The organism is Desulfatiferula olefinivorans, assembly GCF_054657895.1.
On the sequence record NZ_BAAHXV010000014.1, the window covers coordinates 1 to 57671 of the forward strand.

Annotated in this window: 42 protein-coding genes, 3 tRNA genes and 1 pseudogene (1 of these 46 running past the window's edge); 30 read left to right on the top strand and 16 right to left on the bottom strand. The window is 54.7% G+C overall.

The window, feature by feature from the left end:
* Window positions 1-407: 407 nt before the first annotated feature.
* From ACYQ11_RS11445 to ACYQ11_RS11475, 7 genes are all read left to right on the top strand, one after another.
* Window positions 408-782 (top strand): hypothetical protein, encoded by a 375-nt coding sequence (locus ACYQ11_RS11445; RefSeq protein WP_459923922.1) that lies wholly within the window; start codon window positions 408-410, stop codon window positions 780-782.
* Between the two features lie 125 nt (window positions 783-907).
* A tRNA-Met gene (locus tag ACYQ11_RS11450) sits at window positions 908-984 on the top strand.
* 144 nt (window positions 985-1128) lie between these two features.
* Window positions 1129-1524, top strand: a complete 396-nt coding sequence (locus ACYQ11_RS11455; protein WP_459923923.1) for a DnaJ family domain-containing protein — start codon at window positions 1129-1131, stop codon at window positions 1522-1524.
* Between the two features lie 6 nt (window positions 1525-1530).
* Window positions 1531-2460, top strand: a complete 930-nt coding sequence (locus ACYQ11_RS11460; protein ID WP_459923924.1) for a D-alanine--D-alanine ligase family protein — start codon at window positions 1531-1533, stop codon at window positions 2458-2460.
* A gap of 57 nt (window positions 2461-2517) precedes the next feature.
* Complete coding sequence (gene purD / locus ACYQ11_RS11465) at window positions 2518-4293, top strand: phosphoribosylamine--glycine ligase (RefSeq protein WP_459923925.1); 1776 nt, start codon at window positions 2518-2520, stop codon at window positions 4291-4293.
* Window positions 4294-4725: 432 nt separating this feature from the next.
* Window positions 4726-5361 (top strand): L-threonylcarbamoyladenylate synthase, encoded by a 636-nt coding sequence (locus tag ACYQ11_RS11470; RefSeq protein ID WP_459923926.1) that lies wholly within the window; start codon window positions 4726-4728, stop codon window positions 5359-5361.
* 44 nt (window positions 5362-5405) lie between these two features.
* A tRNA-Leu gene (locus ACYQ11_RS11475) sits at window positions 5406-5492 on the top strand.
* Window positions 5493-5610: 118 nt separating this feature from the next.
* Here the strand turns inward: ACYQ11_RS11475 and ACYQ11_RS11480 are convergent.
* Complete coding sequence (locus tag ACYQ11_RS11480) at window positions 5611-5898, bottom strand: DUF4372 domain-containing protein (protein ID WP_459923927.1); 288 nt, start codon at window positions 5896-5898, stop codon at window positions 5611-5613.
* A gap of 58 nt (window positions 5899-5956) precedes the next feature.
* Here ACYQ11_RS11480 and ACYQ11_RS11485 point away from each other — a divergent pair, with 58 nt between their 5' ends.
* From ACYQ11_RS11485 to ACYQ11_RS11500, 4 genes and pseudogenes are all read left to right on the top strand, one after another.
* Window positions 5957-10771, top strand: coding sequence for a RecQ family ATP-dependent DNA helicase (locus ACYQ11_RS11485; RefSeq protein WP_459923928.1), 4815 nt, complete (start codon window positions 5957-5959; stop codon window positions 10769-10771).
* A gap of 364 nt (window positions 10772-11135) precedes the next feature.
* The gene (locus ACYQ11_RS11490; protein WP_459923929.1) at window positions 11136-11408 is read left to right on the top strand and encodes a CopG family ribbon-helix-helix protein; all 273 of its coding nucleotides are present in this window, start codon (window positions 11136-11138) and stop codon (window positions 11406-11408) included.
* Window positions 11396-11683 carry a type II toxin-antitoxin system RelE/ParE family toxin gene (locus ACYQ11_RS11495; protein WP_459923930.1) on the top strand — a complete coding sequence of 96 codons (288 nt, stop codon included), beginning with the start codon at window positions 11396-11398 and terminating at the stop codon, window positions 11681-11683. Before ACYQ11_RS11490 ends, ACYQ11_RS11495 begins: the two co-directional genes overlap by 13 nt.
* A gap of 376 nt (window positions 11684-12059) precedes the next feature.
* Window positions 12060-12227, top strand: a pseudogene (locus tag ACYQ11_RS11500) (helix-turn-helix domain-containing protein); the annotation flags it as partial.
* A gap of 111 nt (window positions 12228-12338) precedes the next feature.
* Here ACYQ11_RS11500 and ACYQ11_RS11505 read toward each other — a convergent pair.
* A complete protein-coding gene (locus ACYQ11_RS11505; protein ID WP_459924005.1) occupies window positions 12339-13130 on the bottom strand; it encodes a substrate-binding periplasmic protein in 792 nt (263 codons plus the stop codon).
* A 272-nt stretch (window positions 13131-13402) separates the two neighbouring features.
* On the opposite strand from ACYQ11_RS11505, the gene ACYQ11_RS11510 reads away from it, so the two are divergent.
* From ACYQ11_RS11510 to rbr, 3 genes are all read left to right on the top strand, one after another.
* A complete protein-coding gene (locus tag ACYQ11_RS11510; RefSeq protein WP_459923931.1) occupies window positions 13403-15154 on the top strand; it encodes a sigma 54-interacting transcriptional regulator in 1752 nt (583 codons plus the stop codon).
* A 294-nt stretch (window positions 15155-15448) separates the two neighbouring features.
* Window positions 15449-15649 (top strand): ferredoxin, encoded by a 201-nt coding sequence (locus ACYQ11_RS11515; RefSeq protein ID WP_459923932.1) that lies wholly within the window; start codon window positions 15449-15451, stop codon window positions 15647-15649.
* A gap of 90 nt (window positions 15650-15739) precedes the next feature.
* The gene (rbr, locus tag ACYQ11_RS11520; protein ID WP_459923933.1) at window positions 15740-16315 is read left to right on the top strand and encodes a rubrerythrin; all 576 of its coding nucleotides are present in this window, start codon (window positions 15740-15742) and stop codon (window positions 16313-16315) included.
* Between the two features lie 133 nt (window positions 16316-16448).
* On the opposite strand, the gene ACYQ11_RS11525 is transcribed toward rbr, so the two are convergent.
* The 3 genes from ACYQ11_RS11525 to ACYQ11_RS11535 all read right to left on the bottom strand — a co-directional run bounded on the left by ACYQ11_RS11525 (window position 16449) and on the right by ACYQ11_RS11535 (window position 19011).
* Window positions 16449-17183, bottom strand: coding sequence for a 4Fe-4S binding protein (locus ACYQ11_RS11525; protein ID WP_459923934.1), 735 nt, complete (start codon window positions 17181-17183; stop codon window positions 16449-16451).
* 140 nt (window positions 17184-17323) lie between these two features.
* On the bottom strand, window positions 17324-18178 hold the full coding sequence (locus tag ACYQ11_RS11530) for a substrate-binding domain-containing protein (protein WP_459923935.1): 855 nt from the start codon (window positions 18176-18178) through the stop codon (window positions 17324-17326).
* Window positions 18160-19011 (bottom strand): radical SAM protein, encoded by an 852-nt coding sequence (locus ACYQ11_RS11535; RefSeq protein ID WP_459923936.1) that lies wholly within the window; start codon window positions 19009-19011, stop codon window positions 18160-18162. Before ACYQ11_RS11535 ends, ACYQ11_RS11530 begins: the two co-directional genes overlap by 19 nt.
* Before the next feature lie 168 nt (window positions 19012-19179).
* On the opposite strand from ACYQ11_RS11535, the gene ACYQ11_RS11540 reads away from it, so the two are divergent.
* The 3 genes from ACYQ11_RS11540 to ACYQ11_RS11550 all read left to right on the top strand — a co-directional run bounded on the left by ACYQ11_RS11540 (window position 19180) and on the right by ACYQ11_RS11550 (window position 22625).
* A complete protein-coding gene (locus ACYQ11_RS11540) occupies window positions 19180-20403 on the top strand; it encodes a glycosyltransferase family 4 protein (protein ID WP_459923937.1) in 1224 nt (407 codons plus the stop codon).
* Window positions 20404-20528: 125 nt separating this feature from the next.
* On the top strand, window positions 20529-21338 hold the full coding sequence (locus tag ACYQ11_RS11545; RefSeq protein ID WP_459923938.1) for a PP2C family serine/threonine-protein phosphatase: 810 nt from the start codon (window positions 20529-20531) through the stop codon (window positions 21336-21338).
* Between the two features lie 132 nt (window positions 21339-21470).
* Entirely contained in the window at window positions 21471-22625 is a 1155-nt protein-coding gene (locus ACYQ11_RS11550; protein WP_459923939.1) for a hypothetical protein, read from the top strand.
* Between the two features lie 30 nt (window positions 22626-22655).
* Here the strand turns inward: ACYQ11_RS11550 and ACYQ11_RS11555 are convergent, their stop codons facing one another.
* The 6 genes from ACYQ11_RS11555 to ACYQ11_RS11580 form a co-directional block, all read right to left on the bottom strand.
* Entirely contained in the window at window positions 22656-24245 is a 1590-nt protein-coding gene (locus ACYQ11_RS11555; RefSeq protein WP_459923940.1) for an amidohydrolase, read from the bottom strand.
* A 120-nt stretch (window positions 24246-24365) separates the two neighbouring features.
* Window positions 24366-25136: a hypothetical protein gene (locus ACYQ11_RS11560; RefSeq protein WP_459923941.1), complete on the bottom strand. Its 771-nt coding sequence runs from the start codon at window positions 25134-25136 to the stop codon at window positions 24366-24368.
* 36 nt (window positions 25137-25172) lie between these two features.
* A complete protein-coding gene (locus ACYQ11_RS11565) occupies window positions 25173-26093 on the bottom strand; it encodes a glycyl-radical enzyme activating protein (RefSeq protein ID WP_459923942.1) in 921 nt (306 codons plus the stop codon).
* A gap of 17 nt (window positions 26094-26110) precedes the next feature.
* Window positions 26111-28471, bottom strand: a complete 2361-nt coding sequence (locus ACYQ11_RS11570) for a pyruvate formate lyase family protein (protein WP_459923943.1) — start codon at window positions 28469-28471, stop codon at window positions 26111-26113.
* An 89-nt stretch (window positions 28472-28560) separates the two neighbouring features.
* Entirely contained in the window at window positions 28561-29259 is a 699-nt protein-coding gene (locus tag ACYQ11_RS11575; protein ID WP_459923944.1) for a FadR/GntR family transcriptional regulator, read from the bottom strand.
* 156 nt (window positions 29260-29415) lie between these two features.
* On the bottom strand, window positions 29416-29607 hold the full coding sequence (locus ACYQ11_RS11580) for a hypothetical protein (protein ID WP_459923945.1): 192 nt from the start codon (window positions 29605-29607) through the stop codon (window positions 29416-29418).
* Between ACYQ11_RS11580 and ACYQ11_RS11585 the strand changes: the two genes are divergently transcribed.
* From ACYQ11_RS11585 to ACYQ11_RS11635, 11 genes are all read left to right on the top strand, one after another.
* A complete protein-coding gene (locus tag ACYQ11_RS11585) occupies window positions 29606-29866 on the top strand; it encodes a hypothetical protein (protein ID WP_459923946.1) in 261 nt (86 codons plus the stop codon). The genes ACYQ11_RS11580 and ACYQ11_RS11585 overlap by 2 nt on opposite strands.
* Before the next feature lie 118 nt (window positions 29867-29984).
* The gene (phaC, locus tag ACYQ11_RS11590; RefSeq protein ID WP_459923947.1) at window positions 29985-31790 is read left to right on the top strand and encodes a class I poly(R)-hydroxyalkanoic acid synthase; all 1806 of its coding nucleotides are present in this window, start codon (window positions 29985-29987) and stop codon (window positions 31788-31790) included.
* 592 nt (window positions 31791-32382) lie between these two features.
* Window positions 32383-33759, top strand: a complete 1377-nt coding sequence (locus ACYQ11_RS11595) for a TolC family protein (RefSeq protein WP_459923948.1) — start codon at window positions 32383-32385, stop codon at window positions 33757-33759.
* 21 nt (window positions 33760-33780) lie between these two features.
* Window positions 33781-34974 carry an efflux RND transporter periplasmic adaptor subunit gene (locus ACYQ11_RS11600; RefSeq protein ID WP_459923949.1) on the top strand — a complete coding sequence of 398 codons (1194 nt, stop codon included), beginning with the start codon at window positions 33781-33783 and terminating at the stop codon, window positions 34972-34974.
* Window positions 34971-38258, top strand: coding sequence for an efflux RND transporter permease subunit (locus ACYQ11_RS11605; RefSeq protein WP_459923950.1), 3288 nt, complete (start codon window positions 34971-34973; stop codon window positions 38256-38258). The genes ACYQ11_RS11600 and ACYQ11_RS11605 overlap by 4 nt, the downstream gene beginning before the upstream one ends.
* 459 nt (window positions 38259-38717) lie before the next feature.
* Window positions 38718-39155 carry a MarR family winged helix-turn-helix transcriptional regulator gene (locus tag ACYQ11_RS11610; RefSeq protein ID WP_459923951.1) on the top strand — a complete coding sequence of 146 codons (438 nt, stop codon included), beginning with the start codon at window positions 38718-38720 and terminating at the stop codon, window positions 39153-39155.
* A complete protein-coding gene (locus tag ACYQ11_RS11615) occupies window positions 39152-41500 on the top strand; it encodes a molybdopterin-dependent oxidoreductase (RefSeq protein WP_459923952.1) in 2349 nt (782 codons plus the stop codon). The genes ACYQ11_RS11610 and ACYQ11_RS11615 overlap by 4 nt, the downstream gene beginning before the upstream one ends.
* 190 nt (window positions 41501-41690) lie before the next feature.
* The gene (locus ACYQ11_RS11620; protein WP_459923953.1) at window positions 41691-42266 is read left to right on the top strand and encodes a TetR/AcrR family transcriptional regulator; all 576 of its coding nucleotides are present in this window, start codon (window positions 41691-41693) and stop codon (window positions 42264-42266) included.
* Window positions 42267-42342: 76 nt separating this feature from the next.
* Window positions 42343-43539: an efflux RND transporter periplasmic adaptor subunit gene (locus ACYQ11_RS11625; protein ID WP_459923954.1), complete on the top strand. Its 1197-nt coding sequence runs from the start codon at window positions 42343-42345 to the stop codon at window positions 43537-43539.
* Window positions 43540-43551: 12 nt separating this feature from the next.
* Window positions 43552-46683: an efflux RND transporter permease subunit gene (locus ACYQ11_RS11630; protein WP_459923955.1), complete on the top strand. Its 3132-nt coding sequence runs from the start codon at window positions 43552-43554 to the stop codon at window positions 46681-46683.
* Window positions 46684-46714: 31 nt separating this feature from the next.
* Window positions 46715-48145, top strand: a complete 1431-nt coding sequence (locus ACYQ11_RS11635; protein ID WP_459923956.1) for an efflux transporter outer membrane subunit — start codon at window positions 46715-46717, stop codon at window positions 48143-48145.
* 594 nt (window positions 48146-48739) lie between these two features.
* On the opposite strand, the gene ACYQ11_RS11640 is transcribed toward ACYQ11_RS11635, so the two are convergent.
* The 5 genes from ACYQ11_RS11640 to ACYQ11_RS11660 form a co-directional block, all read right to left on the bottom strand.
* On the bottom strand, window positions 48740-49783 hold the full coding sequence (locus ACYQ11_RS11640) for an START domain-containing protein (protein ID WP_459923957.1): 1044 nt from the start codon (window positions 49781-49783) through the stop codon (window positions 48740-48742).
* 481 nt (window positions 49784-50264) lie between these two features.
* Window positions 50265-51161 (bottom strand): UV DNA damage repair endonuclease UvsE, encoded by an 897-nt coding sequence (gene uvsE, locus ACYQ11_RS11645; protein ID WP_459923958.1) that lies wholly within the window; start codon window positions 51159-51161, stop codon window positions 50265-50267.
* Window positions 51162-51164: 3 nt separating this feature from the next.
* On the bottom strand, window positions 51165-52289 hold the full coding sequence (locus ACYQ11_RS11650) for a hybrid sensor histidine kinase/response regulator (RefSeq protein ID WP_459923959.1): 1125 nt from the start codon (window positions 52287-52289) through the stop codon (window positions 51165-51167).
* Window positions 52279-55422, bottom strand: coding sequence for a hybrid sensor histidine kinase/response regulator (locus ACYQ11_RS11655; protein WP_459923960.1), 3144 nt, complete (start codon window positions 55420-55422; stop codon window positions 52279-52281). The genes ACYQ11_RS11650 and ACYQ11_RS11655 overlap by 11 nt, the downstream gene beginning before the upstream one ends.
* On the bottom strand, window positions 55419-56978 hold the full coding sequence (locus ACYQ11_RS11660; RefSeq protein WP_459923961.1) for an ABC transporter substrate-binding protein: 1560 nt from the start codon (window positions 56976-56978) through the stop codon (window positions 55419-55421). Before ACYQ11_RS11660 ends, ACYQ11_RS11655 begins: the two co-directional genes overlap by 4 nt.
* A gap of 251 nt (window positions 56979-57229) precedes the next feature.
* Between ACYQ11_RS11660 and ACYQ11_RS11665 the strand changes: the two genes are divergently transcribed.
* Window positions 57230-57305 (top strand) — tRNA-Thr (locus tag ACYQ11_RS11665).
* A gap of 237 nt (window positions 57306-57542) precedes the next feature.
* A protein-coding gene (gene yefM, locus ACYQ11_RS11670; protein WP_459923962.1) for a YoeB-YefM toxin-antitoxin system antitoxin YefM crosses the window boundary here: on the top strand, window positions 57543-57671 show its 5' portion. The gene runs 123 nt beyond the window's last position; the window shows 129 of its 252 coding nt (coding positions 1-129); its start codon is at window positions 57543-57545; its stop codon lies beyond the right edge, outside the window.

Genomic DNA, 57671 nt, shown 5'->3' on the forward strand with positions numbered 1-57671 from the left:
GCAGATGCCGGTTTAATCGCTCTCACAGAGTCACGGAGACACAGAGAACGCCGGACATGCCGGGGCATGTCGCACGGCAACGCTCCTGTGGACATCCCATGCCGTGACGTAAAAGAGCCCCGGCTCGTTTTCGTCATGGTCAAACCATTCAACCACCCGGTCGCTGCGCGCCCTGAAGAGCGCGAAGGAAATGGGAGGTGTCAATCCCCGATACACGGCATTTCATGAATCGCTCCCCACAGGGCATGACCCACGGGTCGTGCGGGATAGACATGCGATTGCCCTGGCTGTCGACTGGCGGGCTCTGTCTTCTGTTACACTTTTTACCTCTGCTGCAACACATTCGTTACATCGATCGGGTATAACCCGTATATCAAATCAACCACCACCGACCTTAGGAGGACATCATGAACCAAAACCCATCCGTCGAAACACTCATTGAATCCTTTGACCTGATGTGGGGCAAGCACCCCGGCGTGGTCATGCTCATCGGAAAGAACCGGGACATTCTGGCCTTCAACCAGACCGGAAAAGCCTTAGGTCTCACACCGGGCATCAAATGCTTTTCCCTGACCGGCGGGACTAAGATCTGCTCCCATTGTCAGGCCAATCAGGCCCTGGATAAGAAAGAAGCCATCCGTGCCGCCGCCTGGAGCGATCCGTTGAATGCGGTCATCGACGGATACTGGATTCCGGTTGCCGGACGAAACGATGTTTACGTACATTTCGGCAATGACATCTCCGCCTATGCCGCACCGTCGATGTTTCCGGAAAACCGGTAATCGGCCGTCGGGTGAAATCGAATTTTTTATCGATTAAACGCTTGACCTTTTCCGACAAATACTTTAAAAACCATTTGTCTTTTTGGAGCGGCCTTCCGCTTGAAAAGGTAAAAAACGCACCCTATGGCGATGTAGCTCAGTTGGTTAGAGCATGCGGCTCATATCCGCAGTGTCCTTGGTTCAATTCCGAGCATCGCTACCATATATAAAGGGGTTATCCGATATTCGGATAACCCCATTTTTTTTATCCGTTCCCCTCTGCCTCACGCCCCGAATTCCCTTGAACCCATTTTGCCCAGATGGTATATAGACCCTGATTTTTCAACCGATATCAGAGGAAACGGCCATGGAAACCACCACCCGATTCGAAAGCATCGTTGAAAAACGCATCCGGGAAGCCATGGAACAGGGCAAGTTCGACAATCTTCCGGGTCACGGCAAACCCCTTGTTCTGGAGGATGATCGCCACGTACCCGAGGATATGCGGCTGGCTCACAAAATTCTCAAAAATGCCGGATGTGTTCCAAAAGAACTCGAACTGAACTGCGAGGTCCGGCGCATGGAAGACCTGATCGCCGGCATGGACGATGTGACGGCCAAGTACAAGGCCATGAAGAAACTGGCCCTGCTCAAACAGAACATGATGAAAACCAAGGGGACGGCCGCCTTTCATATTCCTGAGGATTATGAAAAAAATCTGGTCGAACGCATGGAAAAACCGGCCGCGCCCCAAAACAGATAAGGCTTTATGACACAGAAAACCCTTGCACTGATCTCCGGCGGTTTTTCCTCTGAACGGGAGGTATCGATAAACGGCGGCAACCAGGTCTTCGAGGCTCTGGACAAGAGCAAATACCTGATCCGGCGTTACGACCCCAAATTCGATCTGGCCCGCCTGGCCGCCGAAGCGCCGGAGATCGATGTGGCCCTGATCATCCTCCACGGGCCCTTTGGTGAAGACGGCACCATCCAGGGCATGCTCGATCTTCTAGGCATTCCCTACCAGGGTTCCGGCGTGCTGGGCAGCGCCCTGGCCATTGACAAGCTGGCGTCGAAAAAAATCTTTGAGCAGAGCGGTCTGCCGGTCCCGCCTTACATGACCGCCCATAAAGGCCGACCCTTCGATACTCCGGGCTGCGTGGAAACCCTTGGCCTGCCCCTTTTCGTGAAGCCGTCAACCGGCGGGTCCAGCATCGGCATGAGCCGGGTCGGAACCCCTTTCGACCTGCAACCGGCCCTTGCCAAGGCCTTTGAATACGACGACACGGTGCTGGTCGAGCGGTTCATTCAGGGCACGGAACTGACCTGCAGCGTCATCGGAAACGATGATCTTGTGGCCCTGCCTCCCATCGAAATCATCCCGGCCCACCCGTCAAGCACCTTTTTCGATTACGAGGCCAAGTACACACCGGGCGGGGCACAGGAAATCTGTCCGGCCCGCATCAGCCCGGAGCTGACCGCGGCCATGCAGGACCTGGCAAAACAGGCCCACCGCGCCCTTGGCCTTCGAGGCTACAGCCGCACGGACATGATTCTCAGCGAAGGGGCCTTTTATCTTCTGGAAACCAACACCATTCCGGGCATGACCCAAACCAGTCTGTTGCCCCTTTCGGCAAAAACCGCCGGAATGTCGTTCAGCGCGCTGTTGGACCGGTTGATTGACCTGGCACTGGAATGACCGTGAGATGCACGTTTACATATCGACTTTGACCAAATTTAACACCAAGGAGACCCGATGAATATTCTTGTTGTGGGAAGCGGCGGACGTGAACACGCCCTTGCCTGGAAAATCGCCCAAAACAAAAACGTAAAGAACCTGTTCTGCGCACCGGGAAACGCAGGGATGGCCCAGCTCGCCACCTGTGTGGACATCAAGGCCGATGACATCGACGGGCTTCTTTCCTTTGCCCTGTCTGAAAAAATCGATCTCACGGTGGTGGGACCCGAAGCCCCCCTGGCCGCAGGCATTGTGGACATATTCGAGAAAAAGGGCCTCACGGTGTTCGGCGCCTCCAAAAAGGCGGCCCAGCTCGAAGCCAGCAAAAGCTTCTCCAAAAACCTGATGGTCAAATACAAAATTCCCACCGCCAAAGGCCAGAGCTTCACCAATTACGACCAGGCCGAAAAATACATCAAAAGCGCGGGCGCGCCCCTGGTGGTCAAGGCCGACGGCCTGGCCGCAGGCAAAGGGGTTCTGATCTGTCAAACGGAAAAAGAGGCCATCGCCGCCCTTTCCACCATCATGAAGGACCAGGCCTTCGGCAGCGCGGGCTCACGGGTGGTCATCGAGGAATGCCTGGTTGGCGAGGAAGCGTCATTCCTCGCCCTGACCGACGGCAAAACCGTGCTCGCCCTGCCCTCGTCCCAGGACCACAAACGGGTGTTCGACAACGATGAAGGCCCGAACACCGGCGGCATGGGCGCCTACTCCCCCGCTCCTTTGGTGGACGGCATCCTGCACGACAAAATCATGAACGAGGTCATGATCCCCACGGTCAAGGCCATGGCCGCCGAAGGCATCCCCTACAAAGGCATTCTCTACGCGGGTCTGATGATCGACCGTGACAAAATCAAGGTTCTGGAATTCAACGCGAGGTTCGGTGATCCCGAAGCCCAGCCCCTGATGATGCGCCTTAAAAGCGATCTGGTGGACCTGATGATGGCCTGTATCGACGGCACCCTGGATCGCTGCACCATGGAGATCGACGACCGGGCGGCGGTCTGTGTGGTCATGGCCGCCGGGGGCTACCCCAATACCTATGCCAAAGGCAAGACCATCTCAGGCCTGGATGAGGCAGCCAAAATGCGCGATGTGACCGTGTTCCACGCGGGCACCGCAGTCAAAGGCAAATCCGTGGTCACCGCAGGAGGACGCGTCCTGGGGGTCACGGCTCTGGGGGACACGGTTGAAAAAGCCATCGACAAGGCCTACAAGGCCACGGCCAAAATCAGCTGGGAAAAATCCTTTCACCGCACGGACATCGGCCGCAAGGCCCTGGTCCGCCTGTCCACGCCGCCCCAGGTGGGCATTGTCATGGGCAGCGATTCGGACTTCGCCGTGATGAAGGAAACCCTTCTCACCCTGAAAAAATTCGGCATCACCTATGAAATCACCGTGGCCTCGGCCCACCGCACGCCCGAGCGGGCCGGTGTGTTCGCCTCGACCGCCCGCGAACGGGGCGTCAAGGTCATCATCGCCGCCGCCGGTCAGGCCGCCCATCTGGCCGGGGTCATGGCCGCCCACACCACCCTGCCGGTCATCGGCGTACCCATCGATTCATCGGCCCTGAACGGCCTGGACGCCCTGTTGTCCACGGTCCAGATGCCTCCGGGCGTTCCCGTGGCCACCGTGGCCATCGGCAAACCCGGCGCCACCAACGCGGGCATCCTGGCCGCCCAGATCATCGGCGTGGCCGACCCAAAGGTCGCCGCCTATCTGGCTGACTACAAAAAGGACATGGCAGGAAGCGTCACCGTCAAAGCCGAGGCCCTGGCGGCGAAGCTCAGGTAAGGGGTCAGCAGGTAAGGGGTCAGGATAGAACTATTTTTTTGATGGTTGCCTCCGGCGGCCGGCTTTTAAAAAGCCGGGCAAATGGGTTTGGTTTTATCTGGTTGCCAAACGATGAAAACGCCATCGCTATTCATCGTTTGGCAACCTTTTTAAAAGGTTGGCCCCGACAGGGCCGCCGGAGGCACACAAAACCATTTTTTGAGATGGATTGGAAACACGAAGAGCGAAGAAAATCCTGTTATTCCGTCATTCTTCGTGCCCCTTCGTGTGCTTCAGTGAGCGCAGCGAACGGGTGGTCAACAAAAAGCCCCCTTTGTCGCATCGCCGGTTTTAACTTAAGGCTATGACGGTCACGTTTCACTTTGCTCATCCCACGGGCGACACACGGTAGGATGGGCAAAGCAAAGCGTGCCCATCAATTGGACGGATCAAATGATTCCAGTCATCCCTGTCAACCCCACCCATCCAGAGCCCGCCCTCATCGCCCGGGCCGCCCGGGTGATCAATGAGGGCGGGGTGGTGGTGATCCCCACCTTTCGATTGTACGGCCTTGCCGTCAATGCCCTGAACCGCCGGGCGGTGGACAAGGTCTTCGCCATCAAGAAACGCCCCCCGGACAACCCCATCCTGCTTCTGATCAAAGACCGGAGTGAACTGGAACGGCTCGTCAGACATGTGCCCCCATCGGCGGAACGACTCATCGACCATTTCTGGCCCGGCAAGGTCACCCTGGTGTTCGAGGCCTCGGCGGCCATCCCCGATATCCTCACCGCCGGAACCGGCAAAATCGGCCTCCGTGTTCCCGAGCATCCCGTGGCCGCCGCCCTTGCCCGCGCCCTGCCCCATCCGATCACCGGCACCAGCGCCAACCTGTCCGGCGAACCCGGATGCAGCGACCCCGCCGCCTTATCGCCCGCCGTCATCGCCCAGGCCGATCTGGTCCTCGACGCGGGGAAACTCTTAGGCGGTAAGGGCTCCACCGTCATCGACGTCACCGCCGATCCGGTCCGGATCATCCGCGAAGGCGCCGTTTCCAAAGCCGAAATTTTTCAGGCCCTGTCCTTATAATTCGTTGACAATCCCGGCTTTTTTACATATTAAACTCTGTCATTGCCGGAGTGGTGAAATTGGTAAACGCAGCGGACTCAAAATCCGCCGGAGGCGACTCCTTGTCGGTTCGATTCCGACCTCCGGTACCACAAAAAGGGCCTGAACATTTTTTATTGTTCAGGCCCTTTTTGTTTTATTCCTTTCCAATCTCTATCTCCAAAGCCAAGATACCTACCTTTTCACTTCAGACCTGATAATAACCATCCATTATATAAACCCACACAATTGTTGACGTATCAGATATATGACATCGTGCTTCTTTCCGTTGGTGATCAATGCGTAAGTAGGCAAATACCCATCATGATCCAGAAGCAAGTGATCCCAACTGTTAAATCCCTTTGAATAACGTTCCGCGCTGTATGCCTTCACCAGGCGTTTGAAAACGTTTCTGTTTATCAGGGAAACGACTTGACTGAATATTCCGCTATGGCGTACCATCCGTTTAATCCTCCTTTTGTGGTTCTTGTTTTTTGTGAGAATTAAACTTTTACCCATTAGGAGGATTTTTTCAACAAGTCATTTTCATTTCGTTTTTGGACAATAGTTTGATTTTATGAAAAAAATTGCTTTCATAGATACCGAAATGGATTTTTCAGGCAATAAGATGCTTGATGCCGGAGGTATCTGCGAAAACGGAGAAATATTCCACTCCGGATCAGCTTCAGAACTTTTCGATTTTATCAGCCGGGCCGAATATACGTGCGGTCACAATATCATTCATCATGATCTGCCACTTTTTGAGAAAAACTCCGGCCGGGATCTCTCGGTCCTGAAGGCCATCGATACGCTTTATCTATCGCCCCTTCTGTTTCCAAAGAGGCCCTACCATGCGCTTTTAAAAGACGACAAGCTTCAAACTGAGGAACTGAACAATCCGTTAAATGATGCCGTAAAGGCGAAAGATCTTTTTTATGACGAGGTTTCAGCTTTTCTGAGCACGGATGAAACCCTGAAAAAAATATACGTTTCTCTTTTGAAACACCAAAAGGAATTTTCATATTTTTTTGAGTATCTCGATTATTCAGAATCGGAGGAATCTGCTGAAGAGTTATCCGGTCTTATCCGGGAATATTTTGCAGGCAGAATCTGCCGGAATGCTGATTTAAAAACGATTATTGAAGAAAACCCGGCTGAACTTTCATACTGCCTTGCACTGATAAACACAAACAGCCGATACTCCATAACGCCTCCATGGATAAGCAGAAACTATCCTGACGTTGAAAGGGTTTTGTATCTGTTAAGAAACTGCCCGTGCATTAGAGGATGCGATTACTGCCTTCAGTCGCTCGATGCAGAAAAAGGGCTGAAAAAATTTTTTGGGTTTGATTCATACAGAACCTATGACGGCAAGGCCTTACAGGAAGAGGCCGTTGTAGCGGCCATAAACAATAAATCAATTTTAGCCGTATTCCCTACAGGCGGCGGAAAATCAATTACCTTTCAGGTTCCTGCGCTGATGGCCGGAGAGTGCGTCAGGGGACTGACAGTGGTCATTTCCCCGTTACAGTCTTTGATGAAGGACCAGGTTGATAATCTTGAAGGAGCAAATATCACTGAAGCTGTTACGATAAACGGACTGCTTGACCCGATAGAACGGGCAAAATCGTTTGAAAGGGTTAAAAACGGCGACGCATCAATACTGTATATTTCTCCCGAATCGCTTCGGTCAAAAACCATAGAAAAACTTCTTCTTGGGAGGAACGTTGTAAGATTTGTGATTGACGAAGCTCATTGTTTCTCCGCCTGGGGCCAGGATTTCAGGGTGGATTATCTTTACATCGGGGACTTTATCCGCGAGCTGCAGAAAAAGAAAAATACTGACGAACCGATCCAGGTGTCCTGTTTTACCGCAACAGCAAAACAAAATGTTATTGAAGATATAAAAAATTATTTCAGAGAGAAGCTCTCTCTGGAACTCGAAACCTTCAGTTCAAATGCCTCAAGAACAAACCTGACCTACAAGGTGATCCCAAAAGAAAGCGAAGAGGACAAGTACAATGCCCTGAGAAACCTGATTGACGGGAAAAAATGCCCGACAATTATTTACGTTTCCAGAACGAAAAGGGCTTACATGATCGCACAAAGGCTTTCATCGGATGGGTACATGGCAAAGCCTTACCATGGAAAAATGGATAAACAGGAAAAGTCCGAGAATCAGAATGCCTTTATACGGGGCGATGTTCAGATAATGGTTGCGACCTCTGCCTTTGGCATGGGGGTTGATAAGAAGGATGTCGGCATGGTTATCCATTTTGAGCTTTCCGATTCTCTGGAGAACTATGTCCAGGAAGCAGGGCGGGCCGGACGGGATGAAGCCATTACCGCCGATTGCTATGCCCTTTTCAATGAAGAAGATTTAAGCAAGCATTTTATACTCCTGAACCAGACAAAATTGAGTGTAAAAGAGATCCGGCAGATCTGGCGGGCCATAAAAGATATAACCAGACTCAGGTCCTCTGTTTCAAATTCGGCACTGGAAATTGCAAGGAAAGCGGGCTGGGATGATAATGTTGCCGAAATAGAGACACGGGTAAAAACGGCCATTGCCGCCCTGGAGGAGTCCGGCTACCTGAAACGGGGCCAGAACATGCCGAGGATATATGCAAACAGCATTCTTGCCCAAAACGCCCAGGAAGCGATCGACAGAATCAACGCATCCCCAAAATTCAGTGACAGGCAAAGACAGAACGCCACCCGGATAATTAAAAAACTTTTCTCCACTAAAAGCAGAAAACACGCAACGGATGAAGTTGCAGAGGCAAGAGTCGACTATATCTCGGATCATCTGGGCATCGTAAAAGAAGACGTTATCCACCTGATAAATCTATTGCGGGAAGAAAATATACTTGCCGACACAAAGGACTTAACCGCCTTTATAAAACAGGGGGAAAAGAAAAACCGATCCCAGAAAATACTCTCCGTTTTCAGCGGCATAGAAAACTATCTTGCAACCCGGTTTGACGAAGAGGAGAAAACCTTCAATCTGAAAGAACTGAACGAAGGAGCAGAAGAAGCCGGATGCGCTGATATCTCCCCCGGTAAAATAAAAACGATTATCAATTTCTGGGCGATTAAAAACTGGATAAAACGAAGACAGCACAGTCATTCAAAAAACAATCTGACCATCTTATCAAACTACTCGGCACAGGATCTCCGGAAAAAACTGAATAAAAGACATGAACTGGCAGGGTTTATACTGGATTTTCTATATACCAGAAGCCTGAAGGAGGGCTTGGACTCAGGCGAAAACGGAGAACTGACACTGGTTGATTTTTCAGTGCATGAATTAAAAAACAGCTATGAGAAACAGACCAGCCTGTTCCGGCTTGAAACATCAACGGATGAAATAGAGGATGCACTCTTTTATCTCTCCAGAATAGAGGCGATTAAAATAGAGGGCGGGTTTCTGGTTGTATATAATAAACTGACCATTGAAAGACTTGAGAAGGACAACAGGAAGCAGTACACCAAGGGCGACTATAAAAAGCTTGAACAATTTTATGAAAGCAAGGTTCAGCAGATTCATATTGTTGGCGAATATGCCAAAAAAATGATCCATGATTATAAGGAGGCACTGATATTTGCAGATGATTATTTTCGGCTGAACTATTCATCTTTTCTGAATAAATATTTTAAAGGGAGCAGACGGGATGAAATCACAAAAAACATCACCCCTGCCAAATTCAGACAGCTCTTTGGGGAATTATCCCCTTCCCAGTTGAGTATAATCAAGGATAATGAGTCCCGTTATATCGTCGTTGCCGCAGGACCCGGCAGCGGCAAAACAAGGGTGCTTGTCCATAAACTGGCATCACTGCTTCTGATGGAGGATGTCAAGCATGAGCAGCTTCTTATGGTAACATTCTCAAGGGCTGCGGCAACAGAATTCAAAAAAAGGCTGCAGGCTTTAATAGGAAATGCCGCCGGTTTTGTAGAAATAAAAACCTTTCATGCCTATTGCTTTGACCTTCTTGGAAAAATAGGTTCCATAGAAAAGTCCGCAACGATTATTAATCAGGCTGTTGAAAAAATAAAAAACAGGGAGATTGAACCGAACAGAATCACAAAAACAGTTCTGGTCATTGATGAAGCGCAGGATATGGATGCCCGTGAGTTTGAACTGATAAAAGCACTTATGGCGCAGAATGACGAGATGAGGGTAATCGCGGTTGGAGATGATGACCAGAATATCTATGAATTTCGCGGGGCGAGTTCCGTACATCTGGAAAAATTTATTTCGGAATATCAGGCAAAGAAATATGAACTTGTCCAAAACTACCGCAGCAGAACAAACCTTGTGGAATACGCCAATAAATTTGCTGAAAGGATTAATAACAGGCTCAAGGAAACGCCCATTGCTTCCCACACCTCTGAAAACGGAAAAATCGAAATTATCAGATACGCATCTCCCCACCTGATTGAACCTGTTGTTAAAGCAATACTGTCCCGGGATTTAACTGGTACGACCGCTGTTCTTACACAGACAAATGCTGAAGCCTTACAGACAGCAGGTCTTTTGCACAAAGAAAAAATGCCTGTAAAACTGATACAAACCAACGAATTATACAGCCTTTATGATTTGCTTGAGGTCAGGTACTTTATCGACCAACTGAAGTTTTCAGACGACAGATATACGATCAGCGACGAAAACTGGGTGAAAGCAAAAAAAATGCTGTGGCAAAGATATAAAAACAGCGAACAGATTGAAACCTGTATTCATCTTATAAAAGATTTTGAACTCAGTAACAGTAAACAAAAGTATCAGTCAGACTTTGAGGTTTTTGTAAGGGAATCCCGACTTGAAGACTTCACCCAGACAAGAGGGGAAACAATTTTTGTTTCAACAATCCACAAGTCAAAGGGAAAGGAGTTTGCGAACGTCTTTCTCATGCTTGCCGGTTCTCCGCCCGACACCAATGAAAAAAACAGACAGCTTTATGTTGCAATGACAAGGGCAAAGGAGAATCTCTCCATACACACGAACGGAAACTATCTTGACACTATTGCCTGCCCGGACATGGAAAAAAGCTTTGACCCCTTCCCTTACCGAAAATCAGACCTGTTGATTCTTCAGTTAACCCACAAAGATATCTGGCTCGATTTCTTTATTCAAAGACAAAAACATATATCCTGTCTGAAAGGTGGCGACCGTCTCCTGATCGACAGTAATGGATGTTTTAACGAAAACAGAATCCGCGTTCTGATGTTTTCCAAAAGCTTTAAAAACACAATCTCACACTATGAAAAAATGGGATATATGCTTTCAGAATCAAACGTTAATGCCGTTGTCTACTGGAAAAAAGAGGGCTTGGACAATGAAATTCTAATAATTCTGCCGGAGATAAAATTCCTATTGGAATCAGGATAAAACCGTTTTCCGGCCATTAATGGCCCGTGTGCTTTCGGCAAGCCTGCATAGATTGAAAAAAGTAGACATAACCACCAAAGAAGGTCCCTGCCCTCACCTGCAATGATGGGCGATAAAACGTCCCCGAAAAAGTGTCTCATAATCGGGAAAACAACTCTACGGACGTTTTTTTGATTATCATGGATTTGTTTCGGTTTTTTTCAAAATTCCAGGGGAAACAGTGCCCGGGGTTCTGGAAAAGGTCTGACGAACGGATCAATCTATTCGGAACTATATCTTAAGGCAGAAATAGAAACACGTGACATCCGAGTGCCGTCATGTTAGGGTATTACATTGTAATACCAAGAACTATGGAGGGATTATTATGGCGACATCCGTTAAGCTGGATGACGAGCTAAAAAGCAAAGTTCAGCATCTTGCTGACTTAAAGAACCGTTCTCCGCATTGGATCATGTGCGAAGCCATTCGCGATTACATAGAGCGTGAAGAAGCCAAGGAACGTTTTAAAGAAGAAGCGTTGGCATCCTGGAAATCCTATAAGGAAACTGGTCGTCATCTTACTGGCCGGGAAGTGCGTGAATGGTTACAAACATGGGGGACGGATAAAGAATCAGAGATACCTCCATGCCACGATTGATTATTACGGAAGGGGCCGCCCGTGAATTGGAGAACTGCCGCCAATTTCTATTTGAAAAAAATCCAAACGCCGCACAAAAAGCCGCTCAAACGATTGGACATCATTTTTCTATACTGGAGACTAATCCGGAAATCGGCAGGCCGATGGATGATATCCTGAAATTGCGTGAGTTGATCATTCCCTTTGGTGATTCCGGCTACGTGGCGCTTTATCTTTTAGATGATAATACCGTTTATATTCTCGCCTTCAGACACCAAAATGAAGTGGGTTACTGAAACGGATGACCGAAAATTCAGGACAGAAATTCTCATTTTAAGTGCCGACCCACACAAACGTAAGCCCTTTTTATTGAAAAAAATCAATATTCCAGGGTGTTCAGGTCTTAAAAGACCTCCCTGATTGCGTAAACATCAAAGCTTTGGTCAACCATGAATACGTGAAGTTCCTCCACTTCAAAGATGAAGTCACCATTCCGAATGACGTGGTTGAACGAATGGCCATGGGCGGTAAAAGTATCGTCCGGGCATGGCGTGAACACCTGATGGTCTCGTAAAAAGTCGAATTTCAGACGGCTTCGTAAAATGTTCAAGATCAAGGCTTGCGAATCCGTAAGGAATGAGGCGTACTAAGGGTACGCCGCAGTGACGAGGGATGACGCGTAACGCAGATATCGGACGTTTTACGGAGCCGTCACACCTGAAGCTGTCACAAAAGGACGTGGCCGGTCGTAGGGGGATAACTCAGGCGGCTTATTCTCAGATGGAGAAAACCCCGGACAAGCTCAGGAGGGACACTCTTGAAAAGATTGCCCAGGCTATGGAAATTCCATATGAACAGGTTGCCGCATTTCGGGGAGATAAGCAGCCCAAACCTCGCACGCAACAGAGGCGGAGCCTCCGGGCATTTATTCCCGGTCGAAGACAGAAAAGATCAGGGCTCGTCGCGGCCGTGATCGTCGGCGATCATGGCCGGGTACCGGGCGTCGGTGATGCCGTGTTTTTCCTTCAGACGATCGACCAGGGGTTTTTGATCGATGAGAAAGCGGTTGAAGGCGTCGATGACGGCCGGGTGTTTGATGGTGGACAGCAGGTAGGCGTTCTGGACGTGGGGCAGCGCTTCGTCGAAGACCAGGGCGTCGGGCCCTTGAAATGCGTCGCCGAGGCGGTGGGCGGCGACCAGGGGATTGGCGTAGGCGGCGTCGATCCTGTCGAGGGCCACCTGCTTGAGAAGTCCCTCAAGGCCGGCGTTTTCAGACAAGGTCATCCGTCCGGACTTGATGTACTCCATGAACGGCCATGGGGAATACCCCATCACCATGCCCAGGCGTTTGAGACGCTCCAGGCCTTTGCCCTTGTTTTCAGAGCGCACGATCACCCCGTCGACGGCGTTGACGGTGGTCCGGCTGTAATGCACCGTCACACTGTCTTTCAGGTGTGTCTGCCACCGTGAATTGTCCGGATATTTGAAATCAATCCGGCCCTCCATCAGATAAATAAAAAGACGGTTGATCGGCAGGGGAAGATAGGTCAAACGGATGCCGTGCTCACGGGCAAAGGCATCGAGCAGGTCCCGGCCGTAACCGATGTAGTTCTGGCCGGTTCCTGAAAAATACGGCAGATAATCATGATCCTCGACCCCGACCACATATTCCTCGGCACGGAGGTCTGTCGTGATCAGATGGAAAAACAACGATAGCAGTCCCATCAGCAGCAGCCTGTGCATCACCCCTCCTTATTATGCCTGGTTTTGTTTTTTGACGTGAATCACAGTATATCCTCATTGGCCGTCAGTTTCAACCCCGGGCATGGGCCCATTAAGACAATCCCATCCAAGCTGAAGCCGAAGGCCTTGATGTTAAGACGGACCGGGGATTGCCCCGATGTTCCGATTTAGCGATTGATTTTTGGGGCTTTCTTTTCTATATAACGTAACTTGATCCGAAACGTCGCATGGGCGGCGCGAACATGTCATGACAGGGTGAGAAAGGCCGGGGGATGCGACAGAAAACCATTCTTTTTATCTGTTCGGAAAGCAGCGACCTGAGCCTGATGGCGGCGGGATTTGCAGAAATGGACCCGGCGTGCCCCGTTCGGGTCACGGCGGCCGGCCCCTCCCCTGAAACATCTCCGTCCCGGGACCTTGTCGGCATCATGAAGGACTTCGGTGCGGACGTATCCGGGCTGCGCGGCCTGTCCGTGGATGAGGTTCCCCGGCACAGTTTCGATCTTGTGATCACCCTCTGCCGCAAGACCTGGACGATCTTCCCCTATTTCAAGGGTCTGCCCCCGGTGATCCACTGGGACATGACCGCACCGGAAACATCGGGCGACAAAACAGACTGGAAAAGTTTTCTTCAAAAGGCGGCACTCATTTTGAAGCCACGGGTGGAAAGCCTTCTGAAACACGGCTACGTCAATGCCTTCACCGAAGTCAAATCCAATACGGACAACATTTTGAACAGCCTGTCCGAAGGCATTTTCGCCCACGACCTGAACCGCCGGATCTTCTATTTCAGTACGCGGGCTTCCGAATTGACCGGCCTTTTGCCCGAGGATGTCATGGGTCGGGACTGTCACGACATTTTCGATGGCGGACTATGCAGCGAAAACTGCTCGTTCTGCGGCGGGGGCACCATCTCCCCCTTTGACCGGAAGCACTATCCGATTTCCTTTTCCGATAAAAAAGGCAGTCGAAAAGAATGCGATCTGACCGTTGTGCCTCTCAAGGATGAGGAAGGAAAAATCTACGGCGTGGCCGCCTCCCTGCGGGACAACTCGGAACTCAACCTGCTCAAGCTGAGAAACCGTGAAATCAACAGCTTTAGGGGCATCATCGGCAACGATCCGCAGATGATCGACGTGTTCGAGCAGATCAAGGATGTGGCCGACTACAATTTCCCCGTGCATATTTTCGGTGAAACCGGCACGGGCAAGGAGCTGGTGGCGGCCGCCATCCACAATGAAAGCCTGCGAAGGAACAAGCCCTTTGTGCCCGTCAACTGCGGCGCCCTGCCCGAATCCCTCATTGAAAGCGAACTGTTCGGCCATGTGCGCGGGGCCTTTTCCGGTGCCGTCAAAGATAAAAAAGGCCGGTTCGAGCTGGCCGAAGGCGGGACGATCTTTCTCGATGAAATCGGAGAGCTGTCCAAAGACATGCAGGTCAAGCTGCTGCGTTTTCTCCAGGAGGGAACCTTCGACAAGGTCGGCGGTGAAAAAACCATAACCGCCAACGTTCGGGTCATCAGCGCCACCAACCGGAACCTGAAAAAAGAGGTGGAAAACAAACGGTTTCGTGAGGATCTGTACTACCGTCTGAACGTGATCCCCGTCGTTCTTCCTCCCCTTCGCAACAAGAAAAACGACATCCCCCTTCTGGTGGCCCATTTTCTGAACCGGATCGGCGAGATGCATCACGGCAAAGTTTCGCAGTTTTCCCAGGAAGCTCTGGCGGTCATGATGCAGTACCATTTCCCCGGCAATGTGCGAGAGCTTGAAAATGCCGTGCAGTACGCCATCGTAAGATCTCGGGGAAAGACCATCATGCCCGAGCATCTGCCCATGGAATTTTCAGGCATGAATGCGGACACCCAGAGCCGCAGGGGCCCTGCCAAAAAGCTCGATGCCGCCTCCGTGGTCGACGCCGTCGCCAGGGCCGGCGGCAACAAATCCAAAGCCGCCCGCCTTCTGGGTGTGGGCCGGGCCACCTTGTACCGATTCCTCGATGATCATCCGGATCTTGACGTCTGATATCATCCATATGAGGCGTACTTCGGAAGCGCCGCAGTGACGAGGGCCGACGCGTAACGCAGATATCGGACTTTTTACGAAGCCGTCAAAAAAGGATTTCAAGCACAGACTTATTCATGCTATGCTCCCTACAATATTTTTCGTAACGGGCCGCCTGCCTGTCCGCGCCCGTAACACTCCTTGAAAACTTGAAGCAAAACAATCTGTTATATGTGAGTCAACCGTGGTTGAAGCCGCCAAGGACTTTTGCCATTTCTCTATCAACATCAGTGAACCACGTGAAGGAGGAACACCATGAAAGTGACCATCACCAAGCAATGCATGGGCGACCGGAACTGCAACAATCTTTGTCCCGAAGTCTTCGAATACGACGAAGATCAGCTGATCTCCACGGTCAAGTTCGACGAAATCCCCGAACAATACAAAGCCGTTGTCAGACAGGCCGCCCGGGAATGCGGTGCCGAGGCCATCGAAATCACGGACGATGACAATTAATCGTGTGCCTTATCTATAAAGGGTGAACAAGGACACGGCATACCGTGTCCTTGTTCATTCCCCACGGCTTTTCATGAAAGGACGATGACCATGACCGCCTTCAGAGACAGCAAGACCGCCAAAAACCTCTTGACGTCCTATGCCTTTGAGTCCCAGGCCGTCACGCGCTACATTTTCTACGCCGACAAGGCCCGGGAAGAGGAATTGATTCAGATTGCGGATATCTTCAAGGAGACCGCCGATCAGGAACTGGAACACGCCTCCCGGTTCTTCAAGTTTTTCAATGGCGGGGAACTGGAAATCACCGCCACCTTTCTGACCGGTGTGGTGCGGGGGACGCTGGACAACCTTCTGGCCGCCGCCGCCCTGGAAAAGAATGTTCACACTGTCCTCTACCCCGGATTCGCCGCCGTGGCACGAAAAGAAGGGTTCGAACGGGCCGCCGAAACCTGGGACGCCATTTCCACAGCCGAGGCCCAGCATGAACAAAATTTCAACGCCCTGGCTGAAAATATCCGGACCGGCACCGCGTTCAAGCGCAACGAAACCCGCATCTGGCGATGCAAAAGCTGCGGCTTTATCCACTCGGGCCAGACGCCGCCGGACAAATGCCCGGCCTGCGTCAAACCCCCGGGATATTTCGAACTGTTTCTGCCCAACTGGTAATACAAGGCCACAAACGTTCCTTATTTCAGCTGATGGGCACGCTTCGCTTTGCCCATCCTACCTTGTTTCGCCCCTTGGAAGGACAAAGCGAAGCGTGCCCGGAAGGATCTCGGCGTTTCATCCAATCATTTGTTCACACCATCCGTTTCCAGACAATGGCTCCGGGCTTGCAGCTGTCCGTACAGTCGCCGCACTGGACACAGTTCGACTCCGACGGCCGGGTTTCCATCATGCATCGTTTTCGGCACTGGTCACACTGTGTGCACCGATCGTTCATGGAAAACCGGAACAGGGATATCCGTGACAGCAGCTCGACGGCACCGCCCGTGGGACAGAGAAACCGGCACCAGAGCATGGGAACCAAAAGGCTGAGGCCAAGGGCCGCAAGGACGAAAACGGTTTTGTAAATCCAGATGGCATCGGCGTGCTCAAAGGTCAGGGCCACGGATTTGAAGAATTCACCGGTCCGGATGGGGATGGCCCACCTTGGGTTGTTCATCACGAAAAACAGGTACAGGCTCACACAAAGGGCCAGATATTTCCCATACCCCAACACGGTCGAGACGGTTCCCTTGATTTTCTCTTTGAAAAAAGCCCCCAACGACAGGATCTCCGACACCAGCCCACCGGGGCAGACCCATCCGCAGAACACCCGGCCGAAAAAAAGGGCGGACAGGCCGATCAGAATCCAGCTCCACATCCAGAGGCTGCGGCCGGGGCACTGAATGACCGGGCAGTTGCCGCATCCGATGTAGGGCACGGCAAAGGGGCATCTGAATATGCCGTAAAACGACCATTCTCCGATCAGGCCCAGCGAAACAAGCTGGACCAGTCGACGTTTCCAGTTGGCAAAAAATTTCTCACGCATCGATGATCGTCTCCCAAAAAAAAGAATTTAATACGGCTTCGTAACATGTTCGAGATCAAGGCTTGCGAGTCCCGAGGAGCGGCGTACTAAGGGTACGCCGCAGTGACGAGGGATGACGCGCAACGCAGATATCGGACGTTTTACGAAGCCGTCACCCCGTATGTTGCGGCCAGCCTGCGACCTTCCTCGGAACGGGCCGGGATGAATCCGGCCTTTTCAAAACACGCCTGCCCCGTCTCCGACAGGATGAAATGCACAAACGCATCGGCCAGATCTCTGTCTTTGGCCCAGGTCATCACGCCGATGGTGAACGGAACGGGTGGCGGCGGAATCAAGGCCTCGGGAATCGGCAGCGTTTCGAGACGTCCCTCAAACTCGGGCAGCCGTGTGATGCGTTCTTCGATGACGGCCGCATCCCCCTTTCCCGAAACCAGATCGGTCACCGCGGTCTGAACGCAGTCGCCCAGGGTGACGGCGTTTTTCATGGCCTGGTCCAGAACCCCTGCTTTCTTTAGGACGGCCATGGACGCCGCCCCTCCGGGAGGCGAGGCATCGGGAATCAACACCGTTCGAACGCCGGCCTTTCCCATGTCCTCTACCGTGGAAATCCCGGCGGGATTTCCTTTGGGCACGGCCACGACATACCGGGTAAAACACAGGGGCTCGAAAAAAAGCATCTTGCCCTGGGCCTTGAGTTTCTTGGCGAGATCGAGCACCCTGGGCGCGAACACCTCGGTCTGCGCACTTCCGCCTAAAAGGGATTTGCCCAAAGCGCCGGCAAAGGCTCCGGTGTATGCGATCGACGCGTTGTTTTTTTCCTCAAACAAACGGTTGGCCGGGATAAACGCCTCGGCCAGCCCGCCGCAGGACCAGACCTGAAGGGTTCGGGGCGTCTCGTCTGCCGCAAAGGCCTGGCCGCTCCCGGCAAGACCCGCGCCCAGGGCCAGCCCCCCCGTTTTAATGAACGACCGCCTGCTTATGCCGTTTTTTTCCATGCGCAACGCTCCTTTCCTGGAATGCCCCGGGCATCGGCCCGGCATTGTTTGCATGATGTGAAGACGCTCAGATACTCGCCGCAGGCCCGGTAAAGGCCCGCCATGTCAGACCGGCCCGGTGCCGTCAGATGACCGAAGGTTCCCATGGGAATCAGCGGCATGACGTTCATCACGGACGCACCCAGTTGGGCAACGGTTTTTGCGATCTCAGGAATATGGTCCATGTTGATGCCCGGTACGGCCACCGTGTTGACTTTGACGAACATTCCGGCAGAGACGGCCATCTCAATGCCCCGAAGCTGCCGGTCACGAAGAACCTCAGCCCCGCCCGTCCCGGTTTTCCGGATGCCGCCGTCTTCGACCCAGTGATGAATGCGCGAGGTAATGGCCGGGTCCACCCCGTTGACGGTCACGGTCACATAACCCAGGCCGCAGGCGGCCAGCCTCTCCACGGAATCGGGAAGATTCAGCCCGTTTGTGCACAGACAGAGCCGGACGTCGGGGAGATCCCGGGCTATGGCCTCGAGGGTTTGAAAGGTTTCCGGATTGGCCAGGGGATCGCCGGGGCCTGCGATGCCCACGATGGCCCTCGGCCCCCATTCCGATACGAAATCACGGGCCGTACGGACCGCCTCCTCCAGATTCATAATCTTATCGCAGATACCGGGCCGCTCTGTCCGGTCATCGGAACGACCGATGCTGCGCTGGCAGTACCCGCAACGGATGTTGCAGCGCAAGGCCACGGGAAGATGAATCCGGGCCACCCGATGATGGGCCCGGTCATTCATGCAGGGGTGGTCGGGAAGATGTTCGGGGGCGATCACAGCCATCATATGTCCTTTTTTCTTGAGTCGATGAATGAATCACAGGGAATTAGTATGGATAAAAAAATATTTCCAATTTTTAATCTCGATGGGCTTGGGCCTGATAATCGGCGATCCTGATACGGACAATCACACTATTCTATTGATCGACCCGATATTCTGTGGAATAATCGCACCATGAATATCCTGTATCTTCTCAGCCAGCTACCGGAAAAAACAGGCAGCGGGATTTACACCCGGGCTCTCATTGACCGTGCCGTCCGGTCGGGCCATCGCTGCTCCCTGGTGGCGGCCTGCGCCACGGAAGATCGTCCGGACGTGAACCTTATCGGAGCAGACCCCGTCCATCTGGCGCTTTTCGGCCGGGAGCCCCTGTCCTTTTCCATTCCCGGCATGAGCGATGTGATGCCCTATCCCAGCAGCCGGTTTTCAGACCTTGAACCTTCTCAGATCGACGCCTATCTGACCGTTTTTGAAGGCATCATCCGTGGTGCGGTCCAGGAAAACCCGCCGGATATCATCCACAGCAACCATCTGTGGCTGATGAGCGCCCTGGCCCGCCGGATGTTTCCCCATATCCCCATGGTGGTCAGCTGTCACGGCACCGACCTCCGGCAGTTTTATAACTGCCCGCACCTGCGCCGGCATATCATGGACGAGATACCGAAGATCGACGCCGTCCTCGCCCTCACCGGGCATCAGAAAAAACAGATCTGCGAGATGTTCGGCCTGAACGGCGACACGGTCCATGTGGTGCCCTCGGGCTATGACCCCGCCCTTTTTTATCCGGCGCCCAAACCGCAGCCGCCGCCGTTTTCCATGGTGTATGCGGGAAAACTGTCAGAAAGCAAGGGCGTGCCCCTTCTCATCGAAAGCCTTGCCCACGAACGGCTTCGCCACCGCCCGATCACCCTGACCCTGGCCGGATCGGGAGCGGGTGCCGAGGCGGACCTGTGCATGGCCCTTGCGGAGGCTCAGGGGAAACGGGCGTCATGCCTGGGACCCCTGTCACCGTCTGATCTGGCGAAAAAAATGCGCTCATCCCATCTTTTCGTGCTGCCGTCGTTCTTCGAAGGACTGCCCCTGGTTCTCATCGAAGCCCTGGCCTCGGGCTGCCGCATCGTTGCAACGGATCTGCCGGGGATCCGTGAGCTGGTGGCGGATCTTCCCCCCGGCTGTGGTGAACTGATTGAACTCCCCCCCCTTGAAACCGTCGATCGGCCTTTTGATACAGATCGGCCCCTGATCCGGGACCGCCTGGCCCGGGCCATGGAAAACGTGATCCGGACCATCGAGACCGACGGCCCCCTTTCAAGCGACATTATCGATCATGTCAGGCGTCACCACAGCTGGGAAACGGTCTTCAACCGTATCGAAGCCCTTTACAAGAGCCTGGTCTGATCCCCATCCATGGCCCATACCAATACTCCCGTGTCAATCCATCCGGATTATCAATTTGACCCCGATAAACGGGCCGTTTATTTTATACTCCGTGTTTCAATGATTTAATCGGGGTAAATGGTCAGATGAAAACGGACATGATTCATGAAAAGGGGTCGGGTCGGATCAACGAGGACGCGATTTCCCTGAACGGCAGGCTTTTCGGGGTGTTCGACGGCGCCACCAGCCTGACCCGTGACACCTACGACAACGATAAAACCGGCGGGTTTCTCGCATCGCGGATCGCAAGCGACGTCTTCCTCACCGGTGAGGGGCCGCTTCACGGTCTTGCCCACCGTGCCAACACGGCCATTTACGAAAAAATGCTCTCATGCGGGGTCGATGTGGCGGACAAGGCCGCGTTGTGGAGCACCAGCTGCGCCGTGGTCCGCATCCTCGACGATGTTATCGAATGGGTCCAGACCGGCGATTCCCTCCTGCTTCTGATCTATGACGACGGCAGCTACCATATCCCGGTCAACGATTACGACCATGACCGGGAAACGCTTTTGATGTGGAAAGACCTGGCACGCACGGCCGGAGAAAAAAAAATATTCGATCTTCTGAGCGATCAGATCCGAAAAATCCGGGCGGGCATGAACGTGACCTACGGGGTGCTGAACGGCGAAGCTCATTTTGAACGATTTCTGAACACCGGCAAGGTCTCTCGTGAGGGAGTCAACCACATTCTTCTGTTCACCGACGGCCTGTTTCTCCCCTCGCCCCATCCGGACCGTGAACCGGATTTCGACACCTTTGTAGACATCTTCATGGAAGGCGGCCTCAAAGCCCTGCGGGATCACGTGCGACGCATCGAAAAAACGGACCCGGATTGCAAACGCTACCCCCGCTTCAAACCCCACGACGACATCGCCGCCGTTGCCATCACCCTGTGATTAAAGACTCGTTTCGACAATCCGGGCTTGCATGTTTCATGGATCTGCCGCATAATTTTTCACGGTGATGACAACGAAAACGGTGGCCCCGACAAAGAAATTGACGGTCTCCCGACATTAGGATCGATGCCCATGGCCCACAAGGACCTGCCTGCCCCCCTTCGCATTGACGCAAGCCTTCCCCGGCCGCTTCTCATCGTGGTGGAGGATGTGGGGTGGTGGGACGGACACGGCGACCGAAAAAAAAACGAGCCCTTCGGAACCGGTTTGGGGCGCCCCCATGTCCCCGCCGATTATCAGTCCCTGATACGGCTTGCAAGGGGGCTTGGAACGCAGATCTTCGCCGGCATGGTGCTGTGCGAATGGGACCGCAAAGGATACCTTCGGGACTGCCCCTCGTCAACCTGGCTGGGAACCGCCTGGCATGGCTGCGCCGTCGCCCGCGACCATCAGCGCCGCGCCCGCGACCTCATCAACGACCATCCCGGCCATCTGGCCCTGGCCCTTCACGGCCTGGGTCATGAATTCTGGGATCATGGCCGGATGTGCCGCAGCGAATTTCATGACGAAGCGGGAAACCTGCGTGACCGCCAAACGGTCATCGCCCACCTTGAACACTGCGCACGGCTGTTTCACGAGGCCGGGTTCACCGCATCCTTTCCGCAGGTGTTCATTCCCCCGGCTCTCCATCACGCCTTCGGCAACGGCTGCGACGGCATGCAGGGGATTCTTGCCGACGCCGGAATCCGTTTTGTGCTGACAGCGTTTGCAAAGGCCCGGCAGCATCGTCCGCCGATGTTTCCCCGAATCACCGAGGAATGCGGCGTCACGTTGATCGAGCGGGGACAGGCCCCGGTCTCCTGGGAACAGGCCACCGCATCGCCCCGCTTTGACTTCGGGCATCCGGTGCTGCCCCTTCACTGGGCCAACCTTCTCCACCGGGACCCGGCCCGGAACCCAACGGTGGTCGATGGCTGGATTGATTTTTTGAAAACAAACGCCGAGGCCTGCGGCATGATCTTCCTTCCCGATGTCGAGGACGCCCTGGCCCAAATCGTGTTTCAAGACCTGACCCGAATCGAGATCCGTGAAACGACGATTTTATTTGACCTGACCGACGTGCGACGAGTCTTTGCCCCGCACATGGATCGGGGTTTTTTCGTCACACTTCCCGACGAGGCCAGGGTACCTGCCGGCGAGGGCCGCATCTGCCCCGCCGACGGAATACGACCCGGCCTCAAACGGATCATTCCCGCCAGTGGCATCCCGAAAATTCATGTAAAGTGAAGCGATACGATTGCGTCACGCTGTCGCCGATCAGATCTTTTCCCGAAACCCCGAAAGGCCGTTCACAAGCATTCCCCCGACACCCATTCCCGGGCGGTATGTTTTGCCCTCGAGAAACAAGGTCTCCACCTTCAACGACCGAAGATCTTCAGGTTTCATGGCAAGGGGATCGCGGTTCAGAATGACCATATCGGCCACCTTGCCTGCTTCCAGGGTTCCGCGTTCCTTGTCGTCGAAACTGGTCCAGGCGACTTCACGGGTGAACATCGCAAGGGCCTCTGCGACGGACACGGACTGGGCCGGATCATAGGGATGATTGCAGGCGGCATAGATGCCCTCGATGGGATCGGGATAGGTCACGGGCGCGTCGGACCCGCCGCTCACATGAATCCCCGCATCGATCATTGATTTAATGGGAGAACCTTTCCTCGCGCGGTCGCCCAGGATCTCTTCCAGATAGGACGCAGGTTCGAGGGAGCTGATCAGAAAGGCGGGCTGGAGGGTGATGCCGATGCCGAGATCGGCGATTTTTTTCATATCCTCATCGCGCATGAGGCAGGCGTGGATGATCGTATGGCGATGATCGTCCCTCGGATAATCCAGCAAAGCGGCCTCGATGGCCTTGACCGCCCGGGACACCGCCTCGTCGCCGATGGCGTGCAGTTCAATCTGGAGTCCCGCCCGATTGGCCTTTTTCGCAAAATCGATGACCGTTTCTTCGTCCTGAAACAGGATGCCGCGGTTGTCCGGATCATGGCTGTAAGGCTCATGCAGGGCCGCGTCACAGGCCCCGAAGCAGCCGTCGAGGGCCGTTGCGAAACAGCCGCCGATACGCGGCAGCTTTCGTTTCAGCACTTTGTCAACCGCCATTGTCTGGAAAAAAAGACGTGACTGGAAACGGTTTTTCTTCGCGGCGGCCCGGGCGATCAGACTCACCAGGGTGACGTCGAGATCCTTGGGAAACCCGATGCCTTCGGTGGCGTGAATCATGCCGATGCCCTTTTCCGCCAGCAGATCGAACCCTTTGATGATGCTGCCCACGAGATCCATGGGCGGCACGAGGGATGAGGCGAAATCCGTTCCGGCCAGATAGGCTTCGTTGAACAGATGCCCCCTGTCCCCGTCGAACCCCCGCAGGCGCTTGATGCGATCGGGGAATTTTTCAAGCATCTTGCTGTTGACCACCGCCGAGTGACCATCATAACAGACAATGATAAGGGGAATGTCCGGACAGGCGGCGTCAAGCTCTTCCCGCAGGATCAGTCTCTTTTCCGTCACACAATGCTTGGACGCTCCAAAGGCGATCACCGCTTTCTTTCGTTTGGTCCCGGCCATTTCATCCCGGATGATCTTTTGTATTTCAGGGATATCCTTTGCGTTTCTCACATCGAAATACGACACGGCGATCAGGGCCCAGCTTGAAAAATGCATGTGGGCGTCACCGAACGACGGAACCAGGGCCCGCGCTCCCAGCTCCACAACATCGGCGCCTACTGCGCGTGCATAGTGATCCGGCAGGGTCTCACCCACAAAGACAATCCGCCCCCGGTCTTCGACCAGGTAGCTGTGAACCGTGTTCTTCCGATCCAGAGAAATGATTTTCCCATGAAAAATCCGCATAATTCCATCCATTCGCTCATTGATGATCCGGTTAGACATTCAGACGTCGGCCGATAGAGATCTATTATCAGAAAATGAAATTTAATCAATCGAATTGGATGGTTCCCTAAAGCACCCGATTTATTTTTTCGAAGCGACAACCATAAATGCAGGCAACAGAGACATGAGACACTGACCGCCGAAATAGATTACCCAATTGTAGGCATACAGCTCACGAGTCGGATAATCAGGATTACCCACAAGCCATGAATCAAAAAGAATCAGGTCAGAACAGGGGAGAAAGATAGAGGCGATGATAATGATCCATCCAGGAATCGACCAGCCGGTTTTATACCCGTATAAAACCCCTGCCACCGGCATGGCTACATAAATCGTCACGTTAAAAACAAACCCGCCGTAAGAAAGAAGAAAAAATCCTTCCACAAGGGATACCAGATGATTATTCCAGGAAACCATATTAATCATAAGCACAACTGCGCTTAAGAGGAAAACATACTTCGTTTGAATTTTTCTGGATGGATCCGCTTCTTTCACAGCGAAACAGAGATTGATAATATAAAGAACGTAGCCAATGCCAAAAACAAACAGGGCAAAAGTCAGCTTTGATGAAACCGGAGTGACAGCAGATAAAGAACTGTTAACATAATCGCCGATACCGGTTGAGATCAAACCACATGTGGCAAGTATGATATAACGTTTGTCGGGATTATTCCCCTTCAACGTGTACAGGAGAAGAATCTGTCCTGTTATCAGTACCCCCATCGATAATAGATGGACTGTCTGATAGATTCGCTCTGATACAGTCTCCACTCCGGCAAGCAGGCTCATTTCAAACAGCAGGGTCGCCGCCACTGTCAGACAAACAAGTTTAATGTAATTCTTTGCATTCATTTTAGCTCTCTCCATATGTGATCGTTATATCGCCGGTTAAACCAGCGTTATTCTCTTTGAAATAAAAATCTCTCTGCAGGCTTCAATTTTTTCTTCAGGCATAAATTTTTTCATAAGGTCATGTTGCTCCGGGGCAGAAATACTTCCCGTTAAACGATTCTTCTCAACCCACAAAGGGTTGTAGGGCAGTAGTTGAACCCGTTGCCAGTGGTTATCCTTTAAAAACCCGGCAATGCCGTCTAAATTATCCGGAGTATCCGTTATTCCCGGTATCAGCGGGATTCGGGGTAATAAATCGAGATCCCCTGAACAAGCGGCATCCTTTAGATAGATAAAATTTTTAAGGATAACCTCGTTTGACAGCCCACAGTATCTTTTATGCTCATCAGGGTCGATCAGTTTAATATCCATATAAACAGTGTCAGTGTGGGGTAAAACCGATTTTTCGAAAGACGTATAATTAAAAACCCCACAGGTCTCAACCAGGGTATGAACGCCTTCCCCGTGCAAACACGCCAGTAATTCCGAGACAAACCCCATATTCATTAAGGATTCACCTCCGGAAAGCGTGACCCCTCCGCCGGAAGCATCAAAAAAGGGCTTATCCCTTAAAAGCTTTGCCATCAGTGAATCGATGGACACTGGCATACCGATCTGCTCAAGAGCTCCTGAAGGGCAGTTGGTAGCACATTTAAAGCAGAGTACACATTTTTCTCTGTCGATAAAGTTTGTCAAACTGCTGGAAACAGCCCCTTTTGTACAGGTTTTTATACAGTTCCCACAGCCAATGCATTTTCCCACATTAAAAAGAAGTTCTGCTGACTGACTTTTGCTTTCCGGATTATGACACCAGATACATGAAAGAGGGCACCCTTTGAAAAAAACAACAGTTCTGATTCCTGGGCCGTCATCCATGGAGCTTCCTTTAATATCAAATAGTAATGGCTCACTTTTCATTTTCTTAGATCCTTAATTTACGCAGCATTGAAACTCCTTGAAATGATTTCATCCTTTAACTCGGGGGAAAGGTCGTTAAAGTAGGCGGAGTAACCGGAAATACGAATCAGAAGGTTCGGATACAGGGACGGGTCGTTCCGTGCGTCAAGGAGCATCCGGTAATTGAGCATGTTCACCTGGACCTGCATGCCCCCCTGTTTAAAATAGACGTCGAACATTGCGGCGAGAGCCTTTCTGCCGGATTCATTGTCAAAGCTTGCCGTATCAAATTTGATGTTAAAATTGATGCCGTTGGCAAATTTCGTAAAGTCAAGCCGGTTCATGGAGTTTATCACAGCAAGAACTCCTTTTTTGTCCATGCCGTTTTCAGGTGCTATGCCGGATGCAAAGGGTTCGCCGGCTCTTCTTCCGTTCGGCAGGGCCCCCACAACACTGCCAAAATGGACATGAGTTGTGTTGGAATAAAGACCGGCAAGATACTTGCCGCCCCTGGTATTTCTGCCAAGGGATGTAACAACATCTGCATAGTGATCGGCAACATATCGAGTCCATGAATCCGCTTTCTCATGATCATTTCCGAATTTTTCCATGCGTCTCAAGCGTATCTGCAGGGTGTCGTCCGGAATATTATTTTTGAGCTGATGTACAAGGGTGTCCATGTTGATTAATTTATCGGTGAACACCGCCTTTTCGATCGCATAGAGGGCATCCCCAACTGTGGAGACACCGACCCCCTGGATACCGGAAAAAATATAGGTCGCACCACCGCCGGTTGAACAAATGCCTTTCTCCAGACAACCGTCAATAAGCATGCTTGTCATTGGTGTGGGATGACATTCAGTATGGGCCTTTTCAATGGCCTGAAGGTCATAGTGCAGCTTATTCATCTGGTGTTTGACCTGTTTTTCATAGGCATCTCTGATATCGGCCATGGATTTCATTTTTGAAACCGGCCGGGTCTTTGCCCCAAATCGAAAGATTGATCCCTTGATTGAGTGGAACGGCCGCCCCTCATTAAGGGCCATTTCAAGAGCCAGCGGCAGATTGATAATGGCTGCATCTGTGGAACCCAGCGTCTTTCCCTGAGACGTCGGCTCCACACAGCCAATAGCTACATAATCCCTGGCATCTTCAATTGAATACCCGTTGGAAACCATTGTTTTGATGATAATTTCATCATTGTAAATGGCAGGGGCACTGCCGCAGCCTGTGGTAATACGGATTACCTCATCATGGTATTTTTTCGGTGTGTTCCTATGAAGACGGACATGAAAATTGGGTTGCCGCATGCGCAGTTCATCCATGAGTTCAAGAAAGATATAGCTGACTTCATTCGTCGCATCATTTCCGTCTCTATCGACACCTCCGACGGTGACCACCTGATAGCTCGGAAGGCCATTCATTGTTTTATCCAGAATATTTGGCCATGCAGGAACGGTTTCACACGTTTTAATGCAAAATGAAGCCAGAATTTCTTTTGCCTGCCTGCGTGAAATGCGCCCTTCCTTTATGTCTTTTTGGTAATATGGGTACAATATCTGGTCCATACGGCCCGGGCAAATCGCCTCGCCAAGACTTTCCTGAAAAATGGCAATGTGAGCAAACATCATCGATTGAACCGCCTCGTGAAAGGTTTTTGCGCCGTTGCGGGGGACACTTCTGCAAATGGCTGCAATTTCAGCAAGCTCAGTTCTTCTTTGCGGATTTTTTTCTCTGCCCGCCATTTTTTCTCCACATTCGGCATACCGCTCGCCAAATTCAGCCAATGTGTTGGCCGAAATTTTTACCGCCTCATAAAAGGCATGTTTGTGCGGATCACTGGTTTCATTCTGATAGTTCTCCGCCTCTCTGATGATGCCTGTGGTCCCGATCCGTAACAATTTTTCATGGTCCGGTGCCAGGTGCCCTATACCTCCGGCTTCATATACCTGATACTGGCGGGCAGTCAGGTTTCTGAATGTAAAAGCATGTTTTTCACGCAGGGATGTAAAGGCCTTGAAATGCAGGGCACGTGTAAGCCAGAATGGAATAATCGATAACAGCTTTCGCCGTTCGGCTGCATTTGTTGTCAGTGGATTCACTTTTCGTTTATGGATTTTATAGATTTCCAGTAACGTACCCATTCCCGCCAGTTCCGGATAAATAATACCGCCGACACGCTTTGAGGTGTAATTGCCCACGATCAGTTCATCCGGATAAATGTGAACGGTTTTATTCATAATCACATGACGAACTGCTTCAGCTATCTGAATTGCCACAGGCTTTTCCCGGTTCGTTTTTTTCTTATAATAATCTGTCCAGAGAAGAGCTCTTTCCGGGCAGATCGCCGGTTTGTTTCTATGTAAAGTCTCTTTTAACGATGTTATGCGATCAGGCATTCAGCACCTCCATATTTAACGGGCTATACCATTTTTAAAATATGAGATAACGGGTTCGGCACTCTGGATGTGGAACCGTTCTTTTTTGTTTATTCACTGATTGCCTCTTTAACGCCAATCTCTGCATATGAAAGCAATTCTCCCATTGTAAATTCAGCATACCGTTCGTCTTTCATTTCAAGTGCCTTGAGAAAACGTTTATAAAAGGGACGAATCCCTTCAGCCTTTCCCGGCATTTTGTAATAATAATTCAAATAGTACCTGAAAATGGACCCGGTGGAATTCATCAGAACACGGAGAACCGGATTCCTGCCGATCCTCACGATTTCCATATGAAAGGCATAGTCCTTTTCCGCAATCATGTATGGGTCCGCGGCATGGTTTTCCATATCTGCAACAAGGGCTTCCAGCCGAAAACGCTCGTCATCCGTTATTTTTTGAGCACACTTCCCGGCAGAATAGACTTCAATAAGTCTTCTGACGTCCGTCAGGGCCAGAAGCATCTCGTTGTCTACCTTCCGGCTGTTTTTGATGATATCGACAAGCAGATCGACTGACGCATTTTCAAGATAATCGTTCACATATGTCCCGCTTTTGGGAACCGTCCTCACAAATCCAAGCTGAGAAAGTCTTGAAATTGCTGTTCTGATCGTAACGCGGCTCACGTCAAATTTTTCTGCAAGTTCTCTTTCGGACGGCAGTCTGCTTTCCCTTTCCAGTATGCCGTTTAAAATTTCTTCCCGTAATCCGTTAACAACGGCTTCAACACGCAGTGGATTGTCTTGCATAGTCCCTCCCGTTAATTGGTAATACCAGTCTATACATATCATGATATAAATTGTCAATTATTAAATAATAAGGCGTTAAAAATGCAGTTTAATGAAATTCTGGTATTACCAATATCAAGGATTGCGGATTGCGATTTTTAGTGCGGGGGTTGGGGTTTACTGATCCACCTCATGCCGATCCGGCAGGGCCTCGACAACGACACCCTTTTGTCCCTGCTGGAATTCCGCCGTCTGATCCCCCCCCGTCCTGCCCGTTCCTGACGCCAATTGTCCCGCACCGGAGACGCCGGCCTGGGTTCTGACCCTGGCCGAGGCGGATTTCGACTTCCATGCGGGCATTGTGTCCATGGCGGACAACATGGTGGCCCAGCTTCTTTTCAATTCCTTCAAACCCGCCTACCGTTATTACAGTCTTCTTTTCTACGCATTGCCGGGCGCCGCTGAAACGGCCCTTCGGAACCACAAAGAGATTCTCACCGCCTTGTCAGACGGTGACGAAGAGTATACCGCCTGGAAAATGGACCAGGCCCTTGCCTATGGAAAGAACAAAGTGAAAGAGGCACTGAGCGTCAGGCAGACAAAGCGCGCGGGAGAACGTGCCTTATAGAGCCTTGCTAAAGGCCGTATAAACAGTGTATAGATTTTAATACAATCTCACCGCGGACATATTGACGGCAACGGCAGTATGTCAATACACAGGTCTCACGTCACGAATGGAGGCGTCCATGTCTGAAACGAAAAGCAATGCCGGAGTCAATCTCGTCAAGATCATCGAACTGATGAACCAAATGATTCACAAACAGCAGGGCCTTTTGTCATTTTTCATGAATAAACAAACCCTTGCCTCGGATTTCAAAAAAGACTGGATGATGCTGACGGACTACAGTGAGCCGGTGATGAAATATTTTTTGGACCCTGAAAAATTTCTCGACGTCCAGCAGCGTTTCATTTCGGATTATATGCGCCTGACAGAGTGTTTCCTGGGCAACCTTATCGGCGGCATCGAACCGGATGAGAGCCTCCGCGCCCTGCATACGGACAAGCGTTTCAAAAGCGACGAATGGGACTCCAACCAGTTCTATAAATTCTTGCGGGATTTCTATCTGGTAACATCCGACAATATCAATGAAATGGTTTCGAAAATCGACGGGATCGATGAACAGAAAAAAAAGAAAATCGTCTTTTTCACAAAACAGATCACTGATGCCCTGTCGCCGTCCAACTTTCTTTTTTCAAATCCCGAGCTGTTGAAAATCACCTTTGAAACGGGTGCAGACAATCTTATCAGGGGCTTTGAGAACTTCCTCAACGACGTCAGCTGTGCCGACGGCAATATCCATATTAAAATGACCGACCCGCATGCCTTTGAACTCGGGGAAAATATAGCGACGACCCCCGGCAAGGTCATTTTTCAGAATGAACTGATGCAGCTGATACAATATGAAGCGGTAACGAAAGACGTCTATTCAACCCCCATACTGATATCGCCTCCCTGGATCAACAAATACTACATACTGGATTTAAACGAAAGCAATTCCCTTGTCAGGTGGCTGGTTAAAAAGGGGTATACGGTCTTTATGATTTCCTGGGTCAATTGCGACAGCCGCCACGCCCATGTGAAATATGAAGATTACATGGAGATGGGCCACTTAAAAGCCCTTGATATCATCGAGGATATAACCGGAGAAAAAAAAGTGTCGGCCATGGGATACTGTACGGGCGGCACGCTGCTCGCCTCGACGGCGGCATACCTTGCCGGAAAAGGCGAAGACCGATTTGCTTCCCTGACCTATCTCGCCACTCTCATCGATTTTTCAGACCCCGGCGATCTGGGTATTTTCGTTGACAAAGAACAGTTCGACGATCTTAAAAAGAACATCATGGCCAAGGGCTACCTCGATGGGCATCAGCTTGCACAGACCTTCAACCTCTTACGATCCAACGAGTTGATCTGGACCTATGTGGTCAACAACTACCTGAAAGGAAGAACGCCTTTACCCTTCGATATTTTATACTGGAATTCCGATTCGACCAATCTTCCCGCCAATATGTACATGTTCTACCTCAACAAAATGTATATCGAAAACAAGTTGAAAGAGCCCGGCGGGATCGTCCTCAAAGGTGTGCCCATCGATTTGTCGGCCATCACGACCCCCGCCTATTTTCTTACCACGGAAGAGGACCATATCGTTTTATGGAAAGGCTCCTACCATGGATGCCGCATTCTTTCCGGACCGGTCCGGTTTGTCCTTGCGGGGTCGGGCCATGTTGCCGGCGTCATCAATCCGCCTGAAAAAAACAAGTATGGGTACCGGCTTTCCGATGCCCTGCCGGAATCTCCGGAAGAATGGTTCACGGCAAGTACCTGGCGGGCGGGGTCCTGGTGGAACAACTGGAATGGATGGAACAGGGAGTATGCGGGGGTGAAAGTCCAGAAAAGAAAACCGGGAAACAAACGATACAAGGCCATCGAAGATGCCCCGGGAAGCTATGTGAAAAAAAAGTTGCAGTCATGGTCTGACAATGGTTGAACGCGCATGTTTGATGAACTCGTAAAAAGTCATCACATGCCGGCAAAGAAAAAAGGTCAAGTTCAAGGCGTCGCGAATCCCTATGAATGAGGGGTAATTAGGGTACGCCGCAGTGACGAGGGATGAAGCGCAACGCTTAAAATCGGATTTTTTACGAAGCCATCATGTTTCATATCCTTGATTCGCCGGACATACCGGGACATGTTGCAGGGCAACGCCCCATCCGTGAAAGAGATGACGTTTTAAGAGTTCATCAATTCCCGACACATTTCATGAAACGTTACCCACAGGGCACGCCCCATAGGTCGCGATGGCGTGTGCAAGCCCCTTGACACCGTATGACCTGCGGGATATATTGCCCGTTATTTATTGATGATCACATACATGCATTCCCATGACAAACGGACCATCTGCGGACTCGGGAGGGGGATGAACATACAGGGATCCGTGTCGATCCGACGATTTCATCCGGTCCGTCTTCATCCGTTCAGCGTCATGGCAACCGTTTTCACCCAAAATTGTATCGGCTGGTCGAAGCCCTGTCCCCGGCATGACACGTTCGTTCAACCGATAGTCATCACGAGGCGTTGTTATGATCCCCAGAGCTTTTTTTGCCGTCCTGGCCGTCCTGGCCATTGTCACATGGACACCCGCGGCCGCCACGGCCGATTCAAAGTCCCCCTCGTCCGACCCGTCACAGCCCTTTTCCCTGAATGATCTCTACACCCTGGCCCTGGCCGAAGCCGAAAGCATCAAACGGGCCCAGGAAGATGTCCTCATCGCAGAAAAAGACAAGGACCGGGCCCGGGCCGTGCTGATCCCGAGGTTCACGGCGTTCGGCAGCTACAGCTGGACCGATGCTGCGCAGGATACGGATCCGGCGCAGCCCACCATGCCCGCCTCACTCGATCTGACCACCGATTCACTGGCCTGGGGCCTCCGGTTCGACCAGTCGTTCACCCTGAACGGCAAGGAACTGACCGCCCTGTCCATCAGCAAGGACATCATCGAAAAAAGCGGCCTGGACCTGAACACCCAAAAAGAAAGCTACCTGTACCAGGTGGCCGGGGCCTACTATAATGTGCTGAGGGCCCAGAAAGGATGGGAGATCGCCAAAGCCAGCGTTAGACGTCTGGAAACCCACCGCGATGCCGTCAAGGCAAGGCTCAGGCTCGAAGACGTGACCAAAACCGACATGTATCGCGCCGAATCCGAGCTGTCCGACGCTCAGGCCAAACTCATCGAAGACCGGAACCGCTTCATGCTCGCCCGGGCCGGCCTGCGTTCGCTGGTCCGTTTGCCCGAAGATTTCGAACTTCAAGAGCCGGATGCCCAGACCGGAGACCTGCCCATCCCCTCGCTTGAAACCCTCAAGGAAGAAGGCTTGAGCAAGCGAACGGAGATCAAATCCGCCCGCCTGGCCCAGACCGTCTCCGAAAAAAGCGTCAAACTGGCCAAGGGGGATTACTGGCCCAGCCTCAGTGTGGAAGGTCAGTACGGGAAACAAAATGACGACAATTCGGGCGACCTGTCCTTCGATCAGGACACGACGGCGTACAAACTGGCTGCGAACGTGACCTTCACGCTTTTTGACGGGGGGCTGCGCAGCGCGGAGATCACCCAGTCCCGGGCCCGGGAACGTCAGGCCCGGCTGGCCCTTTCCGAAACGCGCAAACAGATCCTTCTGGATATCGAAGACGCCTATCTTCAGGTGATGACCCAGAAAAGCCGGCTGGCCTCCCTGAACGACAAGCTGTCGTTTTCAAAACAGAACTTCACCGCCGTGTCCCAGCAGTTCAAACACGGACTGTCAAACAGTGTGGACATGATGGACGCCAATACCCTGCTCGTCTCGGCGGAACGGGAGCTGGCCGACGCCGAATTCGGCTTCAAACTGTCGATCCTGAAACTCAAACGGTCCGTGGGCTCGTTTCTCGACGAAACCGTCCGGACACTTTCAGCCCGATAACAAGGTCCCACAGGAATGATCATGAGACGCAAAAACACCACCGCCGGACCACGATCCAAAAAAGGAAGCGTGCTGCCCATCATCATCACGGTTTTCGTGATGATCGTTCTCGGCGTCTGCTGTCAGGCCAAAAGCGATCGCCTTCAGCAGGAAAAAAAGGCCGCTCGCAAAGAAGACGCCCCGGCCATCAACGTCGTGACCATGGCCATGGAGCCCCGGACCATCCGTGACAGACTCAGCCTGCCCGGTTCGTTTACACCGTCGACCTCCCTGACCGTGGCCTCGGAAGTATCGGGCATGATCATGGAAAAACGTGTCGAGAAAGGCACCCGGGTCCAGGCGGGAGAGCTTCTGGCCCTTGTCGACGACACCAAATACAAAAACGCCTACAACGCGGCCAAAGCCAACTACGAGAACGCCCTTTCCTCAAAAGAACGGCTGGAAACGCTGTATCGTTCCGATCTGTCCAACAAGACGGACCTCGATGCGGTCACGGCCCAGATGAAAAACCAGTTGGCCGCCATGCGGGTTGCCGCCGTCGACCTTGAAAAATGCCGCATCACCGCTCCGGTGCCCGGCCTTGTCAACCGGATCTTCATCGAACAGGGACAGTTCATGGACATGGGCAACCCTGTCATGGAAATCATCCGGACCGATCCCATTTACTTTAACGTGAATATCCCTGAATCCGATGTCCACGCCGTCCGTTTTCTCAAAACCTTCGATATCCGGGTGGATGCCCTGGAAGGCCGGGTGGTTCGGGCCAACGCCAGACATCTGACAAGGACCGCCGGATCTCTGGCACGGGCCTACGACCTGGAACTGACCGTCGACAACCCGGACGGCGACATTCTTCCGGACATGTTCGGCCGGGTCTCTCTGGTCAAACGAACCGTCGAAAACGCTCTGGCCGTGCCCCTGTATGCGGTGGTGTCGATCAACGATAAAAAAATCGTCTACCTGGCTGAAAAGAATCCCCGGTTCGAACTGATTGAAGCGGCTCTTGCGGCCCTGGGCCTGCCCGATCAGGCCCCCGTCGACACCGCCGTCTCCCGGGAGGTAACAACCGGCATCCAGGACGGATGGATGGTTGAAATAACAACGGGCCTTTCGGCGGGCGATCAGGTGATCACCGTGGGCCAGCGCAGCGTATCCGACGGCCAGAAAATCCATATCATCCGCTCCCGTAAGGAACAGGAGGAGCTGCTGCGATGATCCTTTCGGATACCGCCGTCACCAACCGGGTCAGCGTGCTTATCCTGGCCCTGATCATTCTGGTGGCCGGCATTTACAGCTACAATGTTCTGCCCAGGGAAAACGAACCGGACATCACCATTCCCTACGTGTTCATTTCCACCACATACAAGGGGGTGGCCTCGGAGGACATCGAAACCGCCATCACCATTCCCATCGAAAAGAAACTCAAGGGCCTTGAGCGGGTCAAAAACATCAGTTCGGTGAGTGCGGAGGGAGAATCCAAGATCAACATCGAGTTCATCCCGAAGACCGATATCGACGAGGTACTCCAAAAAGTCAAGGACAAGGTCGACGAAGCCAAGCGCGATCTTCCCACGGACCTGGAAGATGACCCCTCCGTTTATGAAGTCAATCTGTCGGAAATGCCCATCGTGGTCTATTCGCTCAACGGCGATTGCGGAGTCAGCGCCCTCAAGCGCATCGCCGACGATCTGGAAGAGGACATCGAGTCCATTCAAGGGGTTCTCGAAGCCGATGTGACCGGCGGCAGCGAGCGTGAAATCATCATCGAGGTGGACCCGGACAAGCTGGCCTACTATCATATTCCCATCACGGCCTTCGCCTCGGTGGTGCCCAGCGAAAACACCAACACCTCGGGGGGGTCCATCTCCCTGGGTGACGGAAGGTACCAGCTCCGGGTGCCGGGTGAATTTTCCACCCCCGATGAAATATACGGCCTGGTGATCGCCACCATTGACAGCAGGCCCGTGTATCTCAAGGATCTGGCCCGCATCGTCGACGGGTTCAAGGACGAGGAAAGCCGGTCCCGGCTGAACGGCCGGGAATCGGTCAACATCTCGGTCAAGAAGCGAAGCGGTGAAAACATCATCCGGATCTCCGAGGAGATCGACCGCCTGATCGACCAACAAAAACCCGGCTGGCCCAAAGGAACCCAGGTCACCAAAATGATGGACAAGGCCAAGGGCATCCACCTGATGGTCATGGACCTGGAGAACAACATCCTCTCGGGCCTGCTGCTGGTGGTGGTGGTCCTTCTGTTCGCCCTGGGGTTCCGCAACGCATTTCTGGTGGCCCTGGCCATTCCCTTTTCCATGTTTCTGTCGTTTACCGCCCTTCAAATCATGGGCGTCACCCTGAACATGGTGGTTCTGTTTTCCCTGACACTGGCCCTGGGCATGCTGGTCGACAACGCCATCGTCATCGTCGAAAACATCTACCGATACATGGAGCAAGGGGTGCCGCGGCTCGAAGCCGCCATGAAGGGGACCTCCGAGGTGGCTTACCCGGTCATCGGCTCCACCCTGACCACCGTGGCCGCCTTTTCACCGATGCTGTTCTGGCCGGGCATCATGGGCGAGTTCATGATGTTTCTGCCTCTGACCCTGATCGTGACCCTGACCGCAAGCCTGTTTGTGGCCCTTGTCATCAACCCGGCCTTGTGTGCCTATTTCATGAAACTGAAAAAAGGGCGTGCCCGGTCGGGTGTACGACTCTCGGCCGAGGAAATCGAAAAAAAAGGGGAGGAACCCATCCCCATCACCGGGCCGATTCTGAATCTTTATGCCCGGACCCTGGAATACGCCCTGGACAACCGGATAAAAGTCATGATCGGGTCCTTTCTGGCTCTGATCATCTTCATTCAGATCTGGCTGCTCACCACGGGCCTTGAAAAACCCGTGGAGTTTTTCCCCAGCGTGGACCCGAAAAACATTTACGTGAATATCGATCCCCCCGAGGGCGCGGACCTGGAATACATCGACGCCATTACAAAACAGGTCGAAACGGCGGTCAATCACACCGACGACCCGTCCCTTTCCCTGTCCGAACAATACCGGCAGGCCTATGTGCTTCAAACCCATGAAAACATCCACGGCGAAACCTTCATGGGCCCCAGCGACATCAACAATGTGGAATACATCTACGCCACGTCGGTGAAAAAATTCGGCAGCAAACTGTTTTCACGCATATCCGCCAATCATCTGGGTATCCAGTTCATGGACTTCGAGGAGCGCATCACTCCCACGTCCGCGGACATGGCGCTCATCCGGAATCGAATCCAGGGCATTCCAGGCGCCCGGATCACCGTGATGGAAGAGGAGGAAGGGCCGCCCACCGGCGATCCCATCAACATCGAAATTTCAGGTGACGATTTCACCGTGCTGGGGGATCTGTCCAAACGGGTCCAGACCATTATTTCCGGCATCCCTCTGACTGCGGATGTACGGGATGATTACATGAACAGCATCCCCTCGATCCAAGTGACCATCGACCGGCAGAAAGCGGCTCTGTTCAACCTGTCCACCGGCGACATCGGCTTTGCCCTGAAAACGGCCTACAACGGCTACACGGTCTCCACCTACCGCGAGGCGGGAGAAGACTACGACATCACCGTCAAGCTGTCGGATGAAAACCGGAACATCACCGATGTCCTCTACAGCCTGATGATCCCGTCGCCGAGCGGACGGCTGATCCCCCTGACCACGGTGGCCGACATTTCCTTTTCAGGCTCCCTCGGAGACATCAACCGGATCAATCACCAGCGGGTGGTCACGGTCAAGGCCAACGTGGACGAGACGAGGACCACCGGATCGGTGATCCGGATCGAAGCGGAAAAGATCCTGAAAAAATTCTCCCTGCCCGACGGCTACGCCATCAAATTCACCGGGGAGGGAGAGGCCCAGGACGAGGCGCAGGCCTTTTTGTCCAAAGCCTTTATCATCGCCATTTTTCTGATCTTCCTGATTCTGGTGACCCTGTTCAATTCGGTCACCCAGCCGATGATCATCATGACCTCGGTGATTCTGTCCTTAGGCGGTGTGTTTTTGGGGCTGACGATCATGGGCTACCCCTTCGGCATCATCATGTCCGGCGTGGGGGTCATTTCCCTGGCCGGTGTCGTGGTCAACAACGCCATCGTGCTGATCGACTACACCAACAAGCTCAAAGAGCGGGGCATGGACACCCGGCAGGCCATCATCTCGGCCGGGGCCACACGACTCCGGCCGGTCATGCTGACGGCCATCACCACCGTCCTGGGCCTGATCCCCATGGTGACCGGCATCTCCATCAACTTCCGCACAATGAGCATATCCCTGGTCAGTGAAACGTCCCAGTACTGGAAATCCATGTCCATCGTGGTGATCTTCGGACTGCTTGTGGCCACCTTTCTCACCCTGGTGGTGGTCCCCACGCTCTATTCGATCAACGAATCGGTAACCAAACGGCTTGACCGCTTTTTCGCAGCCTTTGTTCCCGAGGACCAACCCATGGCAGACGCGTAAAAAGCCGTCACCCCCCAAATGCAAAAGGCGGGAAATCCGTTTGGATTTCCCGCCCGCTTGCTACTGCTACCATTTACCAAAGGAGAAGGATTAACTCATCATCTTGTTCCCGCTTTTTTACATGATCGGCGAGGCCCTGTCGCGTCACTTTAAGTCGAGCTTTCGATTGTCGCGACGCCATTGGACAAACCAAGGCGTCTTGATATGACACCTTAGGGTAATCCCTTCTTTTTTCACACGGATTCGATCGCATTTTCTGATCGTGCTCTCCTCTCAACGACGACCGGTGATCCGACGACAGCCCTTAGATGAATTGACGGCCCGATATTGGGACGCGTTTGAACACGCTTGGCAGAATTATTGCCTGCGATGCTGTTTTCGCCGAAAAGGGGTTGACAAAAAGTACACATGCCGACTACATAGTTCACATATAAACAATTTCAGGGAGACGGCCGAACGATGGTGGGTGACAAACGGATTTTTTTCAAGCTGAATCTTTGTCAGCGACTTCTGATGAAGCATGCGGATCGGGAAATGATACAGGCCCTGGGGGTACCCATCGGCCAGGTCGGGGCGCTTTTTTATCTGCTCGGCAACGACGGGTGCCTGCTCAAGGACTTGAGCCTGGAGCTGCGCCAGAACAAGTCGGCTATCACCACCTTGAGTGAACGCATGGAAAAAAACGGACTGATACGCAAACAGATGTCCGAGTCGGACGGACGGGCGGTCCACCTCTATCTGACCGACGCGGGACGGTCCGCGGCAGAAAAGGCCCTGCCCCTGGTCAAGGCCTTCAACCGTGAGCTGACCACGCATTTCAACGACCGGGAGATCGATACCATCCATCGTTTTTTCGACACCATCATCGACATTTATTCGACAAAGGAGGCCCCATGACCACGCCATTCAGGAAAACCGCCTGTGTTCTGTGCGCCCAGAACTGCGGACTTGAGGTCCAGGTGGAGAACAACACCATCGTCAAGGTCAGGCCGGACAAGGACAACCCCCGAAGCCGGGGCTATGCCTGCCGCAAGGGCATGAACATCGCCAATCACCAGCATCACGCCGACCGCCTGACCCGCCCCCTCAAGAAAACCCCCGAAGGGTTCGTTCCCATTTCCTGGGACCAGGCCTATTCGGAAATCGGCGGGCGCCTCCGGGCCATCGTTGACGAGCACGGCCCCACATCCATGGCCTACATGGGCGGCGGCGGCCAGGGCTGCCATTTCGAGGCCGCCTTCGGCATGACCCTGCTCAAGGGGCTGGGGTCCCGGTACACTTACAACGCCCTGGCCCAGGAACTCACCGGCTATTTCTGGGCCTGCGGACGCATGACGGGCCGCCAGAACCGGTTCTGGATTCCCGATGAGGAACACGCCGACATGATTCTCGGCATCGGATGGAACGGCATGGCCAGCCACCAGATGCCCCGGGCCCCCCTGGTTCTCAAAGAGTTTTCAGGCAATCCGGACAAGATTCTGGCCATCATCGACCCCCGTCTGTCGGAAACGGCCCGGCTCGCCAACATCCACCTGCCCCTGCGCCCCGGGACCGACGCCCTTCTGGCCCGGGCCATGATCGCCGTGATTCTTCAGGAAGGGCTTGAAAACAACGCCTTCATCAACGAGCATGTCAACGGTTTTGAGCTGATCCGGCCCTGGTTCGACACAGTCGACGTGACCCGGGCCCTTGCGGTCTGTGAGGTCGATGAAACGGCGGTCAGAGATCTGTGCCGTCTTCTGGCCGTGCGGAAATGGTGCATGCATTTCGATCTTGGCGTGTACATGAACCGTCACAGCACCCTTTCAAGCTACCTTTATATGATTCTCGCCGCCGTGTGCGGACGGGCCTGTGTGCCGGGCGGGAATATCATCCCCGGCGGGCTCGTGCCCCTGGGTTCCCACACCGACGAGAGGGAGGCCAAAACCTGGCGCACGGTCACGACCGGATTTCCCGCCCTGAACGGGGCCTTTCCGCCCAACGTACTGCCCGAAGAGGTGCTGTCCGATCACCCCGAACGGTTGCGGGCGCTGATCATTTCCTCATCCAACCCCCTTCGGTCCTATGCCGACACCACGGCCTACGAAGAAGCCTTCAAAAAGCTGGACCTGGTGGTCACCATCGAACTGGCCATGACCGAAACCGCCGAGCTGTCCGATTACGTGCTGCCGTCGAGGTCCGGATACGAATCCTTTGACGGAACGTTTTTCCCCTGGACCTATCCCGAGGTCTTTTTTCAGATGCGGCACCCCGTGGTCGAAGCCGACGGAGAAAAGCTGGAAGCCGGAGAAATCCTCACGGGCATCGCCGATGCCGCCGGGCTGATCCCGCCCATTCCGGACAGTCTGAAAAAAGCGGCCCGCAAGGATCTTCAAACCTTCACCGCCGCCCTCTTCTCCTATGCGGCCAAAAACAAAAAAGCCCAACGGGTCCTGCCGATGATTCTTTCCCGGACCCTGGGCCGGGCCATGGACTCGGGCAACAAGGCGGCCCTGTACGGACTGATGCTCGGCGCCACGAAGCAGGTGACGGACAATGCCGCCCGGGTCGGCCTGGGCCTGCCGCCCTCATGGAAAACCGCCCTCAACCCCGTCCGGATCGTCACGGCTATGGCCGGGATGATCCGCTACCGCAGCCTGGCCCCCGTCGCCCTGCTCTCTCCCAAGGTGGCCTGGGCCGAATCCATGTTCCGGACCATCCTCGATCATCCCCAGGGCCTCTGGATCGGCAAGGCGGATTTCGACAACAATATGAACGAGATCCGGACCGACGACGGAAAGATCCATATCCACATTCCCGAAATGGACGAGTGGATGAACGAAATCACGCCCGAGGCGGAAAACCGGGCCCTTTCCCCGGACCCGGCCTTCCCCCTGGTTCTCTGTGCCGGACGCCATACGCCCAACAACGCCAACACCCTGATGCGCAAGCCGGACTGGAACAAAGGCAGACGCGCCTGCACCCTTGCCATGCACCCCGACGACGCCAAGGCCCTTCACCTTGCGGACGGGGAAACGGTCCGCATCACCACCGAGGCGGCCTCCGAACCCATCGAGCTGGAAGTCACCGACGACGCCCGAAAGGGTCAGGTGATCCTGCCCCACGGGTTCGGCCTGAAATACCGGGGCGAAATGTTCGGCGTCAACGTGAACCGCCTGACCCGAAACACCCACCGGGACCGATTCGCCGCCACCCCCCTCCACCGCTATGTGCCCTGCCGGGTGGAAAAAATAGAAGGGTGATCATCAAACCCCTGGCCGGCCCGCCGTGAACAAGGCGGGCCGGCGCTTTTCACCGGTCCGGAACACGCAAGACGTCATAGGCTTTCATCCGCCTTTCACCCTCGGTTCGGCCCCGTTCAAAAAAATCCTTGACTTGATTCCCGTCTTGCTTTAAATCCGAGTGAACGTTCATTCCGCACGGAGGTTTCTAATGTGCAAAACCGACAAACGTGACGACATTCTGAAGGCAGCCCTGACCCTTCTGTCCGAGGAAGGATTTCACGGCGCTCCCATGGCGTCCATCGCCGAAAAGGCCGGGGTCGGCGCCGGAACCATCTACCGGCACTTCGAAAGCCGGGAGGTGCTGATCATGGCGGTCAACGACATGGTCCATCAACAGTTCCAGCACTTTCTGCTCAAGGAGTACGGCAAGGCCCGACCGATCCGGGAATGTTTTTTTCACATCGGCAAGGGAATCATCGTCTACCTTCTCGACAATCCTGTGGAATTCCGGTATATGGAGCAATTCCACAACTCCCCCTACGGGGTCGAATTTCGCAAACGGAAACTGAATATCGACTCCGGGGTGTTCGACTTCGGTCACGACCTTTATCATCGCGGGATGACACAGCAGGTAATCAAACCGGTCCCCCTGCCGATCTTCTTTGACCTGGCGTTTGCACCGATCTTCTGGGCGGTCAAGGATCATCACACGGGCTTCGTCATCCTGGACGAGACCCTGGCCGAAACCATCGTTTCGGCCTGTTGGGACAGCATACGCATATAACGGGAATGAACGATCATTCCCGTATAAGGATCAGCCCATGCGACCACAACCACGGAATCGAAAGAAAAGGTGTATCATGCAGACAAAACGAATCATCGACATCATCTCCGCCCTGGTTTGCGCCGCGGCGGTTCTTGCCCTGCCGTCCTGTGGAAAGGATAAGGCCGGCAATCCCGCCCAGGGCGGCCGACCGGCTCCGGAAGTGTCGGTCATCGACATCCGGCCGGAAAAAGTGACCATCGTCAACGAACTGTCCGGACGGGTTTCGGCCTTCCTGGTGGCGGAAGTCCGTCCCCAGGTGGGCGGCATCATCCAGCAGGTTCTGTTCACCGAAGGGTCGGAAGTCGGTGAAGGCGATGTGCTGTATCAGATCGACCCGTCCATCTACAAAGCCGACTACGAAAGCGCCAAAGCCTCCCTGGCCCGGGCCGAGGCCATCCTCCCTCCGGCACGATCCAAAGCCGAACGCTACCGGGAACTGGTGGCGGCCAACGCCATCAGCAGGCAGGAATACGACGATGCGGACGCGGCGGCCAAAAAGGCGGAAGCCGACCTTCTTTCCGCCAAAGCCGCCGTGGAGAGGGCCCGGATCAACCTGGCCTACACACGGGTCAAGGCGCCCATCACGGGACGGATCGGCAAATCCTCCGTCACCACCGGCGCTCTGGTCACCGGTTTCCAGGCACAGGCCCTGGCCGTCATCCAGAAGCTCGATCCGGTATACGTGGATGTGACCCAGTCCAGCACCGAGATGCTCAAGATGAAACAGAGTTTGGCCAACGGCCTTCTGACCCGAACCGGCGTCAACGAAGCCGGTGTCCGGCTGATGCTTGAAGACGGCAGCGTCTACGACCTGCCGGGCGTTCTGAAATTTTCCGATGTCACCGTGGACACCGGCACGGGATCGGTGATCCTCCGCTCCGTGTTTCCCAACCCCGAGCTGACCCTTCTGCCCGGCATGTTCGTCCGGGCCCTGGTCGAGGAAGGCGTCAATGAAAACGCCGTCCTGGTACCCCAGCGCTGCGTGACGCGAAACACCAAAGGACAGCCCGAAGCCCTGGTGGTGAACGACAAGGGCCTCGTTGAAAGCCGGCTGCTGACCATCGACCGGGCCGTGGGCACCCGCTGGCTGATCAAGGACGGTCTGACGGAAGGCGACCGTGTCATCGTCGAAGGACTTCAGAAGGTCAGGCCCGGGGCCGCGGCGAAAACCGTTCCCTTCACCGGCAAGAGCGACACCGCCCAATCGAACGTATCAGGCGCCGAGAAATAGAGGAGAAGCATCATGTCCCATTTTTTTATCGACCGGCCCATCTTTGCCTGGGTTATCGCCATCATCATCATGCTTGCCGGGGCCCTGGCCATCACGACGCTGCCGGTGTCCCAGTACCCGGCCATCGCCCCGCCGGAAATCAGCATCTCGGCCACCTACCCCGGAGCGTCGGCCCAGACCCTTGAGAACACGGTCACCCAGATCATCGAACAGAAGATGAACGGGATCGACAACCTGAACTACATTACTTCGACCAGCGACAGCGCCGGGACCGTCTCCATCACCCTGACCTTTGCAGCCGGGACCGATCCGGACATCGCCCAGGTCCAGGTCCAGAACAAGCTCCAGCTCGCAACGCCCCTTTTGCCCCAGATCGTTCAGGAACTGGGCATCGTGGTCGCCAAATCGACCCGTAACTTCCTGATGGTCGTCGGCTTCGTCTCCGAAGACGGCAGCATGGGCCGCTACGACCTTGCCGACTACGTGGCCGCCAACGTTCAGGACATCGTCAGCCGGCTTCCCGGTGTGGGGGATGTCACCCTGTTCGGTTCCCAGTACGCCATGCGCATCTGGATCGATCCGGTGAAGCTGAAAAGCTACAACCTGATTCCCGGTGACGTCAAGGCCGCCATCAGGTCCCAGAACGTCCAGGTGTCCGCCGGGCAACTTGGCGGAACCCCGGCCGTCGAAGGCCAGGGGCTGAACGCCACCATCACGGCCCAGAGCCTGCTTCAGACGCCTGAACAGTTCGGAGCCATTCTTCTCAAAGTGAACGCCGACGGCTCGACGGTCCATCTGTCCGATGTGGCCCGGATCGAACTGGGCAGCGAGAACTACGACGCCGTGGCCCAGTTCAACGGGAAACCCGCAGCGGGCATGGCCATCAAGCTGGCCTCGGGCGCCAACGCCCTCGACACGGCGGATATCGTCAAGGCAAAACTCACCGAACTGTCGGAATTTTTCCCCACGGGCATGAAGGTGGTCTTTCCTTACGACACCACCCCTTTTGTCCGGCTGTCCATCGAGGAGGTGGTGAAAACCCTGTGTGAAGCCATCATCCTGGTGTTTCTGGTCATGTACCTGTTTCTCCAGAATTTCAGGGCCACGCTCATTCCCACCATCGCCGTACCGGTCGTTCTACTGGGAACCTTTGCCACGCTTTCGGCATGCGGGTTTTCCATCAACACCCTGACCATGTTCGCCATGGTTCTGGCCATCGGGCTTCTGGTCGACGACGCCATCGTCGTGGTGGAAAACGTGGAACGTATCATGAGCGAAGAAGGCCTGTCCCCCCGGGAGGCCACCCGAAAATCCATGACCCAGATCACCGGCGCGCTGATCGGCATCGGCCTGGTCCTGTCGGCGGTGTTCGTTCCCATGGCCTTTTTCGGCGGGTCCACCGGTGTTATTTACCGCCAGTTCTCCATCACCATCGTCTCGGCCATGACCCTGTCCGTGGTGGTGGCCCTGATTCTCACCCCGGCACTCTGCGCCACCATGCTCAAGCCGGTGGCCAAAGGCCATAAACCCGCAGAAAACGGCCCCCTGTCCTTTTTCTTCGTCCGGTTCAACCGCTGGTTCGACAAAAGCAGTACTCTCTACCAGACATCGGTGGGCAAACTCCTTCAGGCAACAGGGCGTTATCTTGTGATTTATCTGGGCGTCATCGCCCTTCTGGGCTACCTGTTTGTGCGCATGCCCACGGCCTACCTGCCCGATGAAGACCAGGGGCTGCTTTTCGCACTGGTCCAGCTTCCCGTGGGGGCGACCCAGGAACGCACCCGTGACGTGCTCAAACAAATGGAACACCATTTCCTCGTCGAGCAGGAGGATGCTGTCAAATCCCTGTTCACCATCGCCGGCTTCAGCTTTGCCGGCCGGAGCCAGAACGCGGGGATGGCCTTTATCCAGCTCCGGGACTGGAAGCTCCGTGAGGATCCGGGACTCAAAGCCAAGGCCGTGGCGGGCAAGGCCATGGGCGCCCTGTCCCGGATCAAGGACGCCAACATCTACGCCTTTCCGCCCCCTGCGGTGGTGGAACTGGGACAGGCCATGGGCTTCGACCTTCAGCTCCAGGACCGGGCAGGTTTGGGCCATGAAAAACTCATGGAAGCCCGGAACATGCTCCTTGGCATGGCGGCCCAGGATCCCCGGGTCGTGGCCGTCCGTCCCAACGGGATGGAGGACACGCCCCAGTACCGTCTCGATATCGATTATCACAAGGCCCGGGCTTTGGGTCTTTCCATCGCCGAAATCAACGACACCCTGACCACGGCCTGGGCTGGGTCTTACGTCAACGACTTCATCGACAAGGGACGGGTCAAGAAGGTGTACGTGATGTCCGAGGCGGACTATCGCATGAACCCTGCCGACATCACCACCTGGCACGTGCGCAACGCCTCCGGCGACATGGTTCCCTTTTCGTCGTTCGCCACGGCAGAGTGGACCTACGGATCTCCCCGGCTCGAGCGGTTCAACGGCCTGCCCTCCCGTGAAATCCTGGGCGAGGCGTCGCCGGGACGCAGTTCCGGCGACGCCATGGACGCCATGGAGGAAATGGCGTCCAAGCTGCCGACGGGCATCGGCTATGAATGGACCGGCCTGTCCTATCAGGAAAAGATGTCCGGTTCCCAGGCTCCGGCGCTCTACGCCATCTCCCTTCTGGTGGTCTTTCTGTGTCTGGCGGCCCTTTACGAGAGCTGGGCCATCCCCTTCTCGGTCATGCTGGTGGTTCCCCTCGGCATCATCGGCGCCCTGGTGGCCGCCACCATGCGGGGCCTGTCCAACGACGTGTATTTCCAGGTGGGTCTTCTGACCACCATCGGCCTGTCGGCGAAAAACGCCATTTTGATCGTCGAATTTGCCAAGGAACAGATGGAAGCGGGCGTGGGCCTGATCGAGGCAACCCTGGAAGCGGTCCGGCTCCGGCTTCGCCCGATCCTGATGACCTCCCTGGCCTTTACCCTGGGGGTTCTGCCCCTGGTGCTGGCCAAAGGCGCCGGGTCCGGAAGCCAGAACGCCATTGGAACCGGCGTAATGGGCGGCATGCTGTCCGCCACCTTCCTGGCCATTTTCTATGTTCCGATATTCTTTGTGATCATCCGAAACATCTTCAAGATGAAAAAGACAGATCATCAGTCATGACGGCCGCATCCGGCCCGGAGGTATGAACGATATGAACAACAGACGTAAAACCCTGATCGCCCTGACCGTCACCGTGTCGCTGCTTTCGGCCGGGTGCAGCATGGCCCCCACCTACAACCGGCCCGAACTGCCGGTGCCGGAAGCCTGGCCCCGGGGCGAGGCCTATCCGTCCGTCGACCCCGGGAATACGGCCGGGGAAGCCGCCGGGATGCCCTGGAAAGACTTCTTCCTCCACGACTCCCTGCAACAGGTGATCACCCTGGCCCTTGAAAACAACCGGGACCTCAAAGTCGCCACCCTCACCATCGAAAAAATGCGGGCGCTTTACAAGATCCAGGGTTCCGAGCACTGGCCCACCGTGAGCGGCAATGCCGCCGCGTCGTCCCAGCGGATTTCCGAGAGCCTGTCTCCGTCCGGATCATCCAACATCAGCCGGCAGCACAGTCTGAATGTGGGCATCAGCGCCTATGAGCTGGATCTCTTCGGACGCATCAAAAGCCTGAAGTCAAAGGCCCTGGAACAATATCTGGCCACGGAACAGGCACAAATCGGTGCCCGGATCGCCCTGATTTCCGAGGTGGCCGGGGCCTGGCTGACGCTGGCCGGGAACCGGGAACGCCTGAAACTGGCAAGCGACACCTTCGACGCCCAACAGGCATCCTACGACATGATCAAACGGCGATACGATCTGGGGGCCTCGTCGGAACTGGACCTTCACCAGGCAAGGACCCGCGTGGAAGCGGCACGGCTGGACATGGCACGGTACACGGGACAGGTGGCCCGGGACCACAACATGCTGACCCTTCTGGTCGGCGGCCCGGTGCCCGATGCCCTTCTTCCGGAAAGCCTCAGCGCCGTGGACCGGGACGCCCTGCTGCTCAAGGACGTGAGCCCCGCCCTGCCCTCGTCGGTCCTTCTCAGCCGTCCGGACATCCTGGCGGCGGAACGCAGGCTCAAGTCCGTCAATGCCAACATCGGCGCGGCCCGAGCCGCTTTTTTCCCGAGAATCACCCTCACCGGAACCTTCGGCGTGGCCAGCCGTGAGCTGGACAACCTGTTTGACGAAGGCACGGTCTGGAGTTTCATGCCCCAGATCTCCATCCCCCTGTTCACCGGAGGTCGCAACAAGGCCAACCTGGAGGCGGCCAAAGTTGACCGGGACATCGCCGTGGCCGATTACGAAAAAGCCATTCAGGTTGCCTTCCGCGAAGTTGCCGACGCCCTGGCAAGCCGGGGAACGATCGATGATCAGATCAAGGCCCAGGACGCGCTGACGGCCGCCACGGAAGAGAGCTACCGTTTGTCCGACATCCGCTATCAAAAAGGCCTGGACAGTTACCTGAGCGTGCTCGACGCTCAACGGTCTCTGTACAGCGCACAACAGAACCTGATCAACATCCGCCTGCTCAGGCTGGCCAACCGGGTCACCCTGTACAAGGTTATGGGCGGCGGAGCCCTGTAGCGGACCAAAAATAAAAAAAGGCCCGATCCTCCCGGATCGGGCCTTTGTCGTCAATCACTCCCTTGGGGAAAAGCCAGGTATTTATTGACCACCCGCTCGCTGCGCTCACTGAAGTTCACGAAGGGCCACGAAGAAAAGCAAAAATGGCCCCCGTGAAAATCTCGGTGGATTGATCTCAGATCAATCCTGTCGACTTAAACAAGCCATCAAAGCCGGAAAGAAATACACCGCCTGAGCACACGCCACCCTCTTTGTGCCTTTGTGTCTCCGTGAGAAATCACATAGACCGTCCCCTTCGAAGACGCTGGTTTAATCGCTCTCACAGAGGCACAAAGGAGAAAAGCCGGACATACCTTCGCATGTCACACAGTACAGCTCATCGAAATCCGCGGCATAACCTTGGCACATTCGATTGCCCTGCAATCCCTGATTCACCCCCACAAAAATATACTCATTGAGACCGCGATTGTGAATCTGATGGGCACGCACGCTTTGCCCATCCTACAGCTAACGCGCCGTCATATGAGAGGTTGTAGGATGGGCAAAGGCGAAGCCGTGCCCATCACGTTCTCATTTTGTCGCAATTTATAGCCCCTACAAACCGTCACGGATCATGTGAAGGGCCTGGGCCATGGCGTCGCCGTCCGTGCCGCCATCCCTGTACCCCTTCATGGCCGAGGTCATGATGATATCGGTGAACATCGGGTTTTGGCTCAGCTGGTCCAGAAGCACATCGTTGGCCATCAACCGGGGCAGAAGGCCTGCGGCGTCGATCTTGTCCATCAGGGCGGCAAATTCAGGGGTACGAAGATAGACACCGGCAATAATGGCGATGTTTTTCTTCCGGGACTCGGGGGAATGCCCGTTGGCCACCAGCCGGGCGATGGCGTCCCGATCGTCCAGAATCCGTTTGATCAGGGTGTCGTTGATGTTGTATTTTTTGAGGTTCAGGCCCAGGATGGTTTTGGTGATTCCGATATTCACATCGTCCATGGGATCGGCGGCCATGTAGGTATCCTGAAGCACGAAGGTTTTCAGATTGTTCAGCGATTTCGACGGGGCTTTTTTAAGATCCATCTGCACGGCGGCCACCGGGAGCTTACCCCCGGCATTCATGTGAACCGAATAGGACACCTCGGTGAGATTCACATCCACGTAATCCATGGTAAAGGTCTGGACCAGGCGGGGTATGCGCACCAGCCCTTCTTTTTCAGGAACGTTCGCATCCGGAATGTCCGTCGTGACGATATTGACCCTTCCGGTGACCGGGTCAACCGTGGTCCGGCTGGCCAGAACCGTATCCCGGTCATGGGTGGGCCAGGGGAAATTCAGCACGAAATAAAGATCCATGTCGTTTTCGTTGTAGCGTTTCAAAATGACGGCCTCGGACACGTTGGCCATCCATTGGGGATAGGCGGCGATGTCCCTGAACACGGCCCCCACCTGGGCCATGTTCACCGGCAGGGTGGTCACGGCCTTGAAGGCGTCATAATCGGAGCCCTCAACCGACTGGGTATAGGTGGAAATTCCGTCCGTATCGCGAATCAGTTCCCAGGGCTCCGGCGCGGTGGCCGAATAGGCCGGGAGGATGAATACAAAACCGCACAGGGCGGCAGACACCATGAATGCTTTGACCATAGCCTCACCTTTCCTTTGTGTTGACGGTGACTCGGGGCGACATCCCGCGTCGGCACAGACCGAAGAACGTTCCGGGCGCCTCTGACGAAAACGAATGTGCGAAACTGGCGCAGACGGAACAGGGGCTCAGTCTCACGAAAACCGGTTCATCGCGGTCGAACCTCTCCGGAAAAACACCAACGTTAAAAAACATTTTCAGACAACTGGATAGATCGTTCGGAAAGCAATGGTTAAACCATATGCCAGGCCACAGGAGATTGCAAGAATTTTTTATGATCGTAAAATATATTTGGGTGACGGATAAAAATCGTCATGAATACAGGCACCTAAAAAGAAATAAACGAACCCGCCGCAGTCAATGTCATTAACTTAAGACACTGATGGGCACGCTGCGCTTTGCCCATCCTACCTTGTGTCGCCCGCTGGATGGGCAAAGCGCAACGCAGACACGAAGTGAAGCTTTAGCGCTAAATCGAACGTTTTACGAAGCCGTCAGGTCCCGGGCAAGACGAAGCACGGCGATTTCCTTGGCCTTGGCTTCCACGTCCACGGTGAGATCAAGGTTCCTCCAGCAGGACGGAAAATCCCTGATATCGATGAAATCGTCATGCTTTCGGGGCTGGGCCGAGGTCCAGGTTCCCAGCGGGCTCGACAGATGAAACAGGGGCTCCCGTCCCCAGGTTTCAAGGGCCAGATCGGTGGCCTCTTCTTCGGACAGGCCGTCGGGCAGGCAGCGGTGATGATGGACATCGTAGACCAGCGGAATTTTCAGGTCGCGGCAGACCGGCAGAAGATCGGCCGGCGTGTAAACCCGGTCATCGTTTTCCAGGGTCAAACGGGACCGGACCCGGTCATCCAGGGTGTCGACGGTTTTCCGAAGACGGTCAAGGGCGGCGGGTTTGTCACCGTAAGCGCCCCCGCCGTGGAGATTGATCACGTCGGCTCCTGCGAGCTCGGCAAATTCGGCCTGGTAGATCAGTTCATCCAGGGATTTGCGGGTCACTTCGTCATGGGGGGACGACAGAAGCACGAACTGGTCCGGATGAAGGGTCAGACGGATGTCGCGGGTCGCCGCGAACACCCGGCAGGCGTCAAGCCGCGTGCGGATCAGGGACGCACCGGGCAGATCGTCCAGGTCGTAGCCCAGCTCAGGGTGGGTTTTTAGCGGAAAGATCTGACTGTTCACCCGAAAGGCCCCGATGTCGTGGGCATGACAAAAAGACAGAGCGTCCATCAGCGATGCGGCGTTGTGGGCGCACAATTCGGAAAGCCGGGCCAGCTGGTCGGGCCTTTTTTTGGACGACAAAAACGCGGCGGTGGTCCGCCGAAAGGTAATGGGTTCCTTTGAGAAGAGGCAGCACAGACCCAGTCGGATCACGGATCACCTCGACGCGCCGGCGTTCGGAAAGGACACCGTCACGGTGGTTCCCTCGGCCTCGGATGTGGTGAACGAGATGTCCCCTTTCTGGGTTTTGGCCATCAACCGGGCCGAGTAGGTTCCAAGGCCGGTGCCCAGTTTTTTGTTGGAGGTGATGTATTTTTCGAAAAACACCTCCCGGATGCTTTCCGGGATACAGCCGGAATTCTGAATCCGGATGGTTTTCCGGGCGCCGTCGTCGAGACGGATCGTGATGGTCCCGCATTCGTCGGAGGCTTCCATGGCGTTTTTCAGGAGGTTGGCCAGCATGGTGTAGAAAAGAATCCGCTCGCCGCTGAGTATAAACGTATCGCCCGGACCGGGAGAGCCGCCATTCATGTAGATGTGACAGTTCAGGTGCTTGGCGGCCATGAGCCCGTACATGTCCGACAGGATCTGGTGCAAAAGTTCGATGATATCCACGTTGGCGGGGTTGAGCATGTATTCCCCCCGTTCCATCTTGATCACGTTGATGGCGCTGTTCAGGGTCTGGGTCATCGTATGGGTGGCCTGTTTCATCAAATGGAGCGCCCGCTGCTGGGTTTCATTGATGTCCGGGTCCATGGACAGAAGGTCCACGGCCCAGAGAAAGACACTGAGGGGGGTCTTCAGGTCGTGACGGACAATACTTTCGACATCTTCCCGCAGGCGAAGGTTTTCCTTGAGGATCCGGTTCTGTTCCTTGAGTTCCTCGCGGTTTCGTTTCAATTCAAGCTGGGCCTTGACCCTGGCCCGGACAATGGGCACGCAGATGGGTTTGGTGATGTAATCGACCCCGCCCACATCGAATCCCCGGGTTTCATCGTCCATTTCATCCATGATCGTAACGAAGATCACGGGGATTTCCCGGCTTCGCTCATCGTGCTTCAAACGGCGGCAGACCTCGTACCCGTCCATCCCCGGCATGATGATGTCCAGCAGGATCAGGTCCGGGGGATCGTCGGAAAACACGATATCCAAAGCTTCCTGACCCGAAAGGGCCACCTTGACGTCGTGATCCTCGACGAGTGCTTCGGCCAGGACCTGAACATTGGCGGACATGTCGTCCACCACCAGCACACAGGGTTTTCGGGGTGTGTCATTGATCATGTTTGTCCTCGTTGGTTGTTGGTTGATCGTTCAAAAGCGTATCGACGACCGCACGGGCGCCGTTGAAATCAAAGGAGCGGATACACCGTTCCAGATCGTCCAGAGCCGCTTTGGTCCGCGCCGTGCCGGCCAGGTCATAAAGCACGGCCATCTGTTTGGCCGCCCGGTAGTTTTTCGCCTCAATCAGCGCTCTCATGTCCTCAAGCGCCCCGGCAAGGCCGACGGAATCCTTATGATCCGGGCCGGCGGACCGGGCGCCCCCGCGCACCGGCTCATCATGAAAGTCCTGGAACAGGCCTGTCACCCGGTCCAGAAGACGGCCTGCCTCTTCCAGCAAATGTTCCCACCGCTCCGCCCGATTCTCTCTGATCGCCCGGCCCAGCCGGTCCGCCGCCGCGCTGAGATCAACGGCTCCGAGATTTCCGGCAACCCCCTTGAGGCTGTGGCAGAGGGCGCGGGCCCTGTCGGTATCGCCGTCATCCAGTGCCGCTTTGATTCCTGCAGCCGCATCCTTCTGCTGATCGACGAAGGATCGGGCCAGCCGTACAAAGGTTTCATGCCTGCCGCCCACACGGGCCAGGGCCCGGGTGTAGTCGATTCCGGGAAGCGATGAGGGGCAAAGCACCTTTCCATGCTCGCCTGCATGTTTCCGCCGCTTGGCCTCCTGCCTTAGGGAATGGTCGTTTTTCGGGGTGATCCAGCGGACCAGGCTCTCGAACAGTTTTTCCGGATCGAGTGGCTTGGTCAAATGGTCGCTCATCCCGACCTGAAGACTTTTTTCCCGGTCGCCCTGCATGGCATGGGCGGTCAGGGCGATGATGGGTACGGGCCGGGAATCCGTTTCACCCTCCCGCTTCCGAATGGCCAGGGTGGTTTCAAACCCGTCCATCTCCGGCATCTGGATATCCATTAAAATAGCGTCAAACTGCTGGTCTTCCATACGCTTAAGCACCTCACGCCCATGGGAGGCGCACACGACCTCAAGGCCCACCGATTCGAGCAGTTCGGTTGCCACCTGCTGATTGACCTCGTTGTCTTCGGCCAGAAGAATCCGCGACCCGGCAATGCGGTCCAGACCCTTGTCGTGACTCAGGGTATCACGAACCCGCGGGGCCCTGTCTTCGGAGCCCTTGCCAAAGGCGTCCATGATCGAATCCAGCAGGGACGACGGGGAAACGGGCTTGGTGATAAATCCGTCCAGCCCGATGGCTTCCGCCTGGTTCAGGACATCTTCCCGTCCGTAGGCCGTCACCATGATCATCACCGGGACTTTGGAACTTTCCTGACGCCGTTTGATCTGCCGGGCCGTTTCGATGCCGTCCATCATGGGCATCCGCCAGTCCGTCAGAATCAGGTCATAAACCTTTCCTTTGCGGTCACCCGCCTCGAGTATCTCCAGAGCGCGTCGACCCGATTCCGCCGTATCCACCGTCATGTGAAAGGATTCCAGAATCCGCTTGAGGGCCTTTCGGGCTGTAGGACTGTCATCCACCACGAGGGCGCGCATGCCCTTGAAGTCGTCGGCCATCAAGGTGACGTTTGAACGCTTTCCGGCATGGCGTCCGAAATCGGCCTCAAAGGAAAAGGTGCTGCCCTTTCCCGGTTCGCTTGAAACCGTGATATCGCCGCCCATCATGCCCACCAGCCGTTTGCAGATCACAAGGCCCAGCCCGGTGCCGCCGTATTTGCGCGTGGTGGAGGTATCGGCCTGGGAAAAGGCCTTGAACAGCCGGTCAAGATGCTCCGGTTCCATGCCGATACCGGAATCACTGACCGAAAATTTCAGCCGCGCGGCCTGATCGTCCGTGTGAACGAGACCCACGCGCACCAGCACCTCGCCCTGTTCGGTGAATTTCACGGCGTTTCCCACCAGATTGACCAAAATCTGCGCCAGGCGCAAGGGGTCCCCCACCAGTTCAAGGGGCACGTTCTCACGGGTGTCGAAAATCAGTTCCAGGCCCTTTTCATCGGCATTGAAAGCCGTGACGTTCGACACCTTGTCCAGCACATCGTCCAGATAAAACGGCACCGATTCCATGGTCAGCTGACCGGCCTCGATCTTTGAAAAATCCAGAATGTCGTTGATCACGCCCAGAAGTCCCTGGGCCGCAGAGTCGATCTTGGTCAGGTAATCGAACTGCCGGCTGCTGAGTTCGGTCTGCTTGACCAGGTAGGTCAGCCCCACGATGGCGTTCATCGGCGTTCGGATTTCATGGCTCATGTTGGCCAGAAACTGACTTTTCGCCCGATTGGCCGACTCGGCCCGGGCTTTCTGTGCCTCGACCTCCCGGTTGGAGGCATTCAGGTCTTCGACCAGGGCCATCATGGCCGTCTGGGCATCTTCCAGTTCCCGGGTGCGTTCCTGGACCCGCTGTTCCAGCGTCTGGTTCCATTCCCTGATTTCACTGATCCGTTTGCGAAGCTCCAGGGCCATGACCTGAAACGACCTGGCCAGCTTGCCGATGGCGTCGGCGCTTTCATAACGGATCTTAACATCAAGATTGCCCTCGGAGATGGCCTCGGCGTGCCGGGCCAGGTCCAGAATCGGCCGGGCCACCACGCGGGCCAGCAGATGGGAGACAAGCACACTGAACAGAACCGTGGCTAACACAATTCCGGCCATGTTCCGTTTCATGGCGGCAATTTCACGGCGAACCCGTTTCATGTCAAACCCGATTTTCAGGGCGCCGTAAAGCTCTCCGCCCAACCTGATGTACTCCACCGCTTCAAAGGCCGGACCGTCCAGCGAGCGAAGCTGTCCCCCGCCCCCCTGCCCCGGCGAATCCGTAACCATCTGCTCGCCGTCATGCCCGTGGTCGCTGTGAGACAGGATTCGCCGATCGTTGTAGTCGATCACCAGCACATAGCGGATATCCTTCTCCTTGGCCAGGCTGTCCACAAACCCGTCAAGCAGACTCTTGTTGTAGAGCACATAGGGGCTGGACATGGACAGAGCGGTCAGTGAGGCGTTTTTGGTGATCCGGTCCACCTGGGCATCGACCAGGGACCGCTCGAAGGACCGGACCAGAAAAAAGGAAATGGACAGGGCGGCGATCAGGACGGGAATCGTGGACAGCAGGGTGAATTTGAAAGTGAAGCTGCGGTTTCGGAACAGCAGGCCCCGTTTGATCATCGCGATCCTCCCGGGTCGACACGAACGGTCTGGAGCTCGAGCATGCCCGTGGGCGAGGGATTGAAACCTTTGACCCGGGACCTGGTCGCGTAGAATTCTTCGGCCGCATAGCCGAAAATCATGGGAACATCGTGATACACGATACGTTGAACCGCCTCATAAAAGGACGTCCGCTGCGCCGTGTCCGAAGACGATTCCGCCCGGACCAGAAGATTATCCGCCTCAGAGTTTGCATATCCCGAATAGTTTCCCCGGCCGCCCCTCTTGAATTTGGGCCACAGAATATCCATGGGGTCGAAGGTGGCGTTGCCCCAGGACGACACCAGGATATCGGCCGAAAGCCTTCTCATGGCGTCGAGGCCCTCTTTCCGGTTGGCCGTGACAACCCGGGACGGCACACCGCACCGGGACAGATACATGGCGATGACCCCGGCGAAGGGTTGGTGATTCTTTTCGCACCAGATCGACACCCGGTAATTATCGGGAAACCCCGCCTCATGAAGCAGGGCCCGGGCCCGTTCCGGCAGATAGGGATAGGGGTGCAGATCCGCGGCCCGGCAGGAGGTTTGGGGAGGCAGGACCGTGGCCAGGGCCTTTCCCCGGCCCTGAACCAGGGTATCGACAATCATCCGTCGGTCCATGGCGTAATTCATGGCCAGCCTGACCCGACGATCGTCAAAGGGCGGCTTCCGGCAGTTCAATTCCGCAAAACAGCTGCGTGACGCGGGGCGGGCCATCACCTCGATCTCCGGGTTCATGACGAGCATGGTCAACGACTCCACCGGGACCTCGGAGATGATATCCGTTTCGCCCCGTTTGAGCAGGGCCATTCTACGGATCATATCGGACTCGGCCGTGATGGTCAGGCGCGAGACGGGGATGTGATCCGTCCCGGCATCGGCCGGGCCGGCGAGGACATACCCGTCAAACCGTTCGAGAATGAGGGTCTGGTCCGCCCTCTTTTCCACAAATCGAAAGGGACCGGTCCCAACCGGAGCGTCACCAAAGGCCACCGTCCCAACGGCGGTCAGATAGGCCTCGGGAACGATTTCCTGAAGGGACAGCATCAGCGGCAGAACGGGCCAGGGCGTTCGCGTGATGAACCGGACCGTCAAATCATCGATAACCCGAACCTCCGCAAGGGGGGAAAACAGGTCTTTCCGGGGCGAGGTGCGGCCGTCGATGGCCCCGGTGTCGATCACCCTGTGAAAGGTGAACCGGACATCCCGGGCGGTCAGCGCATCGCCGTTGTGAAACCTCACATTCGGTTTCAGGCGAACCTCCCACTCGTTGGCATTGAGGGCCGTGAACGACTCCGCCAGAAGGGGCCTCACGGCCAGCGCGGCATCCCGGGTTGTCAGGCTGTCAAACATCGCCTTGATCACGATCTGGCTTTCACGGCTGCGATGGTCGGTGGGGTCCAGCGATTGCACGGCCCTGGGCAGGCAGACCGACAGATCCGCACCCGTCCCGGCCCGGCACAGAGACGCCGTGATCAGGGCAAAGGCACACACCATTAAGGGCCCGATGGAAAACCGGGTTAAACATCCGGGCATCCGCTTTCCCTCCGCTTGCGACCAGGCCTGACAGGATGTCAGGTCAACGGTCCTAAGGACGATGATTTTATGAACACACGATTGGAGTCTTTACGGAATCTGTTTTGTTTATAAGAATGTAGCAGAACCGTCACCTGATATCAATCGCTCATTCTCCGAAGAGGCATCGTGCGAAGCGGCCGGCTTTCACGGCCGACTCGATTTTTCCCTTGATTTTGATCCGAAAGCACTGTAATGGATTACACAAATTTGCCGATGTAACTCAGCTGGTAGAGTAGCTGATTCGTAATCAGCAAGCCGGCGGTTCGAATCCGCCCATCGGCTCCACGAAAACAAAGGGGTTTCAGGCGTTCCGCCTGAAACCCCTTTTGCTTTGAAGGGCTGAAAACCGGGGCAAATCGGTATAGCGGCGTACCCTAAGTAACCCTCATTCCATAGGGATTCACGACGCCGTAAACTCGAACGTTTTTCTTTGCAGGACTCTGATGACGTTTTACGAGTTCATCATTCGTGCTTGACAATTCACTATAAGCACGTACAATAAACTGTACAGGAGGAACTGAAATGGAAGCTATATCCTATACGGCTGCAAGGCAAAACCTTGCAAAAACAATGGACAAGGTCTGCAATGACCGTTCGCCCATTATCGTGACACGCAAATCATCACATTCTGTTGTTATCATGTCGCTTGAA

Coding starts and splice junctions, on each gene's coding strand:
- ACYQ11_RS11630 (WP_459923955.1), top strand. CDS start 43,552: ATGTCCCATTTTTTTATCGACCGGCCCATCTTTGCCTGGGTTATCGCC.
- ACYQ11_RS11510 (WP_459923931.1), top strand. CDS start 13,403: ATGCGACAGAAAACCATTCTTTTTATCTGTTCGGAAAGCAGCGACCTG.
- ACYQ11_RS11535 (WP_459923936.1), bottom strand. CDS start 19,011: ATGATGGCTGTGATCGCCCCCGAACATCTTCCCGACCACCCCTGCATG.
- ACYQ11_RS11505 (WP_459924005.1), bottom strand. CDS start 13,130: ATGCACAGGCTGCTGCTGATGGGACTGCTATCGTTGTTTTTCCATCTG.
- ACYQ11_RS11580 (WP_459923945.1), bottom strand. CDS start 29,607: ATGGACACAATGCCCGCATGGAAGTCGAAATCCGCCTCGGCCAGGGTC.
- ACYQ11_RS11515 (WP_459923932.1), top strand. CDS start 15,449: ATGAAAGTGACCATCACCAAGCAATGCATGGGCGACCGGAACTGCAAC.
- ACYQ11_RS11525 (WP_459923934.1), bottom strand. CDS start 17,183: ATGCGTGAGAAATTTTTTGCCAACTGGAAACGTCGACTGGTCCAGCTT.
- ACYQ11_RS11555 (WP_459923940.1), bottom strand. CDS start 24,245: ATGCGGATTTTTCATGGGAAAATCATTTCTCTGGATCGGAAGAACACG.
- ACYQ11_RS11455 (WP_459923923.1), top strand. CDS start 1,129: ATGGAAACCACCACCCGATTCGAAAGCATCGTTGAAAAACGCATCCGG.
- ACYQ11_RS11595 (WP_459923948.1), top strand. CDS start 32,383: ATGATCCCCAGAGCTTTTTTTGCCGTCCTGGCCGTCCTGGCCATTGTC.
- ACYQ11_RS11570 (WP_459923943.1), bottom strand. CDS start 28,471: ATGCCTGATCGCATAACATCGTTAAAAGAGACTTTACATAGAAACAAA.
- ACYQ11_RS11660 (WP_459923961.1), bottom strand. CDS start 56,978: ATGCCCGGATGTTTAACCCGGTTTTCCATCGGGCCCTTAATGGTGTGT.
- ACYQ11_RS11540 (WP_459923937.1), top strand. CDS start 19,180: ATGAATATCCTGTATCTTCTCAGCCAGCTACCGGAAAAAACAGGCAGC.
- ACYQ11_RS11485 (WP_459923928.1), top strand. CDS start 5,957: ATGAAAAAAATTGCTTTCATAGATACCGAAATGGATTTTTCAGGCAAT.
- ACYQ11_RS11640 (WP_459923957.1), bottom strand. CDS start 49,783: ATGGTCAAAGCATTCATGGTGTCTGCCGCCCTGTGCGGTTTTGTATTC.
- ACYQ11_RS11600 (WP_459923949.1), top strand. CDS start 33,781: ATGAGACGCAAAAACACCACCGCCGGACCACGATCCAAAAAAGGAAGC.
- ACYQ11_RS11635 (WP_459923956.1), top strand. CDS start 46,715: ATGAACAACAGACGTAAAACCCTGATCGCCCTGACCGTCACCGTGTCG.
- ACYQ11_RS11565 (WP_459923942.1), bottom strand. CDS start 26,093: ATGAAAAGTGAGCCATTACTATTTGATATTAAAGGAAGCTCCATGGAT.
- ACYQ11_RS11605 (WP_459923950.1), top strand. CDS start 34,971: ATGATCCTTTCGGATACCGCCGTCACCAACCGGGTCAGCGTGCTTATC.
- rbr (WP_459923933.1), top strand. CDS start 15,740: ATGACCGCCTTCAGAGACAGCAAGACCGCCAAAAACCTCTTGACGTCC.
- ACYQ11_RS11550 (WP_459923939.1), top strand. CDS start 21,471: ATGGCCCACAAGGACCTGCCTGCCCCCCTTCGCATTGACGCAAGCCTT.
- ACYQ11_RS11560 (WP_459923941.1), bottom strand. CDS start 25,136: ATGAATGCAAAGAATTACATTAAACTTGTTTGTCTGACAGTGGCGGCG.
- ACYQ11_RS11530 (WP_459923935.1), bottom strand. CDS start 18,178: ATGGAAAAAAACGGCATAAGCAGGCGGTCGTTCATTAAAACGGGGGGG.
- ACYQ11_RS11470 (WP_459923926.1), top strand. CDS start 4,726: ATGATTCCAGTCATCCCTGTCAACCCCACCCATCCAGAGCCCGCCCTC.
- phaC (WP_459923947.1), top strand. CDS start 29,985: ATGTCTGAAACGAAAAGCAATGCCGGAGTCAATCTCGTCAAGATCATC.
- ACYQ11_RS11575 (WP_459923944.1), bottom strand. CDS start 29,259: ATGCAAGACAATCCACTGCGTGTTGAAGCCGTTGTTAACGGATTACGG.
- ACYQ11_RS11585 (WP_459923946.1), top strand. CDS start 29,606: ATGGCGGACAACATGGTGGCCCAGCTTCTTTTCAATTCCTTCAAACCC.
- ACYQ11_RS11490 (WP_459923929.1), top strand. CDS start 11,136: ATGGCGACATCCGTTAAGCTGGATGACGAGCTAAAAAGCAAAGTTCAG.
- ACYQ11_RS11445 (WP_459923922.1), top strand. CDS start 408: ATGAACCAAAACCCATCCGTCGAAACACTCATTGAATCCTTTGACCTG.
- ACYQ11_RS11620 (WP_459923953.1), top strand. CDS start 41,691: ATGTGCAAAACCGACAAACGTGACGACATTCTGAAGGCAGCCCTGACC.
- ACYQ11_RS11495 (WP_459923930.1), top strand. CDS start 11,396: ATGCCACGATTGATTATTACGGAAGGGGCCGCCCGTGAATTGGAGAAC.
- ACYQ11_RS11655 (WP_459923960.1), bottom strand. CDS start 55,422: ATGATCAAACGGGGCCTGCTGTTCCGAAACCGCAGCTTCACTTTCAAA.
- ACYQ11_RS11610 (WP_459923951.1), top strand. CDS start 38,718: ATGGTGGGTGACAAACGGATTTTTTTCAAGCTGAATCTTTGTCAGCGA.
- ACYQ11_RS11650 (WP_459923959.1), bottom strand. CDS start 52,289: ATGATCAATGACACACCCCGAAAACCCTGTGTGCTGGTGGTGGACGAC.
- ACYQ11_RS11625 (WP_459923954.1), top strand. CDS start 42,343: ATGCAGACAAAACGAATCATCGACATCATCTCCGCCCTGGTTTGCGCC.
- purD (WP_459923925.1), top strand. CDS start 2,518: ATGAATATTCTTGTTGTGGGAAGCGGCGGACGTGAACACGCCCTTGCC.
- ACYQ11_RS11460 (WP_459923924.1), top strand. CDS start 1,531: ATGACACAGAAAACCCTTGCACTGATCTCCGGCGGTTTTTCCTCTGAA.
- ACYQ11_RS11545 (WP_459923938.1), top strand. CDS start 20,529: ATGAAAACGGACATGATTCATGAAAAGGGGTCGGGTCGGATCAACGAG.
- ACYQ11_RS11480 (WP_459923927.1), bottom strand. CDS start 5,898: ATGGGTAAAAGTTTAATTCTCACAAAAAACAAGAACCACAAAAGGAGG.
- ACYQ11_RS11615 (WP_459923952.1), top strand. CDS start 39,152: ATGACCACGCCATTCAGGAAAACCGCCTGTGTTCTGTGCGCCCAGAAC.